This is a genomic window from Psychrobacter sp. bablab_jr014 (assembly GCF_016464015.1).
Classification (GTDB): Bacteria; Pseudomonadota; Gammaproteobacteria; order Pseudomonadales; family Moraxellaceae; genus Psychrobacter.
In genome coordinates this window covers 1-57,671 of record NZ_JACDXT010000051.1, presented here as the reverse complement: position 1 = coordinate 57,671, position 57,671 = coordinate 1, and the positions used below count along the sequence as shown (strand labels likewise).

The following is a 57,671-nucleotide window of genomic DNA, read 5'->3' as shown; positions in this document are numbered from 1 at the left end:
CGTGCCCAACGATATTGCCAAAGGTGCGGCGCTTGGTGCCGAGCATGTTCATGCACCATTCAGGCTTGGTCATCAGATTTAAGATATTGGCGAGTGTGGGCTTAGGCGGTGCGGACAGACCGTTTTTGATGTCTTTATGGCGCTGTCCTAAGACCTGCAAATCAGCGGTCAAAATCAGCGCAGAGCAATTTGCCGCCTTAGCGCGGTTAATGAGGTTTTGCATAAATGCCTTGTCACGCATCACATATAGCTGAAACCAAAACGGCGCGCTGGTATGCGTGGCGACATCTTCAATCGAGCAGATACTCATGGTGGAAAGTGAAAAGGGCACACCAAATTTTTCTGCCGCTTTTGCTGCCTCTATCTCGCCATCTGCCCACATCATGCCTGTAAAGCCTGTCGGCGCGATGGCGACGGGCATTTTGACGGGGGTATCTATCATGGTGCTGGCAAGTGAGCGGTTGTCCATATCTACGAGTACGCGCTGGCGCAATTTGATACGGTCAAAGTCGGTTTCGTTATTACGGTACGTGGTCTGCGTCCACGAGCCTGAGTCCACATAATCATAAAACATCTTGGGCACTTTGCGCTTGGCGACCAGACGCAAATCTTCGATATCGGTGATTTTGTCTAACGATTTCATAACAGCTCGTCCTTGAGTGGCTTTGGATTACGCGAGTAAGGATTGTAAATCCATGACCGAGAAAGGATAATCCAAACGTGCATTTGGGGTTAAGATAACGGGAATCTGCTCGGCAAAGATAAGCATTAGGTCTTCGTCAAAGTCAGCAATATCCACGTCGGTATAGGTCTGCGGATAAACAGCAGCCAGCTGCGCAAGCGCCCCTGCGGCATGGTCGCATAAATGACAGCCCACTGTGCCAAGCAGCCACCAATCTGCCGCCGCGTCTTTGAGCGCAGGCTTAGCTGCCATCATCTGCGCGCGCAGACTCTGAATGTCTTGGGTGGTGCTGGCGGTATGGCTCATTATTTATCCTTCATATCGGTTATTACGTGTCTTGTGTTTTAGGCGCATAGACTCTGAAGAGCGCTATATATAGACTCACCTAAACACCGTTCTATTAGACGCAAACACGCGATATAAGTGATAATACCTTAATAAAAGTACTGATTTAAAACCTTTTTGGTTTATTTTGTCAATCTTTATTTTGATTTTTTAGATTATCGCTTGGATATGGGGCAAATAATGACAGCGTTTCTAAGATTGGGTAAGATAGCGCCTACGCGCGTGTATTTCACTGGGTAGCGCAGCATGATTTTAGCTGATTTATCATATAGTCAGTTCACTATAAAATCGATACGATGAGATTAAACGCTATTTTTCGCAGCCTCTGGAGACGTAGTCACAGCAAGCAAGGAAAATAGCGTTTAATCAAATGAATTTATTGTCCTGTATCGTTTTTATTTAGAGTTAACTATAGTCACTTTTTTACAGTGTGCTCTTTTATACTTCGTTTTTTTATATCGGGATGGCAACGCATGACTTTTGGCAAATTTATCAAACGACTGTTTTTAGCTGCTATGCTATTGGTCGTCGCTTTTCATGTCTTGGTCGCAGGGCTGCTCTTGATATGGAAAACCCAGCCGATTAACCACAGCATGTTTATGCTAAGCCACCAGCTTTCAGGCGGCACAGTCACGCAAACGTGGGTGGATTATGATGATATTGCCAAGTCGGCCAAGCAGGCGGCGATTGTCAGTGAAGATTCTAAGTTCAGTCAGCACAATGGCTTTGATTTGGATGGTATTGAAGCGGCGATGAAAAAGAACGAAGCTTCGGGTAAAGCCACTGCGGGCGGCTCGACCATCACTCAGCAGCTGGCAAAAAATCTATTCTTGACCTCGCACCGCTCCTATTTGCGTAAAGGCGAAGAGGCGATTATCACCGTGATGATTGAGAGCATGTGGGACAAGCAGCGCATCTTAGCGGCTTACTTAAACGTGGCGGAGTTTGGCGAAGGCATCTATGGTATCGAAGCGGCGGCGCAGCATTATTATGACAAGCCTGCGAGCAAGTTGACCCGTGACCAGTCGGCACTTCTTATCAGCACCTTGACCAATCCAAAATACTACGAAGACAACCGCAGTGACCGCCGTCTGCGTAACAAACAGCGCATCGTTAAGCGCCGTATGAACAACGCCGTGTTGCCCAAAGCGCCTGACGCGGCTTAGTTTTTCTTTTATACCTTTTATAAAGAAAGGCAAACATGAAAAAAGCGCGACTGCCAATTGGGGTCGCGCTTTTTTTGTGGCTGGTTATTTTGCTTTTGTGTTGTCTGGATATTGTCATCACTAGGAGCTAAGGTATACAGTAGGTGATGCTCGTGCCAAGGTATAAATCAAAGGATTTTCTTGGGCACGAAAACAGACAACTAAAGGCATCATAAAAGCCTGCACCGATGATAATCAAAAATGAATAAGGACAAAGGACACCGTATGAGACCCGCTGACCAAACGCCCAGCCCCATTGATGAACCGACTTCTACCGAACCAAGCGTGGACACCTCAAATAAAGGCCATATAACCCAAGACAAAGCACCACAAGACAATGCGGGCGATACCCAAAGCAGTACCAGCACCGAAACCGCCACACCTGCTATACAGGCAGAAGTGCCGCCAGACGAACCAAAAAGTGAGTTAATGGAAATCGATTGGCAGCGCCATGATGACGGCAGCTACTCACCGAGCTGCTATATCAATCGCGAAATGTCGCTCCTTGCCTTTAATAGGCGTGTACTCGCCCAAGCGGCGGACGAGCGTCACCCGTTATTAGAGCGTTTGTTCTTTTTGATGATTTTTTCATCGAACATGGATGAGTTTTTTGAAATCCGCGTGGCTGGGCTCATGCAAAAGCTAAACATCAGCGATGAGCGTACCGCGCCGAGCGGCATGCGCCCGAGCGAGATTTTGCATGAGATTGCGCAGACGGCACACGCGGCGATTGATACCCAGTATCAGCTGTTAAATGAAGATATTTTACCTGCGCTTGCTGAGCAAGACATCCGCTATCTTAAACGCGATGAGCTAAACGCCGAGCAGTCGGCATGGATGAAGCAGTACTTTACTGAGCAAGTCTCGCCTGTATTAACGCCGATTAGCATTGACCCCGCGCATCCATTCCCGCGTCTGGTGAATAAGAGCCTCAACTTTATCGTGACTTTAGAGGGTAAAGACGCTTTTGGGCGAGATATTAATCTGGCGATTGTGCCTGCGCCGCGCAGCTTGCCACGTGTGATTCGCTTGCCTGATGAATTGACGGGCGGTAAAGAGCACCACGTCATGCTGTCCGCTGTCATTCATGAGCACATTGGCGAGCTGTTCCCTGGCATGAACGTGACAGGTTGCCATCAGTTCCGCCTGACGCGTAATGCTGATTTGGACTTGGCCGAAGATGTGGATGATATTGCCAAGGCACTTGAGGGCGAGTTGGAAAACCGCCGCTTTGGTGATAAAGTGCGCCTCGAAGTCACCACCGATTGTCCCGCGCCGATTAGCGATTATTTGCTCAACGAGTTTGAGCTGCACCCCAATCAGCTGTACCGCGTCAATGGCCCTGTGAACCTCACGCGCTTATTGTTTGATTTCAATATTCCAGCGCTACGTTATCAGCCGTTTACCCACGTCGTGCCCAAGCCGTTCCGCCGTGACCCGCAGCCGCCACAGCGCAGTACCAGTATGTTTTCTGCGATTCGTAAGCGCGATGTGCTGGTGCATCATCCGTTTCATGCGTTTTCACCCATTATTAACTTACTCTGGCAAGCGGCGTATGACCCCAAGGTTTTGGCGATTAAGCAGACCTTGTACCGCTCTGGCACCAACTCCGAAATCGTCAAAGCCCTTGCGGCTGCCGCGCGTAATGGCAAAGAAGTCACCGCCATTATCGAGCTGCGTGCGCGTTTTGATGAAGCATCAAACATCGCTGTTGCTAACTTTTTACAAGAAGCGGGCGCGGTGGTGGTATACGGTATCGTCGGTTATAAAACCCACGCCAAGCTGATGCTGATTGTGCGCCGCGAAGACGAAAAAATCCGTCGCTATGTACATTTGGGTACGGGTAACTATCACGCGAGCAACGCCAAGGTCTATACCGATTACGGGCTGTTCACTGCCGACCCTGATATCTCAGAAGACGTGCATAAGATTTTCCAAGAGCTGACGGGTATGGGCAAACCTGCCAACCTCAAAAAAATATTGCATGCGCCGTTTACTTTACATGACAGTTTGATGCGATTTATTGACGATGAAATTGCTCATGCTAAAGCAGGAAAAGAGGCACGCATTATTATCAAAGCCAACGCCTTAACCGAGCGTCGCCTGATGGACAAGCTGTACGATGCCTCACAAGCGGGCGTTAAGATTGAGCTGATACTACGCTCGATTTGCTGTTTGCGTCCGCAAGTGGCGGGATTGTCCGAAAATATCCACGTGCGCTCAGTCGTTGGGCGTTTCTTAGAGCACACGCGCATCTATTATTTTTATAATAACGGTGATGAGCGTCTGTACTGCGGCAGCGCTGATTGGATGGATCGCAATTTGTTTCACCGTGTCGAAGTGGCATTTCCTATTGAGGACAAAAAATTGTTTAAGCAGATTTTTGAAGAAGGATTGATGAACTATTTACAAGACAATGTGCAAGCATGGACGCTGGCAGGTGATGGCACGTGGTCGCGTGTCCGCCGTGCGCCCGATGCGCCATTGCACAGCGCTCAAGAGTATTTGCTGGCACGGATTAACAATGTCGATAGCAATGGCGAGCTGTAAACGCGGCAGCTAAACCCAGCCAGACAACAAAAGCCAAACGTACCTGCTGCGTTTGGCTTTTTTATTATCGCAAAGCCTTTAAAGCATCATTTAAGGCAAAATTTAAGGCAAAGTTACAAACCACCGCCTAACCTCACATTTTTATACATATTGATACCGCGTGCTACTGGCAAGCAGCGTTTTTGCGCCCTTATACTAAGAAACATGATTACCAAAAATAATAATGGAATAAAGGACGACAGCGATGACACACCATACAGATGATAGCGATACGACGCACAAAGAGCCATTAGCCAGCGCGGTAAATGAAGATACGACCAATCCAAAAGACAGCTACGAAGGGCGCAAATATCAGCCTGAAATTGACGGGCCTGAGCAAGATTCTCAAGAGACCGATGAAGTCTATGCTGACCCACGCCAAGCTGAGGACTTGCCTGTTGGCGGCAAAAACATTGCGGATTTAAACGCGCATGATTTAAGCAAAGAACAAAACCAGCCTAAATAACGCCTCAATATCAAAATAATAAAACTGCCGTCTAAGAGCGCATTTTTAAGCTTGGTAACTCAATTATTCAAAGTAAATTTTTTAAAAACAGTAATGATAAATAAGGACCTATGATGCAGACAACTGAAAACCAATACCGCCGTACTGATGAGCGTGTAGCAACGGATGAAGCGTATACAGACGAAGCTCTGGTCAGCAATCCCAATCCTGCAGAGCATGACGAGTTAGAAGACAATACTAGCGTGAATAAAGGCACAGATACTTTTGAAGAAGGCGTGGTTGAGAGCGAGCACGTCAACGACAATGACAATCCTGCACGCCAGCCTGATCGCCGCGATCAAAAGGGCAATGCTTTTGATGACAACATCAACGAAAACAATGTGCGTGAAGACCATCAAGAAAGCGATGCCATTACGAATCAAAACCGTTATGCCAATATCGATAATGCCCAAAGTCGTACACTAAATGTAGATGAAAAAGACAATTAATCGTCAAGAGGCAACCATACTATTGAGATGATAATAAGGATACGATAATGAGCAACGATAAACACGATGACGAAGAGGCTGTGACAGACGACGGCTACACGCTACAAGATGCCGATGACAATCACGGCGTCGTTCCTGATAATGCATTAGAAAAAGTCAATCCAGCGGCAGCAGCACGCAAAACGCCTGACCATGACCCGCACGGTGTGGTCAAAAACGACAAAGATTATTAATTTTTATATGAATCATAAATAAAAGGCGACGGCATTTAATGTGTGGTCGCCTTTTTTATAATTTATATTATGCTTGCTCAGCGGTTGCGGTTTCTAGCGCTGACAATGTTTTGTCATCTAAGGGTAGGGCAGGCACGCCGCTATGAAAGCGCAGCTCGGTATCAGGCGTTTGAATCAACTCCCACTCTACCGCCTTAAAGAACGCCACACGCTCGCTGATATCGGTATCAGACAGCGATTGCGCAAGCTGCAAGTAATCCTCAAAATGACGGCTTTCTGACTTGAGTAAATAGCGGTAATAACGCGCCAAGCGTTCATCATCAATCGCTACGGACAAGGCGGCAAAACGCTCACACGAGCGCGCTTCGATAAACGCGCCAATAATCAGCACATCCACCATTGCCGCAGGCTCATAGGTGCGTTTGTGCTTGAGCATACCTTTGGCGTAGCGTCCTGCACCCAAGTGTACCCACGTCTGCCCGCGCTCTTTCATAATGCCAAGCACCTGCTCGTAATGCAGCATCTCTTCACGCACCAACTGCGCGAGTTTTTGCTGTAAATCATAAGAAAACTCGTAGCGAAACATCAGGTTCATCGCCGTGCCTGCTGCCTTTTTTTCACAGTTGGCGTGGTCTTGAATGATGATGGGTAAATGCGCAAGTGCCGCATCAACCCACGCTTTGGGCGTTGCGCCACCCAAAAAAGCATCAATCGCGCTCAAGTCTACCTTGGCGGCGGGCTGTAACTTGGCAATATCGGTACTGTCTTCTTGATAACTCATTTTTGCTTGCCTAATCGGTTGCTGATACGGAGTTTTGGGTGCAAATGCACAAAATAGCGTCTTAATGAACGGTCACGTCACCGTAAACTATGCGCGTTATTATAACGTCTGGGGCAGATGGTATATAGGTCATCATGCCAAGAAAAAACTAACATTTTTATAATAAATGATATTTTATTGTTTATTTTGTTGTTTGATAGTAGGATAAAACTCTACGATATTTTGTATTTTACCAATAACGATAACAGATAAGGACATCATTATGACACGCTCTACGCATCCTGATCGTATTCAACATGGCAGTCTTGCTATTGATGCTGCGCTATATCAGTTTATTACCAATGAAGTCTTACCGACTGTGGGGATAGACAGCGACACTTACTGGTCAGGGTTTGAGGCGATAATACAACAACTTACCCCGCGCAATCAGGCGCTACTAGATATCCGTGATACGATGCAAGCGCAGATTGATGATTGGCACCGTAACCACCCCGCTGCTGATGGACAGATTGACTATCCGACTTATAAAAATTTTTTACAAGAGATTGGCTATCTGTTGCCTGAGCCTGAAGACTTTAGCGTCACAACGGACAATGTCGATGCCGAGATTGCACAGATGGCAGGCCCTCAGTTGGTCGTCCCTGTCAAAAATGCCCGCTATGCACTAAACGCGACCAACGCGCGCTGGGGCAGCCTTTATGACGCGCTATACGGTACAGATGTGATTGATGATGCCGATGGTAAAGAGGGCGGGCAAGGCTATAACCCCAAACGCGGCGCGGCGGTCGTGGCGTATGCCAAAGATTTTTTAGACCAGCATTTTGCGTTGCAAGACGGCAGCTATAAAACGGTGACAGGCTTTAAAGTGGCAGACGGTGCGCTACAGATTCAGCAGGACAGCGCTACCACCTCGCTACAAAATAGCGCGCAGTTTGTGGGCTACACAGGCAATATTGATGCGCCGCAATCTATTTTATTAAAAAACAATCAGCTGCACGTTGAGATACAAATCGATGCCAATCATCCGATCGGGCAAGACGATCCCGCGCATATCAAGGACATGCTGCTGGAGGCGGCAGTCACCACCATTCAAGATTGTGAAGATTCGGTCGCTGCGGTTGATGCTGAAGACAAGCTGATGGTGTACCGCAATTGGTTTGGTTTAATGACTGGCACGCTGAGCGAAACGTTTAATAAAGGCGGCAAGGTGCAAACACGGCGCATGCATCCTGACCGCGATTATATTGCCCCTAATGGGCAGCCGTTTAGCTTGTCTGGGCGCTCGCTGCTGCTCATTCGTAATGTTGGGCATCTGATGCGTAACCCTGCAATCTTGGTTAAAACCGACGCGGGGCAAGAAGCAATATTTGAAGGGCTGATGGATGCGCTCATTACGCCGCTGCTCAGCCTGCCTGATATTCGTGGTAATAATCCGTTGCCCAACTCGCGCACAGGCAGCATGTATATCGTTAAGCCAAAAATGCACGGCCCTGACGAAGTTAAATTTACCAATGACGTGTTTAATGCGGTTGAGGACTTATTAGACTTGCCGCGTTACAGCATCAAAATGGGCGTGATGGATGAAGAGCGGCGTACTACTGTTAATCTAAAAGCCTGTATTTATGAAGCGCGCCATCGCATTATTTTTATTAATACAGGCTTTTTGGATCGCACAGGCGATGAGATGCATACCAGCATGCTGGCAGGCGCGTTCGTGCGTAAAGGCGATATGAAGTCGCAAGCATGGCAGCCAGCGTATGAAGCATGGAACGTGGATATTGGGCTAGCGACGGGCTTGCCTGGACATGGGCAAATCGGTAAAGGCATGTGGGCAAAGCCTGATGAAATGAAAGAGATGCTGGATACCAAAATGGCGCACCCACAAGCAGGGGCAACGACTGCTTGGGTGCCGTCACCAACAGGGGCGACGCTGCACAGTATGCACTATCACGCCGTGAACGTGCCTGAGGTGCAAGATAAGCTGCGCCAGCGCGAACGCGCCAGTATTGACGATATTCTGACCATTCCTTTGGCTAAGCGTACCGATTGGAGCGATGACGAAAAGCAACAAGAGCTGGACAACAATATTCAAGGTATCTTGGGCTATGTCGTGCGCTGGGTCAATCAAGGGGTCGGCTGCTCAAAAGTGCCTGATATTAACGATGTGGGCTTAATGGAAGACCGTGCAACGCTGCGTATCTCCAGCCAGCATGTTGCTAATTGGCTACATCATGGCATCGTCAGTCGTGAGCAAGTAATGAATACACTAGAACGTATGGCTGCCGTAGTTGATAATCAAAATAAAGATGATGACAGCTACCTATCGATGACTGATGATTTGACGCATTCTGCTGCTTTTAAGGCGGCGTGTGATTTGGTATTCGAAGGAAAGACACAGCCCAATGGCTATACTGAACCCTTATTACACAAGGCTCGCTTAGCCTTAAAAACAGACACCTGATTGTCCTTTATAGTGTACTTGTTAGCCTAAAATATTACTCAAGTGTAGCGTTATAGCTTTAGAAACAATCAGCTATAGCGCTTTTTTTCGTGCATTTTTGTCGCAATATCTAACTATTAAATAAGAATAATTATCATTCAAAACAGTGAGATATGTTATTGAAAGACCCCAATTAAAATTCTAAAAAAAATGTTGCAAATTATGACAAAGTTGTTATGCTTGTATCCGAAGTATGAGTTTAGTAACTGATGTTACGCAGAACGAGATAAGAATATTAGTCTTGCAGATAACCAACAGCTTTGCATTGATTTATTTTTTCATCTTACAGTAATATAACAGTCCTATACTAAACTCTAGTGGATTTCGGTAGCCGGTTACATAAGACGTTATGTTCAAGGATTTGTAACAATACCGCTGAGGGCACCAGCTAATACCAGCCAGCCTTTTTTTAAAATTGTAAAGTGGAGAGATTCCCCATGAAAAAACTACTTTTAGCTTCTGCCGTTGCTGCTCTATCTGTATCTGCAGCGCAAGCAGCTCCTACTATCTACGGTAAAGCTTTCTTAGCTGCTGACTACGTAAACGCTGATTTTGATTCGCGCGTTGCTGGTGGCGATTTTGATGAAGATACATTAGAGATTAATTCTCACTCTTCTCGTTTAGGTTTTAAAGGTTCTGAAGCCATGACTGCCAATACTGATGTTATCTATCAGTTGGAATACGGCACAAGTATTGATGGTGACAAAGCTACTTTTTCTAACCGTGATACTTATCTAGGTCTTAAAAACAAACAGTTTGGTGAATTCCGTGTTGGTAAAAACCAATCTAGCCTAGATAAAATCAACAACGTTATCGTTAACCAAGGTTACTGGGATAACCTAGGTAATAACGATACTGAAAACCAAGTTGTTGAAGCGTTGAATATGGCTGATAGTAGCCGTATCAATAGCTCAGTGATTTGGACTGCACCACAGTACGACGGTCTTCCATTGCAGTTGACTGCGATGTATAGCTCTGACGATCAAAACTATAACAACGATTCTGGTTTCGGTGTTGCGGCTATGTTTGATCAAGGTACTGGCTTCACTGCAGGTGTTGCTTATGACAAAGATCAAAATATCTCTGGTGATATCATTCGTGGTACCGCGACTGTGGATCTTGGCAAATACATGGCTGCTCCTTTGACTCTAGGTGCACTATACCAAGTCGCTGATTACGATTATGCTCGTGATACTGAGAAAGAAAAAGGTCTAATCTTAAGTGCTTCAATGGGCCTAAATAACTTTGCTCGTCCAGCTACTGTATATGCACAGTACAACAAGACCGATAACCTAAATGGCTGGGATGGCTCAGATTCAGACCAAATCGTTGTAGGTGGTCAATACTTCTTTAAAGACAACATCATTGCTCATGCTTATGCTGGTATTAACAGTGCTGATGATCTTAAAACGCTTAACACAGACACCGGTGTGGTATCTACCCGCGGTGACGCTGAAGTTGTAGTAGTTGGTACTGGTCTAGAATACAAATTCTAATACCAACGCTACCATGTAGTTAAAAAAACTCATCCTTCGGGGTGAGTTTTTTGTTATATGTAGTCAGCCATTTTGAGCTGTCTATATAAAGTTTGCTAGAGTTGGCGTTTTACCCTATATTTTGCAGCGCATTTTTAGTAAAATCCTCTTTTACCAATGACCGACAGAGTACTATGACCAAGTTTATTTTTGTGACCGGTGGGGTAGTGTCCTCACTAGGAAAAGGTATTACCGCCGCTTCATTAGCTGCGGTACTCGAAGCCCGTGGCGTAAAAGTGACCATGACCAAAATGGATCCGTACATTAACGTAGATCCAGGTACGATGAGCCCCTTCCAGCACGGTGAAGTGTTCGTGACCGACGATGGTGCGGAGACCGATTTGGATTTGGGATATTACGAGCGCTTTTTACGTCATTCAAAAATGAGTAAAAGCAATAACTTTACCAGTGGGCGCATTTATCAAACCGTACTGAATAAAGAACGCCGTGGTGAATATTTGGGCGGCACAGTACAGGTGATTCCGCACATCACTGACGAAATCAAAAATAAAATCCTTGCCAGTGGCGAAGGTTACGATATCGCCATTATTGAGATTGGCGGTACGGTCGGTGACATCGAATCATTGCCCTTTATGGAAGCAGTACGTCAGATGCAGGTAGAGCTCGGTCGCAACCGTGCGATGCTGATGCACTTGACGCTCGTGCCTTATATCTCAAGTGCTGGCGAAACCAAAACCAAGCCAACACAGCACTCCGTAAAAGAACTGCGCTCAATCGGCTTGCAGCCTGATATCTTGATTTGCCGTTCTGAGCATTATATTTCCCCAGACAACCGCCGTAAGATTGCGCTATTTACTAACGTTGAAGAGCGTGCGGTCATTATGTGCCAAGACGCTCAAAGCATCTATCAGATTCCGCGCGCACTCTATGAGCAAGACCTAGACGATTTGATTTGTGAACGCTTTGGCATGGATTTGCCAGAAGCGGATTTAAGCGATTGGGACAAAGTGGTTGAGGCACAGCTGAACCCTGAGTCGAGCGTTACCGTAGCTATGGTTGGTAAATACGTTGAGCTGCCTGATGCGTATAAATCCATCAACGAAGCATTATTGCATGCTGGCTTTACCCATCAGGTGTCTGTCGACATCGACTATATTGATGCTGAACGTCTAGAAACAGATGACAGCCTGTTTGCGCGCTTAAAGCAAGCCGATGCTATCTTGGTTCCAGGTGGTTTTGGTGAGCGTGGCACAGTCGGTAAGCTAAAAGCCGTCACCTATGCGCGTGAGAACAACGTACCGTACTTGGGTATTTGCTTAGGTATGCAGCTGGCAGTCATTGAATATGCCCGTAACGTGCTAAAAATAGATGCCAATTCATCTGAATTTGACCGCAAAACCGCTGAGCCGATTATTGGTCTGATTACCGAATGGTTGGATGAGCGCGGCGAGCTACAGATTCGTAGCGATGATTCAGATCTTGGCGGCACCATGCGCCTTGGCGCGCAGCAAGCAGAGTTGGTTGCGGGCAGCAAATTGAGCCAAATTTATGGCGCAACACGTATCAGTGAGCGTCATCGCCATCGTTATGAGATGAACAACCGCTATATTGAGCCGCTTGAGCAACACGGCATGAAAATCTCAGGCTACTCTGCCAAGCAGCATTTGGTTGAGTCGGTCGAGATTAGTGAGCATCCTTGGTTTGTGGCGGTACAGTTCCACCCAGAGTTCACCAGCTCACCACGTGGCGGTCATCCACTGTTTAACAGCTTTGTTAAAGCGGCAAAAGACCATCACGCCGCTTTGTAATTGGTATTAACTATAGCGTTATAAAAGCTTAATGATCGAAAAGACCAGTCGCCAGATTGGTCTTTTTTTTGTGCGGCTATCGGTTACAATGTGGTATTTATTGGCTTTTATAGGATACTAAGCATGGACAAATTACCTGCTGCCCAATCACACATTACCTTAAACGATATCACGATCGGTAATGATCAGCCTTTTGTATTGTTTGGCGGTATGAATGTGCTGGAATCAAAGGACATGGCGTTCGACATTGCTGAGCAATATATTGATATTTGCAATCGTCTTGGCATCGGCTATGTGTTTAAGGCAAGCTTTGATAAGGCCAACCGCTCAAGCCTATATTCATTTCGTGGGCCAGGTCTTGAGCAAGGCGTTGATTGGCTGGGGCAGATTAAAGAGCATTTTGATGTACCCATCATCACGGACGTGCACGAGCCCTATCAAGCAGCGCCTGTTGCTGAAGTGGCAGATATTATCCAGCTACCCGCGTTTTTGTCGCGCCAAACTGACCTTGTGCAGGCGATGGCAGCAACAGGCGCTATTATTAATATCAAAAAAGCGCAGTTTTTAGCACCGCATGAGATGCGTCATATTATCAATAAATGCTTAGAGGCGGGTAATGATAAGATTATTCTGTGCGAGCGCGGTAGTGCCTTTGGGTATAACAATCTGATTGTGGATATGCTTGGTTTTGATACGATGAAGCAGATGGATGTACCGGTATTCTTTGATGTCACGCACAGCTTGCAGCAGCCAGGCGCGCGCAGTGATAGCGCAGGCGGACGCCGTGAGCAAATCAGCACCTTGGCGCGTGCAGGTATGGCAACAGGACTGGCGGGTCTATTTTTAGAAGCGCATCCCAATCCTGAAGCGGCCAAGTGCGATGGCCCATGTGCGCTACGCATGAGTCAGCTTGAGCCGTTCTTAAAGCAGTTAAAACAGATTGACGATTTGGTAAAAGGTTTTGAAATTTTAGATACGCATTGATACACAGTCAGCGTATTTAAAGCGTAGTATGGGTTTGGAGCATTGTTGTTATGCTTATTTCATATAACAATTAGATAGCTTTAGGAGCATAAAATGACGATACAGCATGCCCAAGTTGATATTCATAATATTGACGATGAGGAAGGAAGGCAAAGTGTCTTGACCGCGCTATATAACATCACTGGCGTTATTGAGGTCGCTTTGGTTCAATCAGGCAATGCAGCAAGAGTGCATTATGATGATACGCAGACGAGTATCCACGCCCTGACTGCGGCTGTTAGCATGGTGGACTATGTGACGCAGCCATATCCAGTAGATGCCCCGCAAAATCCTAAAGCGTAAATAAAAAATAATAAGGAGTAATCAATGAGTGATCAAACCCGTATTATCCATATCGATGGCATGACCTGTGGTGGCTGTGTGGCCAGCGTGCATACAGCGACTGCGGACATTGATGGTCTACACACGCTAACCGTAGAGCTGTCAGACAATCAGGCAACAGCGACTTTTGATGACGCGCAAACCAGCGCCGAAGCGATTGCTGAGGCCATTAGTGACGCAGGGTTTGATGCCCGCGTCGCCAACGCATAATTTGGCAATACAATTCATAACCAGCGTTTATCGCTGGTTTTTTGTTTTGGCAGATAGCATATTGCCTTGGCTTATCGTTTTAAAATGGTTCAAAATGCGTTTGAAATCTGTTCCAAAGGCAAGTAACCTTAATACCTTTATGAGCGCTGCGTTTATCATTGATGAGCACAGATAAAGCAGCCATATTTCCTAGTTTTTTTAATCTTGTTTTTATGACAAGCGTACTGAGTTGACTATGAGTGATGACCAAGCACACCCTTATCAAGTAGATGCCGATGTTGAGCAAAAAACAACAGTGCCTGAACAAGGGACGCATTTGCAATTGTCGATTGAAGGGATGTCTTGTCAGGCCTGCGCCACCCGCATTGAAAAAGTATTGAACAAAAAGCCTGCTATTCATCAGGCAAGCGTCAACTATGCAGGTGAGACAGCAAATATTGATTATGACGCCAGTCAAACCAATGAAGAACAAATTGTCGAGTGGGTGAACAAAACAGGCTATGTCGCCAATATTCAGGCGGACGAAGACTTATTTACCCAAACCGAACAGGACAAAACACCGCCACCGTGGCGCTTACTGGCGCTATTGGTGTGCTTGCTGCCATTTTTGGTGGGCATGCTGGGTATGCTGCTGGGTCAAGGCATGGCGTGGATGCTACCGATTTGGCTACAGTTTGTGATTGCGACTGTGGTTCAGTTTGGCTTGGCCTTACCTTTTTATCAAAGCGCTTGGGCGTCTATTAAAGGCGGTCTTGCTAACATGGACGTGCTGGTGGTTATTGGTACGGTGACTATTTGGGCATACTCCACCTATGTGTGGCTCAGTCATGGTGATGGCAGTTTAGAGAGCCTATTTGCCATGCACCACGGCGCACCTGTGTACTTTGAGGCAGGCGTGATGGTGATTGCCTTTGTACGTTTGGGTAAGTATTTAGAAGCGCGCACCAAAAAACACAGCTTAAACAGTATTGATTTATTGTTGTCCTTAACCCCTGAGACGGTCGAGCAGCAGCAGGCTGATGGCTCATTTCAAGATATGGATGTGAAGCTGGTCGAAAAAGGCGACGTTCTACGTGCCAAGCAAGGCAGCCGTATCGCAACCGATGGCACGGTGATTGAGGGGGCAGGCTGGTGTGAAGAGAGTCATTTGACAGGCGAGTCCGTGCCTTTAGAAAAGCACGTCGGTGATACGGTGCTGGCAGGCGCCTTGGTCGAAAACGGCAGCCTACTGTATCGCGTAAATGCAAAAGGTAGCGACACCAAGCTTGGGGATATGGTTAAGGCACTTAATGACGCACAAGGCTCAAAGGCTGCATTGGCGCGTCTTGCGGATAGAGTGACAGCGATATTCGTTCCTGTAGTGGTGGTGATTGCCTTACTGACCTTTGTCATAACGTGGTGGCTGACACAGCAAGTGGATACCGCTCTGATGCACGCGGTCTCTGTCTTGGTCATTGCTTGCCCTTGCGCACTGGGACTCGCCACACCTGCAGCAATCATGGCAGGTATGGGTGTGGCAGCGCGTCATGGTGTGTGGTTTAAAGACGCACAAAGTCTAGAGGCAGCAGGCGATATTGACACCGTGGTGCTTGATAAAACAGGCACCTTGACGGTTGGTAAACCCAGCGTCGTCGATAGCGTCATGGTCGATAGCAGTATCGACAGCAATGACGTTTTGCAGCTTGCCGCCAGTGTTGAAGTCCACGCCAGTCATCCATTAGCGTCTGCCATCGTACGTACCGCAAAAGCGCGTCGTCTTGAGCTGCTATCCGTTACCGATATTGAAGTGGTACAAGGCAAAGGCATCGCCGCTACATTGCCTGATTTGGGCGTTATCAAAGTCGGTACGCCTGACTTTGCGCACTTATCTTTACCCAAGCACATGCCAAAAGTATGGCAAGTGGCCAGTACGGTCGCGGTCAGTATTAATGATGAGCCACTTGGCGCATTTGCCTTAGCGGACGATATCAAGGCCGACACACCAGCGGCAATTAAAGCATTACAAGCTGCGGGCATTGACGTTATTTTGATGAGTGGCGACAAGCAATCGGTCGCCAATCATGTGGCGGACACGCTAGGCATTGATGCGGCGTTAGGTGAAATGAGTCCGCGTGACAAAGCCAATCAAATTGCCGAATTGCAAGCCGCTGGGCGCAAAGTTGCCATGGCGGGTGATGGCGTGAATGACGCACCTGCAATGGCCACTGCCGATGCCAGCTTTGCCATGTTTGAAGGTACGGATGTCGCGCAGCATAGTGCCTCGGCGCGCCTAATGGGCGAATCACTGATGCACATTAACGCCGCACAAAAAATCGCCCACGCTACCGTGAAAAATATTAAGCAAAATCTATTTTTTGCCTTTATCTATAACTGCTTAGGGATTCCATTAGCAGCACTGGGCTTTTTAAACCCAATGATTGCGGCGGCGGCCATGGCGCTCAGCTCCGTTTCTGTACTTATGAATGCCTTGCGCTTAACGCGCTTTTCAAGTCCGATTGAGCTGCCTGACACGCTGCCCGAAAACGCCAGCGCGGATGATAAAGCTATAAAAGACCATGACACCGCACCCAAGACAGACCCTGAAGCCGCAGAACAAAAAAGCGCCTAAGCATTAGAGCGTGGTCTTGTGAGGCGCGATGTTTTAGGTAACTTGTGCTATGATGCCTTGTGCTTGGAAATGTGCGCCGATAGCTGCTATACATTGACTTGATATTAATAGTAAAATATCACCCAATCGTATTTTTGCATGCGTTATCCCTTTTTATCCCTTAACTTGGCATGACCAAAGGAATTAGTAGACATCATGTACGCTGAAAACACCAACAACGTTACTGAAATTACCGACATCCGTGCCCGCGAAATCCTAGATTCACGCGGCAACCCAACCATCGAAGCCGATGTTATCTTGGCTGATGGTACGGTTGGTCGTGCTGCCGCGCCAAGTGGTGCCTCTACAGGTTCACGTGAAGCGTTAGAGCTGCGTGACGGCGACAAAGACCGCTACATGGGCAAAGGCGTTAAAAAAGCGGTAGCGAACGTCAACAGTCATATCCGTAGCGCGCTTGTAGAGATTGACGTGAATGAGCAGCAGCGCATTGATGATGCAATGATTGCGCTAGACGGTACCGACAATAAAGACAACCTAGGCGCAAACGCCATGTTGGCCGTATCACTTGCTGCTGCGAAAGCCGCTGCTAAGTCTCAAAATCTGCCGCTGCACCAGTACATCGCCAACTTGCGTAATCAAACCTCATTGACCATGCCTGTGCCAATGATGAACATCCTAAATGGTGGTGAGCACGCGGACAATACCGTTGATATTCAAGAATTCATGATTGAGCCCGTTGGCTTTAGTAGCTTTTCTGAAGCGCTACGTGCAGGCACTGAGATTTTCCACAGCCTAAAATCAGTACTTCGCGCCCAAGGCTTAAATACTGCTGTTGGTGACGAAGGCGGCTTTGCCCCTGACTTGCGTAGCAACGAAGAAGCTATTACCGTTATCATGAAAGCGATTGAGCAAGTGGGCTATAAGCCAGGCCAAGACATCCATCTTGCGCTAGACTGTGCGGCCAGCGAGTTTTACAAAAACGGTCAGTACGTATTGGCAGGCGAGGGCAACAAGGCCTTTGACAGCCAAGGTTTCTCAGATTACTTGGTGGGCTTGACCCGTCAATACCCAATCATCTCTATCGAAGATGGTCTTGATGAGTCAGATTGGGATGGCTGGGCGTACTTGACTGAGCAAATCGGTGACAAAGTACAGCTGGTCGGTGATGATTTATTCGTGACCAATCCAAGCATCTTACAAGAAGGTATTGATAAGAAGATTGCGAACGCCATTTTGATTAAATTTAACCAAATCGGCACGCTGTCTGAAACGCTAGATGCCATTTATCTTGCGAAGAAAAACGGCTACGCGACCATCATCTCGCACCGTTCAGGCGAAACTGAAGACAGCACGATTGCTGATTTGGCGGTCGGTACTGCGGCAGGTCAAATTAAAACAGGCTCACTATGCCGCTCAGACCGCGTCGCTAAGTACAACCAACTGCTACGTATTGAGCAACAAGTACGCGCAAGCTACCGTGGCCGTGAAGAGTTCATCGGTCTACGCGGCTAAATACGAACCTGTTGTCCCAAGTGCGTATATATACTACGCCTTGGGCAATAAGGGTTTGATAGGCATAAATAGCAAAACAATAAGCGCGTCACCGTTGCGCGCTTGTTGTTTTTAAAGGCAAATATTTTAGCAAACAGTGAGGATTTATAGACCGTTTAGATAATGGCGCTGTCATTATCTAAGTCGTTTGCCAAGTCCCATATTATTCATGCTGTCGTCGGTTCGCTACTGACACTACCCACATTAAACACGGTTATCTATGAAATACGTAAGCCAGTTTAGCCTGATTGTTTTTGCTCTTATCGTGCTCGCTGGGCTGCAATACCAGTATTGGCTGGGTGAAAATGGCCATTTTGCGCACAAAGAGCTGCGTAAAGAAATAGACGCGCAGCAGCTGGCGAATGATAAGCAAATTGCAGCCAATGAGCTGCTGCGTACCGATGTCCATGACTTAAAGACGGGTCTTGAAGCGGTTGAAGAGCATGCGCGCTTGGACTTGGGTCTGATTAAGCCTGGCGAAACCTTTGTACAGATGACCACAGCACCGACCACCCACAGCAGCCGTTAAAGGAAGTGTCAGCACTTGGCTATGGATACGCAATTACCCACCATTTATCCTATGATTGTTGCGGCAGGTCGCGGCAGCCGCTTTGGGGCTACGATACCCAAACAATATACCCGCCTGTTAGATAAAACCTTGCTTGAGCATAGCGTTGCTGCCTTATCGACTTGTACTTATATTGAACGGTGTTTACTGGTCATTGCAAGCGATGATGATAGGGCACGTTTGCTTAATTTTGCTTTGCCTGTTGATTATGCCATTGGAGGCGAGGAGCGTTGGCAATCGGTTGTCGCAGGTCTCACGCATATCATAGATTCAGGCGCAGCAGCAGACGATTTAATTCTTATTCATGATGCAGCACGTCCTGCGGTTAGTAGCAATGACATTACTGCCGTGATTGATGCTGCAGCAAACGAACCCTACGGCGCCATATTGGCAGCGCCCGTTGCCGATACCCTCAAAAAAAGTGACAATCATCAAAGTATCGATTGCACTATTGATCGCAATAACCTGTGGCAAGCATTTACCCCACAAGTGTTTCGTATGGGTGCCTTGAAAAAAGTCCTTGACCATGTCATTGCGCATAAATATCATGTCACAGATGAGGCCAGCGCCTTTGAATACTTACAGCTTCCCATTCGTTTGGTAAATGGCAGTCGTCAAAATATCAAACTGACCTACCCAGAAGACTTAATGTTACTTACTGCTATTCTTAACACTCACAAATAATTTTAAAAGACTAAATCTTTGTTATTGTACGAAATATTAGGTTTTTCGGACGATAGGAATCCTGTACGTCAGTAATTTACCTGTTTTACTGGTATGGGTTGCTTTGTATAACTAACTGTCCTATGATGTAACCAAATTTATATATATTGCTATATAATTGTTAAAATTCCCTTTTACTCAGTCTATCGTGACATGCAGTATTCAGATTGCCTACTAAAGGGTTAATCGTCTGTCACCGTTCTACCAACTCAAAGGAGAAACACGGTGTCTTCTTATAATGACCCACTACTCGATAGCGTAGACGACCTTTACCAATTGGTGTATATCAGTCACATCACTTCGATGGGTCTATCAGGCTCAAGTACGTTGAATGATATTGCAGAGATTGCAGTACATGCCAACAAAAAACACGACGTTACAGGTATCTTGTGTTATGGCAATGGTTGCTTTTTTCAGTGTGTCGAAGGCACTGAACAAACACTGACGAACCTTAAAAACAATCTATTAAAAGATGATCGTCATAAAGACTTTACAATTCTTGATTTTTCACCGATTGACGACCGTCGTTTTCACAGCTGGTCATTACGCTCTATCGTACTTGAGCGCTGGCTGTTTAAAGAAGATCGTATCAAAAAAATGATGCCGTTTAAGCCCTACGAGTGGACAGCGTATGAGAGTGAAAAGTTCTTATCGCTGTTGCATCAATACTATGACAAGCAAGAAGATGTGAACGTCGATGATACCCAGCCTATCAAGTACAGTGCGCTTGGTATGACGCTAGATAAAGTCGTTGGCGAGCATCAGGCGTTTTTACTTATTCAAGCTGTCCTTGGGGCGCTGGTTGTGATTGCCGTCCTGTGGTTCCTATTATCGACAACGTTTTAAGTGTTATTTGTAGAAAAAATCCAGCCTTGTTCGGCTGGTTTTTTTGTGCCTCTATTTTTAAAATAAGGGATATGTACGTTAAAAGACAAAACATTTAAAAAATGAGGGAGTGGCAAGGTCGCTTGACTACAAGCATAAAAAAACGCTCAAAGCCAAGATAGCTTTGAGCGTTTTTGGTGATATCTGACGATATCGAATGTGGCGTCCCCACGGGGATTCGAACCCCGGTTACCGCCGTGAAAGGGCGATGTCCTAGGCCTCTAGACGATGGGGACTGGACTTCACTTCAACTGCTTTCACCATTTGTGTCGAAGTGGTGCGTATTATAGGGGGAGCACTTGAGGGTGTCAAGCATGTTTTTCACTTTTTTCACTATTTTTTTGATATCTTTTTGCTCGGCGTTTTTTCTTTAAGGTTAGGTAGCGTTTTTTGAGGGCGCGACGTGGTTTTAGGTCTTTACGTCTCAAATGATAGCGTATCCATATCGAGGTGATGATGCTGATACTGATGGCCAGTACCATATAGCCAATGATGGTTGACCATACGACATGATGCGGTTCCATAAGGTGTCCTCCTTAATTTGCCTAAACGCTTATGACAGACAAGATAAGAGTAACGCGCTCGCTGTGCCTTATAGATTAAATGGGCATCTTTGGCATCAAGCGTCAGTACCTACTCATAATTTTTCCTTTTCTTTTACTGATTTTAGCCCACAGCAAGTGATGTGACGAGCAATGTGGGCGGATTAGGCATACTATACCGTGTCGTCGTCTTTTAACTCTACCTTTGTTTGCTCAATATGTAAAGCGTTGGGCAACATAGGGTAACGGTTTAAAATATGACAAAACAATTCAGCAGTCTTTTGCGTGTCGTATAGTGCTGAGTGCGCATTATTGCCATCAAACTCAAGGCCAGCGGCTTTACATGCGCGGGCAAGTACGGTTTGCCCAAAAGCCAGCGCAGATAAGCTGACCGTATCCAATACCGAAAACTGATGGAATGGGTTGTGATTTTTACTGTTGGTACGGGCGACCGCAGCATTTAAAAAATTCAAATCAAAATGCGCATTGTGTCCAACCAGCACACACTGACGACATTCAGCATCACGGCGCACTTCTTTTAGCGCTTTAAAAATACGGCGCAATGCAGTTTTTTCGTCTTCGGCGATGGCTTTACGCAATGGGTTTTTGGGGTCAATGCCTGTAAATTCGAGCGCTCGCGGCTCAAGGTTTGCGCCTTCAAACGGCTCGATATGCGCATTTAGGGCGTCGCCTGCATAAAAAGTGCCTGACTCATCCATCAAGATAGGAATACATGCAATCTCAAGTAGCGCATCGGTCTGCGCGTTAAAGCCTGCGGTCTCGACATCGACGATGACGGGCATAAACTTGCGAAAGCGGTCTTTTAATGCAAGGGCGGTGTCAGTATTGTCTGTATTGGTGGCGGTCTCAGGATTCGGTTGCGGCTGAGTGGTCATAATCGGTCACATCACTGTTATTAACAAGGTATTAATATAAAAAAATAATATGAAAATATAAAAACGGTTTAAAAAGAAGAGTCGCTGTGCGGTTGACCTGCATATAGCATAGGTAACATAGTCAGTAGCGCATCAAGTATAGCGCGCCTAGCCAATCAGCCAAGCGCGCCGCAGTGTGAGTTAGTACGCGTGAGTTTGGGTAGTGCCTAATAACGCGCCGTAGCCATCATTATGCTTTGAGTGACCACGGTAGCGTTTCACCTGCCATGAGTGGGGTCAGCTGGTTGCCATCAAAGTACGGATAGTGGCTAGGCACTTGCATCGGCGTACGGGTTAGGGTGATGGTGCTGGTATTTTCAGGCAGGCCATAGAATGCCGCGCCAAAACGGCTGGCAAAGCCTTCAAGCATTTCAATTTTGCCCACGCTTTCAAACGCAGTGGCGTAGAGCGGCAAGGCGATATCAGCGCTATAGCAGCCCGCGCAGCCGCATGCCGTCTCTTTTTTATGCGTTGGGTGTGGTGCAGAATCCGTGCCTAAGAAGAATTTAGGGCTGCCACTGGTAGCAACGTCAAGCAGCACTTGTTGGTGCGACTGACGCTTTAGAATCGGCAAGCAATAAAAATGCGGACGGATACCGCCGACCAGCATGTGGTTGCGATTAAACAACAGATGCTGCGGGGTAATGGTTGCAGCAACATTGTTGCCTTGCGCCTGTACAAACTGGGCAGCATCGCCTGTGGTGATGTGTTCCATGACCACTTTCAGAGTGGGAAACTCACGAATAATGCGGCTCATGACTTCATCTAAAAAGCGCTTTTCACGGTCAAAAATATCGACATGGTCATGCGTGACTTCGCCATGAATGAGTAGCGGCAGGTTGTATTTTTCCATTGCCGCAAACACGTCAGCGCACGCCATGATATCGGTTACGCCGTCCGCTGAATTGGTCGTTGCGCCTGCAGGATAAAGCTTGACCGCTTGTACGATGCCTGATTCTGCCGCTTCTTGAATGTCATTGGCGCTGGTTTGATTGGTCATATACAGCGTCATGCGCGGGTCAAAGGCATCTTTGCGGCTGACGTCGATGTCGCTTGCGACCAAGGCTTCTAAAATACGTTCGCGATACGCGCGCGCGTCAGTGGTATTTTTGACGGGCGGCACGAGATTGGGCATGCAAATCACGCGGTTAAAGCGCTTTGCCGCGTGCGGCACGGTAGTGGCAAGTGCGCCATCATCGCGCAGATGAATGTGCCAGTCATCAGGTTGTAAGATAGTGATTTCGTTTGGGGCAGCAGAATTTGCAGTCATGGCAGTCGTCACATCAGAAAATAAAAAGGATGCGCTATGATAACAGGTTTGCCCAAAGGGCTAAACACAGGCACCGCATCAAGCGGATAAAATCTGGCAAGGATAAAGCGCGTAAAAGTGCAACTCTGGTGACAAAATCGCCGCAAAAAAGGGCGCAAACGCTGCTGCTACTTTTGCCTACTGGTAATATGATGTACACTGTTCAAGCAGTCGAGCGCACTTATGCTCGACCTATTTTTTTTGACACGATTATATGCGCCATTTGCATATACGCTGTCTATATATACGATAAGATGACTCTATTTATTTTTTATTAACGCAACCACAGTTTTCAACAATCGACTGCTGATCATTAGGAGTTTTGCATGGCTAAGCTTGATCCAAAGAATATTAATAAAATCGTTTTGGCGTATTCAGGAGGTCTAGACACCTCAATTATCGTACGCTGGCTACAAGAAACCTATGATGCGGAAGTCATCACGTTCACCGCTGATATCGGTCAGGGTGAAGAAGTCGAGCCAGCACGCGCCAAAGCTGAAGCCATGGGCGTCAAGCACATTCATATTGAAGACTTGCGCGAAGAGTTTGCGCGTGACTATGTGTTCCCAATGTTCCGCGCCAATGCCATCTATGAAGGCGAATACTTACTGGGCACGTCAATCGCGCGTCCACTGATCTCAAAGCGCTTGATTGAAATTGCAAAAGAGCACGGCGCAGACGCTATCAGCCACGGCGCAACGGGTAAAGGTAACGACCAAGTACGTTTTGAGCTGGGCGCGATTGCCTTAGCACCAGACGTTAAAACCATCGCCCCTTGGCGTGAGTGGGATTTATCAAGTCGTGAGAGCCTAATGAACTATGCGGCTGAGCATGACATTCCTATAGACTTTGCGAATAAGAAGAAAAAGTCGCCTTACTCAATGGATGCCAACCTACTGCACATCTCATACGAAGGTGGCATGCTAGAAGACCCGTACGCCGAAGCTGAAGAAGACATGTGGCGCTGGTCAGTTAGCCCAGAAGAAGCGCCCAATGAGCCAGAATATATTGAGCTAGAATACAAAAAGGGCGACATCGTAGCGATTGACGGCGAAGCATTAAAGCCGTATGAAGTGATGATTAAGCTGAACGAGCTGGGCGGCAAGCACGGCATCGGTCGTTTGGACATCGTAGAAAACCGCTACGTGGGCATGAAGTCACGCGGCTGCTACGAGACGCCAGCGGGCACGATTATGCTAAAAGCGCACCGCGGCATCGAGTCATTGACTCTTGACCGTGAAGCGGCGCACCTAAAAGACGAGCTGATGCCACGCTACGCAAAAATCATCTATAACGGCTACTGGTTCAGCCCAGAGCGTGAAATGCTACAAGCCATGATTGACAAATCTCAAGAATATGTCAACGGCACCGTACGTGTGAAGCTGTACAAAGGCGCGGTCAGCGTGGTCGGTCGTAAGTCTGACGATTCACTGTTCGATGAAAAAATTGCTACCTTTGAAGACGATGCAGGCGCATACGATCAAAAAGACGCCGAAGGCTTTATCCGTCTAAACGGTCTGCGTTTGGCGATTGAAGCGAGCCGTGGTCGCGACTTGTCAAAGTAAGATACTGACCAAGTGACAACGCGTTTAAGAAAAAAGCAGAGGCATCACGCTTCTGCTTTTTTTATGCTTAAAATACGTCACGTGTGATGATGCGTTAAGTCAAACGCAACCCATTTAGACGTTAATGTTCAGCCGTCGCTGCTATATCACGAGCGCTAGGTTGTGGCTGAATGTGATCGTTTTTCATCTTATATTTAATGGTTGCCAATGCACCCAAGCTGCCAATGACGATAATGACCAATAAAATCACAGGATTGCGCCATAACGGTGTGTCTTTTTCGTCATGATGCGCGACTGATTCACTGGGTGTGTTATTGCTCAAACCACTCAGTAGCGCGAGGCTGACAAGGGGTGGTGCAGGCGGTGTGGCAGGCTCAGAATTGATACGCAAACGGTTGCGGCTAAGATAAATGTCAGATACCTTGGCCAGCTGTAGCAACCAGCGCTGATGCGGTATAGTAATGTGCGGCATGTCCAAAAATATCAGCATATCGCTTTGATTGTTCTGCAAATGACTACTTGGCGAACGGCCGATTGCGGTCATATAGGTACTGTTGGACGTATGGGTTTCGCGTAGCGGCTGGCTCGGCGGCTCGTACTGGGTAAGTGTATACCACTGAGTGTCAAACGCTGGTGGCTTAATGTCTTCAGAGACAATGCAAGTAATCGTCGGTAGGGCGTGTACTTCGTCGTGTAGCGCTTCGATACCGCGATGCTTACTGGATAAAAACTGTGGCTGCAAAGCAAACCACGTATCCACTTCATCAAAATCAACACGGCTATGATGCGCCAAAATTGCCAGCTCACGTATCGCAATGGCACAAAGCGTAGACAGCAAAGACTGTACGCGTGCAATACTGACCTCTGTACGTGCGCAAATCAGCTCACACACTTTTTGTAGGCGGGCATTGTCGCCAAACAGCGTATCGGTAATGTCTTGACCATGATAAAACGCGGCATTTATCGTTGTGAAGTTCATGGAGTTGTACTCACGTAGCTCCTTAATCGCACCGCGAGCGAACAGCTTTTTACATACGCCTTGTGCCCCATGACGCTGATGATAGGCGAGAAGAGCGCTGATAATCGCTTGCAGTGCCTCATCCATGACCAAACGTGTTTGTGGCAACGACAGCTGAGTGATGTCCGCCAGTAGCGACACCATCGGCTGAGTATCTTGATATAAAAAATCATACATCGACACACGTGTCGGTGAAATATACGTCATAATCTGCTAGCATCAAAAAATATGCCCCTATCTTACGGTGCATATTGCCACGATACAATCCCTAACCCTTAGAAAATTCTGCCACGGTATGTGTATGCCGCGCTTGGCAGTTTGGATGTTTGTTATGCCACAGTCGCTCCCGAGTACCCCTTTATCCAGCAACCTGTATTTGTCCATCGATATCGCCCATCAAACGTTGAGCGTTTATAAAGACGGCGACGTGCAACAGCGCTATATCATCTCCAGCGCCAAAAACGGCATTGGCAGCCAAGAAAACAGCGGCTGTACACCACTGGGTCGCCACCGTATCGCAGCCAAGATTGGCGCGGACACACCGATAAACAGTGTCTTTATCGGGCGCGTACCCACAGGCGAAATCTACACCCCCGAGCTGGGCGCAGCGCATCCTGAGCGTGACTGGATATTGACGCGTATCTTTTGGCTGGCGGGTGAAGAAGCGGGGGTTAATAAGGGCAGTAACGCGCACGGCTGCTGCGACAGCTATCAGCGTTATATTTATATTCATGGCACACCCGATAGCGAACCGATGGGCGTGCCCATGTCACACGGCTGCATCCGTATGCGTAATACCGATATACTGGCGCTGTTTAATACCGTACAAGAGGGTACTGTGGTTGATATTACCAACAACGATAAATAGCGCTTTTAATTTTAGTAAATAATAGCGTAGTTAGACCATTGATTAAACAATAAAAACAGATATAGCCTGCATATTGTTTGCTGTCATGAGCACTAGCAATATCTAGTATTGATAAATTAAGATTAACAATTATTAACATATATTAAGATAAATGCTATAATGCTTTTTAGAAACACGCTTATAATAAAAAGCATTAAAAGCACAGCACACAATAACATCATGCTGTGCGATACTTTTTTGTGTTTTAAGAAGCTATATAGATTTGAATCTTCACACACCGATAAAAAGAGAGCACCGACTATGAGTAACGAAACCCTAGCTACTTTGCAAGAAGCCTTTACCGAACGCCGTTCTATCTATAACTTAGGCGATAATTTGCCTGTTGAGCCACAAGCGATTGTTAATGTGGCAGAGCGTGTGGTATTACATACCCCTTCATCGTTTAATTCTCAGTCATCACGTCTTGTCGTATTGTTCGGCGATGCGCATAAAAAAGTCTGGGACATCGCAGAAGAAAAGCTACGTGAAGCGGTAGGCGATGGTGACTTTTCAAGCACCAAGCAAAAGCTAGATGGTTTCCGCGCAGCGGCAGGTACGGTTTTATATTATGAAGACCAAGATGTGGTGAAATCATTGCAAGAGCAGTTTGCGCTATATGCAGACAAGTTCCCAGTATGGGCAGAGCACACTTCAGCGATGCACCAGTACGCCATGTGGACTGAGCTACGTGCGCTTAATGTCGGTGCTAATTTACAGCATTACAACCCACTCATTGATGAAGATGTAGCGGCGGCCTTTGATATTCCAGAGAGCTGGGACCTAATCGCACAGATGCCATTTGGTAGCATCGAAGCGCCAGCAGGCGACAAAGAATTTGAATCACTAGACAAGCGTATGCGCGTACATGGTCTATAAGCCTTTGCTAAAATATGCGCTAAAAGCATGTATTTGGCGCAAAGGTTAGGGATACGCCCTAACTTGACCAAAATAAAAAAGACAGCGTTGTTGGCGCTGTCTTTTTTTATGCTTATTTTAAGGTATTTTATAACCATTTTGGCTCATTATCTTGCAGTGCCTCGGCATGTTTTTGCCACTTATGCGCGCTGTTTGGTAGGTTAGCAAGCAGCCAACCTGCGGCAAATAATGCGTTCGGTTCAGTATTAGCATAGTGCTGATAAGCGGCTTGTTGCTCGCGCCCAATCAGATGACGCTGCATGTGCTTGTTTGCCTTTTTGATTATTTTTTGCCAGTGTTTGGCTTTTTTGGGCAATATGGGCGCTGCAAAGGCCGTCAGATAATATAGGTCTGTGACGGCAGCTGCGCTTTGTTGATACTGCGCTAATTTATCTACTAAATCAACATCGGTATCTTGCTCTGTAGAGGTCATCGCGTCTAGATGCTCGCGCACCAGCGTGTATTGCTGCCCCAGCGCTTGTGCAGTTGCATCGCGCAGACTAAGAGTGTCTTCACTGTCATCCTCATCGGGTGTTTGCATGGTCAATGCTAGCAAATCAAGCAGCAAACATTGAAAATCATTGGCTTGCACGGCATCGACAGGTGTGATGTTGATGGCGTCAATATGGGCTTGCCAATCGGTCGCGGGCGCGCCTTGTGCGACCATTTGCGGCTCGACATCATCACGCAGCTGCACGGCATCATGGTACTCTTTTAGGATATTGGCAGTTTGACTGATGATGGGCAGAGCGTCCTTTGAGAGCGCTGACCACATTGGCTGATAGGCGCTGTAAACTGCTTGCAGGCGGCGCAAACCTAAATACAGCTGCCAGCTGTGCTCGGCGTCCAAGCTGCCTTCGACAATCGCGCTGCTGCTCGGTAGAATTTGTAATAAGCAATGCTGTACCAGTGCCTGAATATAGACGGGTAAGGACAAATCTTTGTCAATCTCAAACGCGCCCGCATCCAAGTTCCTAAGACTCAAATGCCGCGCTGGACTGTGTGCTTTGTCATTTAATAATAAGCTGCCGCGCTCAGCCTTGGTCACGGTCGATAGGCACAGCTTGTAGCGCTTGCACCATTTTTTTGCAATGTCAAAGAGATAAACAGGCGTACCTGATACCAGCTCAAATTCAATCTCTTGAATCTCACTGCGTTTATTGTCCTCTTGTCCATGAATGATGCTGCCCGTGTCATATGCCAGCTCAATGCTGCTGTGTCCGTCTTTTAAGAGGCGTGTGGTGCGCTCGATATCCGTCACATATTGGCGCACAAGGTCTTTTTCTAATGCCTTACGTTTAAAGGGCGCAAGCGCAGGCGCAATGTCAGTGTGCTTATACATTTTTAGGTTGGGTTTTAGGTTATCAGCGGCAATCATTGCCTCAACCTGTTCGCTATCAAGCACCGCATTGTGTTCAGTACGCGCAATCACGCCTGCGCCGCCTGCCTTAATCGTCTGTACCCATGTGTCGCCCTCTTGGCGAATACGCAGTCCGATGCCTGTTTTTGCCAGTTGTTGGTCAGGCGTGTCAAAATAATGCGCGCGCATCGTAGTGTGCTTGGCCGCTTTGACATCGACTTGACGCATCAAGCCTTTTAATCGTGATGCGGGTACTAAGAATTTGAGTTCGACTTCTTGCATGGCAGCTCCTAATTGTTATTTGTTATCAATGCGCATAGCAGATAGCCCCATCGTATGAGCCTCATCATAAAAAGACAAGCGCGAAAGCGTGTCTGCCTGTCATACATCAGGCATTCTGCACAATTTATACGGCAAAAATAAACAAAAGTTTTTATAATGAAGGTTTTTAGGGTATGGTAGGGTGTTTTGCTTATGCCCGCACACATGCTGATGGCTGCGCTTAATTGATAAAAAGGTATAGACTTATGGACGCATCGTTATTGCTTAATCGCCTGTCACCTGCGCGAGTAACCCCAGCGCAACTGATGGTCAGTAGTGTCTTATTGACCGCGCTACTCACAGGCTGCGGCGAGCGAGCGCCCAGCGAACCTGTTGCGAGTGACCCAACTGTGCCGCTGATGGAAGATGTGAGCGAAAATATCAGCAGTACCGCGCCGCGCCAAACCAATCCGCAGCAAAACCTTGCGGTCAGCTATCAAGTCAACAACGTCACAGGTGAAGTGCCGCAGCGGCTTGAAGATTTGTTTATCGACCCTGCCATCTTGGTAAGTGCGCCAAAAGTGTGGGTGCAGGCGGATTTTCAGGTGGCGGATGTCTTAAAAAGCAGCCGTGCGATTGCTAGCGCCGCGCAAAATCTGAATGGCTATGTCGCCAGTCACAGCATCAGCAATGTGCGTAACGATATGAGAAGTGCCGATAAAGACGCGCAAAACATCGCGCTCATCAGCTATCAGCGCGAAGCCAGCATGACCGTACGTGTACCTAAAGCGCAGACCAAAGCCTTTTTGGCACAAGTACAAAAGCAAGTGCTGTTATTAAACGCGCAAGCCTTTGGTATCGAGGATCGCCCAAGCGACCAGCCGCTGTTGGAAGATGCAGCAATTGCCTCTGAGGGTAGCGCGGCGCGCGAAACGGCGCCGTCGAACACGACAGACAGTGCCAACGCCGCCGATAATGCTTCAGAAGGCAGTGCACCCGCCAGTATTGATATACGGGCGGCTAACGGCAGCTATAGTGATATTGAGCTGACCTTCCGCCAGATGGCAGGCGTCTATCGTGAAAGCAGCCGCAACATTAGCGGACTTATGGATGCTGAGATTCCAGAAGGAAAGTATTAGGGCTTCAAGCATTTATAAAACATTAAAATAAATACGAAAAAAGGTCATTGTTTATGTCGTCATCGTTATTGACTGTCAAACAAGTGCAAAATGGGCGCAGTATTCGCTGGCAAGCGGTTATGAGTAGTGCATTACTGGTAACGCTCTTAGCAGGCTGTAGTGCGCCAGATCAAGAAATGGCAACAGAGGACAGCTATGAGGAGCGTGCTACAGAAGACGTGCAAGCGCTGGCTGATTTAGAAGCCGTTGCCGACCAATCAGGCGACGTAACGGATACGGTTACTGAGGTTGGTGGTAGCAGTGAGATGACGCTTGGCAATCAAAGTGTCAATCAAAATGTGGCAGGCAAGACCCTGATGGTCAATATGCGCGCTGATTTTCAGGTCAAAGATGTGGTCAAGAGCAGCATCGCCATTGAAACTTTGACGCAGCAGCAAGGCGGCTATGTGGCGGACAGCCTGATTAATAATGTGGAGCAGGGCAGCCGAGAATACGAGGCGGATGGCAAGCACATACGCCTAACCACTTATTATAGGCAAGCGACCATGACCGTGCGTGTGCCCAAAGAAAACGTCAATACCTTCTTAACGGCGATGCGTAAAGAAGTGGTATTTTTAAATGAGCAGGCATTTACCGCAAAAGACGTGACCTTGGACATTTACCGCGAGCAATTGGCCGCAGCGCTCAATACCGATATCAGCACCGAGCTGTCCGAGCAGCAATTAGACAACGAAGATACTAAGACGCAGCGCGGCAATATTCACACCATCGATCGTACTTACTATGCGCGTGCCCGCGCGGATTATGCCAAATTGCAAAGAATGGAAATCGAAGACCAAGGTTAAATATAGCACCATTGAGCTACAGTTTAATCAGCCTGTCAGCAGCTATAAAGAAGTCACCCCCAGTATGACGCAGCTTATCATTGATGAGCGTCCAAGTTTTGGCAGTCAGCTTAGCAATCAGCTGTATAAAGGGTGGGAGACGCTCAGAACGGCGCTGCTGGTATTGGCGCAAGGCTGGTGGCTGCTCGTCTTTGCAGGGGTTTTATATCTCATTTATCGCGTGCTAAAGGCCGTTATTCTCACAGTGACTCAATACACTAAATCTTCTAACGCGGCGCAAACACCATCACTAACCAAAGAAAACCCACCACAACAAAAGGTATTTTTAAACGACAGTGATGATAAAGACAAGCCTTAAGTCGAAGTAACGAAAATGCCCCGATAACCTCCCATAAAAAAAAGCCGCCTATAGGACGTCGGCGGCTAAAGGGGTAAAAGGATAAGTTAAGCAGATAAAACAGGGATATGTCGTTACTTTTTAGTTATTAAAGAGGTGCGAGCGCACCTCAGGTACTAAATCTTAAAACTGATTCATGGTGTTTTTGCCGCCACCTGCTTTTAGTGCGTTATCACCTGAGAAGATTTCTTTGTGATCATCGCCCAAATCAGAGCCAGCCATCGCTTGGTGTTTGACACAAGAAACGCCTTCGCGAATTTCTTTACGCTGTACACCTGCGACATAAGCGAGCATACCTTCTTCACCAAAGTAACCTTTTGACAGCTCGTGCATGTGTAGCGCGGTGGTGTGGTAGGTCGGTAAGGTGATTAAGTGATGGAACACGCCTGCTTCTTTTGAAGCTTCTTTTTGGAAGTTGCGTGCGCGCTCATCCGCTGCTTCATTCAGCTCAGTGTTGTCGTATTCGCTGCTCATGAGGTTGTTCTTATCATACGCTGAGACATCTTTGCCATTGGCTTCCCATAGCGCGATAACTTGTTTGCGGAAGTTGAGCGTCCAGTTGAACGAAGGGCTATTGTTATAAACCAATTTCGCATCAGCGTGTGTCTCTTTGATACGATCAACCATCGTTTTGATGTGTTCGACATCAGGGGTCGGCGTCTCAATCCACAGCAGGTCAGCACCGTTATCAAGCGCAGTCACACAGTCGAGTACGACGCGGTCAATATTGGTGTCTTCGCGGAAGCTATACAGACCGTTTGCGGTACGCGTTGGGCGCACCAGTTTGCCATCACGTTTGAGCAGCATATCATTTTCGTTAGCATCGTTGATATCGATTTCTTCTACTTCAAGAAAATCAATATATTGTGATGCCAAGTCGCCTTTTTCTTGTGAGACAGGGATTTTTTGTGTGAGTGATGCGCCCTCAGAATCCGTACGTGCTACGATGACGCCATTATCAATACCCAGCTCTAAAAAGGCGTAGCGAATGGCATTTAATTTGGAAATAAAATCTTCGTGAGGTACGGTCACTTTACCCGCTTGGTGCCCACACTGCTTGGCATCCGACACTTGGTTTTCAATCTGAATGGCACAAGCGCCTGCTTCAATCATCTGCTTTGCCAACAGATAAGTGGCCTCTTCGTTACCAAAGCCTGCATCGATATCAGCGATGATAGGCACGACGTGTGATTCAAAGTTATTGATTTTGTCCTCGATAGCACTGGTATCTTCACCTGCTTCTTTAGCACGATTGAGCTCGCGGAAGTAATCGTTCAATACTTTGGCATCCGCCTGACGCAAAAAGGTATAAATCTCAGCAATCAGCTTAGGTACAGCCGTTTTTTCGTGCATAGATTGGTCAGGTAGCGGGCCAAATTCAGAGCGTAGTGCCGCAACCATCCAACCTGATAAGTAGATATAGCGTTTGGCGGTGGTGTTGAAGTATTTTTTATTGGCATACATGGTTTGCTGAGCGACAAAGCCATGCCAAGCGCCCAAAGACTGCGTATACTGTGAGCTGTCTTTGTCATAGTCAGCCATGTCTTGGCGCATGATATCGGCGGTATATTGAGCAATGTCTAAACCTGTTTTAAAACGGTTCTGCATCATCATACGGGCGGCATCGGTTTCACTGATATTTTGCCAGTTGCCGTATTGCTGTTTTAGTTGGCGGATATGGTCGATTGCTGAAGTATAGGTTGACATAAAAGCGCTCCTTGCCAGTTATCAAAAAGGATGATTACAATATGTGGATTGTCCTATCATTGTTGTCTATGGTCGTCACTACGACTGCGTGAGAAATGCTACAATAGAGCGCGTCATAAGTGAGTGATTACAGCAACAACAATCACTATGGAATAATTTAGAACACACAAAAGTTTATATTAGCATGCAATATTGAGTGTGTTTTTTACCAAAAATGTAGGTATTTGGTGTTTGTTATTCCAGGTGTCTATGGCATTCACTATATCGAGCGAAATAAGATTTAGCCAGTTTATGATAGTTATCCTTGGTATTTATATTGATTATAGTATAATAAAAACAAATATTTAAGTAAGGTTTGCTTGCGTAAAATTGTTAGAAGAACGATATTTCTAGGCGTAGAGGTTACCGAAACTTAATGACAACAGAGAATGAATGTGCCATAACTGGGATAATGACGACATAGACCATATACAGATGCGTAGATTGAGATAAAGAGATATAAGTATGAATTTGCAGCGGGTAGATTTAAATTTACTGGTACATTTAGATGTATTGCTTCGAGAAAAAAACGTTACGCGTGCTGCTGAGCAGTTGGGTATCACGCAGCCTGCCATGAGTAATATCTTGCGTCGCCTGCGCAAATTATTTAATGACCCTTTGCTCGTACGCTCATCAGAAGGTATGACGCCAACTGAGCGTGCGTTAGAGCTACAGCCGCGTATTCGTGAGATTTTGGCGGACTTGACCCAAGTATTAGAGCCGCGTACTGAGTTTCGTCCGTACAGCACCTCACGCGTCTTCCGCATTATGACTTCTGATTATGCCGAAGCCACTTTGGTGCCTAAGCTTGTTAAAGCCTTGCGCTCCGAAGCGCCTAATGTCATCTTGGACTTTTTGACGCCATCAGACGTGTCGTATCGTGATATGGAGCAGGGGCGCGTAGACTTAGCGATTAACCGTTTTAACGAGATTCCACAAAGCTTCCACCAAGTGCTCGTTTGGCGCGATACCTTTAGCTGCTTACTGTCAGCGGACAGCCCTTATGTTAACCGCTTTAACTTAAAAAGTTATCTAAAAGCCCAGCATGTTTGGGTATCAAAAACAGGTATGGGCGTTGGTTTTGGGGTCAATCCTGAAAAATCAGGTGGTCTAGGCTCGATTGATCAAGCCTTACAGCGTTTGGGACAAAAGCGCCAAATCAGCGTATTTACCCGTCATTATCAAATGCCTGCCATGCTCGCGGCCAATAAAGACTTGGTCGCCACCTTGCCGACACGTGTGGCAAGAATGCAAGCGACCAATGACAGTATTGTGATGCGTGAGCCGCCATTTTTTATTCCAGAGTTTGAGTTGACCATGGCATGGTCGCCGCTCTTACAGCACCATCCTGCGCACCGCTGGCTGCGTCAATTAATTATGCATGTGGCTCGTCAAGTGGTCGCTGAAGAAGAAGGCGAAGCCGAGCAAGAGCCAACGATTAATCATCTGTTTTAACAGCTCGTATATCTTGTAATCGATTAAGGACGGTATGTAGCCAATAGTGGCTTCTGTCTGTACCTTTATACATGTTTTCTACTGCCTACAGTGCTTAGTCCTTGCAGCTTTTAGTCCATATAAAATAAGCCAGCGTCACTGCTGGCTTTTTTGCGTTTGTATGTTTTATTGTCGGCTTGGTCACATTCTTAACATCTTAAACACACTTTACAATATCTTGTAAACGAATTTTCCAGCGATTTTGCTATGATGGCTAAACGTTAAATAAAAAAGAAAATTTACATATTTAAGATTAATTATTAAATTATATTTAATAATCTGTTTTTACAGTATGCAGTAAGCTAATGTATTTTCCTCATTTATTTAGCAGTAATACGAACAACGTAAACGTTATAAATCATAGGCTTTATAACTTCATCATACCAATAACCAATGACAACAAATAAAAAGGACCATTCTCATGGCAGATATTACTACTGTTAACCCAGCAACGGGCGAAGACATTAAAAATTATGATTACATGAGCAACGACGAAGTTAACAAGATTGTCGATGCGTCACATAATGCATTCTTAGAATGGCGTACTGTGAGCCATGAAGAACGTGGACGTGTCATCAAGTCCATCGGTGACAAATTGATGGAGTATAAGGAGGAGCTATCTAAGCTTATGACCGAAGAGCGCGGTAAGCTCTATGGTCAAAGTCAGCAAGAAGTAGATCTCTGTAAAGCAATTTGTGATTACACTGCTGAAAATGGTGTCGCTGCGCTTGCAGATGATGAGCGAGATATCGAAAGCATGAAAAAAGGTATCGTGACTTATCAACCAATCGGCGTCATCTATGGTATGCAACCTTGGAACTTCCCAGCGTATCAAGTATTCCGTTATGCCATTGCTAACTTGATGGCAGGTAACAGCGTTCTGCTTAAACATGCAGCAAACGTCACAGGTTCTGGCTTATTGATCGAAAAAATATTCCATGAGTCTGAACTGCCAAATGATTTGTTCCGTACGATTTTGATTGATCATGACCAATCAGAAAAATTGATTGAAAATGACAAAGTACGTGGCGTAACGCTCACAGGTAGTGATGCTGCTGGTCGTATCGTTGGTCAACAAGCGGCCAAAGCAATCAAAAAATCAGTATTAGAGCTCGGTTCAAATGACGCCTTTATCGTACTAGAAGACGCCGATATAGAAACCGCTGTAGAGACCTGTACCCAAGCCCGTTTAGTCAATAACGGTGAAACTTGCGTAGCAGCGAAACGCTTTATCGTGGTCGATAGCGTGTATGACGAATTCCGCAAGCGTATCGTAGAGAAGTTTGAAGGTACAAAATCTGGCGACCCAATGGACGACAGCTCAGACATCGGTCCATTAGCGCGTGCAGACTTGCGAGATCAGTTGCATGAGCAAGTAGAACAAAGCGTAGCAAAAGGTGCAACGATTGCTGTTGGCGGTAAAGTACCAGAAGGTAAAGGCAGTTTCTATCCAGCAACTATCTTAGAAAATGTCGAGAAAGGTCAACCTGCCTACGACGACGAATTGTTTGGCCCAGTGGCGTCATTGATCCGCGCCAAAGATGACGACGATGCAATGCGCATTGCAAATGACAGTCGTTACGGCCTAGGCGGCGCTATCTTCTCAAAAGATGAAGAAAAAGCCATTCGCTTAGCCAGTGAGCAATTCGATACGGGTATGGTCTATATCAATGGTTACGGTCTTGCCAATCCTGCACTGCCATTTGGTGGTGTGAAGAACTCAGGCTATGGTCGCGAGCATGGCGGCTTTGGTATTAAAGAGTTTGTCAACATTAAAGCAGTACACGTATTTGGAAAATAACAGTGAATAACACGTAAAACTGTTAAAGATTAAAAAGAAAAACCCAGCTATTTAATAGCTGGGTTTTTTTGTGTGGGTAAAAATAATGTCTTAAAACAACTAAGCGTCAATCAATAGACGTAAGGGCAGGGCAGGCAAGATGCTAGAGGCTTGCTCACTTGGCGTTAATGACACGCCGCCAATAGCGATTTGTAATATCGTCCACGGCAATAGTTGATGCTCCAGCACTTGTACGCGCTTTTGCAAACTATCAGGCGTATCGGTATGACGAATCGGCAAGACCGCTTGGCTTAACACTTGTCCTGCATCCAGCTCGGCGGTGACCACATGGATACTACAGCCGTGCTCACGCTCACCTGAGCAGAGTACACGGGTATGCGTGTCTAGCCCTTTATAGGCGGGGAGTAGCGATGGGTGCAGGTTAATCATCGGTGCAGGCGCGTTATCAATAAAGTCTGCACTCAATACCCGCATAAAACCTGCCAAAACGACCAAGTCAGGCTGCCACGCTTCAAGCTGTGCGGTGGCGTGCTTTTCAAAGGTTTTGATGCCCATGCGTTTGCCGCTCTCCACGTGCGAGAGTACGGCGACCTCGATGCCTGCGTCTTTGGCGCGGGTGATGGCATAGGCGTCTTCGCGATTGCTAATAACGCCGACGATATCAATCGGCAGTGCCTTTTGCTGCACCGCGTCGATTAATACTTGTAGATTGCTGCCACTGCCTGAGACCAAGACCGCCACACGTAGTGGGGGCTGAGCGCTTGTATTAGCAGTGGCAGCGTTTGATAGGGGTGCGTCACACATTAGCGATATACCACTGCGTCTTCGTCACGGCTGACCATAGTACCGATTTGCCATGCGTTTTCGCCAGCAGCAGTTAAGACGTCAATCGCTTGTTCTGCTTTGTCTTGAGGCACGACAATCACAAAGCCTACGCCGCAGTTAAAGGTGCGGTACATCTCACGGGTGTCGATGTTACCGTTTTCTTGTAGCCATGTGAACAGCTCTGAGAACTGCCAGCTTTGGGTGTCGATGCTCGCAGCCAGATTTTCTGGTAAGACGCGCGGTAGATTGTCGGTCAAGCCGCCACCTGTGATGTGTGACATGGCGTGTAGATGCTCATTGCCAAGCGCTTTTTGTAGTGCTTGTACTGCTTGTACATAGATGCGCGTCGGTGCCATCAGGGCGTCTTGAATCGGCATGCCGTCTAGCGTTTTATCGCTACTGGTCACATCAACGCCGCTGACTTCGATGACTTTACGCACGAGCGAGTAGCCGTTTGAATGCGCGCCTGCTGAACCTAGCGCAATCAGCGCATCGCCTTCGGCAACATTTGCGCCAGTGATGACGTCTTCTTCTTCAACCACGCCTACACAAAAACCTGCAAGGTCATAGTCTTCGTCTTGGTACATGCCTGGCATTTCAGCCGTTTCGCCACCGATAAGCGCACAGTTGGCCAATTTACAGCCATCACCAATACCGCTAACCACTGTCGCTGCGGTATCGACATCCAGCTTGCCCGTCGCGTAGTAGTCTAAGAAGAACAATGGCTCTGCACCACAGACCAGCAAATCGTTAACGCACATCGCGACCAAATCGATACCGATAGTGTCGTGACGATTTAGCTGCAATGCCAGCTTGAGCTTCGTGCCCACACCATCAGTACCTGAAACCAATAACGGCGACTTATAGCCTGTTGGAATACGGCAAAGGGCGCCAAAGCCACCCAAACCACCCACCACTTCAGGGCGCGTGGTGGCTTTTGCTACTGATTTGATGCGTTGTACCAACGCGTCACCAGCATCAATATCAACACCAGCATCTTTATAGCTTAACGAAGGCTTGTCACTCATGGTCATCTCACAGATTTAGGAGGTGGGTCATTGTAGGCAATGACATAAATAAGAAAATAATGCGCGCATTATACCCAAAAAATGACCGTCCCCGCAAAACAACTTCGCCATATTGGCAGATAAACTGGCAAATCTGCAAAAAACACGATAAAACAGCACAGACACAAAAAATGACTGCTTTTTTTAATGGCTCTGCGATAATGAAAACCAAACAATAACAACCTTTAGCCCTTTATTTTTAGGATTGCCTACCTATGATGCATCGCTCGATAGATCCTTTTTTTCGGCGTTTATTTATCGTGACTGCGATCGTTATTTCGCTGTTGCTGCTGTATATCTTGTTGCCGGTTATCGTTCCTTTTTTGGTGGCCTTTGTCCTTGCTTATTTGTTCAATCCACTGGTTAAAAAGCTATCGCGCTTTATGCGTCGCTGGATTGCGATTGTCATCGTCTATGCGGCGATTACTGTGGGTATGGTACTGCTCTTGTGGTGGTTGGTGCCAACGATGTGGTATCAGTTGCAGTCGGCGTGGGCGTATCTGCCCAAAGTGCTCGATTGGTACAACGATGGCCTACGTGCTTGGGTAACAGAAAACAGCCGTCTGCGCCTGCCTGAAATGGAGGTAAAAGGACTGTCAGAGACGCTCGTACAATATATGCAGCGCAACTATAATTTTTCTGACGCCAGCAGCATGATGAGTCAGATATTAACCTCAAGCATGGTATTTATTAACAACGCTGGCTTGATTGTGTTGGTGCCTATTTTGACTTTTTATTTTCTGTTCAATTGGGACAGACGTTTGCATAAATGGAAAATGGCCATTCCAGCAGGATATAGCAAAAAGGTCATCGAAATTGCTAAAGACTGCGACCACGCTTTGATGGCGTTTATTAAAGGACAGCTGCTCGTCATGGTGCTGCTCGGCGTGATTTATGCGGTACAGCTACAGCTGATTGGCCTAGATTTGGGTTTGATTATTGGTATGGGCGCAGGTATCGCAAGCTTTGTGCCTTATTTAGGCTTTGGCTTAGGTTTTATAGCCGCGATTATCGCAGGACTGTTCCAATTTGGCTTTGACTGGTTGTATTTATCTTTAATTGTTGGCGCGTTTTTGGTGGGACAAGCTGCCGAAGGTTATGTGCTCCAGCCGTTACTGCTTGGCGATAAGATTGGTCTGTCACCGCTTTGGGTTATTTTTGCGGTATTGGCGGGCGCAAGCTTGCTTGGCTTTGTGGGTATGCTCATCGCGCTGCCTGTATCGGCCGTATTGAATGTGCTGTTTCATCACTTATATGACTATTACCGCAGCACCGATTTTTATAAGAACCGGCGACAGCTGGATTTGTTTGACAAGCACTAGCTTAGGCCGTATAGCACTGAACCATGGTGTAAAAAACTTGTCAGTCATTTTGTAAGTGTGGTATATATAGTCGCGGTATTAGGGCGCCTTTGGTACACAAAGCGCCCCCTTATTGCCCCATAATCAGGTATAATAACGCGGGCATCCAGACCACTCAGTCACTTCAAGACGCATCATAGGTATTCGGTGATGCGGCCTTTTTATTGTATATGTAATACGAGTTGATGATTCATGGCAGAAGCACAGCTAAGTCTCAATTTAGATATCAGACATGACGCCAGTCTTAGTGACTTTAGTGGCCCTGGCTGGATGTCCATCATTGACGCGGTGCGCCAGCTGCACGTGGGTCTGATTGGGCAGCTGTATTTATTTGGCAGCCCCGAAACAGGCAAATCACACTTATTGTCTGCCATTTGCGAATCATTTATTGAGATGAATAAGTCAGCCATCTGTCTGTCACTTGATGAGCTGATACATACCGATGTCAATGTCTTATCGTCAATCGAAAACTTCGACGTCATCGCTATCGATGATTTAGAAGTGTTAGAGCGTAGCAGTCAGTGGCAAGAAGCCTTATTCCACTTGATTAATCGTAGCCGCGAAGGCCAGCGTCAGTTGTTGTTTGCAGCCAACTGTCCAGCGAGCGAACTGCCATTTGCTTTGACTGACTTATTAACGCGTCTTGCGCAGGCCCCTTCTTTTAAAGTACCTAATGGTCACGATCTTGCTGACAGACAGGCGCTGATTGACTCTATTTTGCGCCGCCGCGGCTGGCAGTTTGATGAGCGTATTATCAATCATTTACTAAGCGATGGTCCGCACCGTATTGGTGGCATGATGGATGTCTTAAATTATATTCAGCCCATGTTTTCAAATCTAGGTCGCAACAACATTTCAAAAGCGGTAATTAATGATGCCATTCGCACCATTGATGAGCAGACACTGGCGGCTGAGCTTGCGGATATTACCAGCGCTCAAAAAAATGATGATTTTGACAACGATCAAGACAACCACACTATTCCGCTCGATTTCTGACTACTTATTGATTACTGTTTTTATCCAAGGGTATAGCGTTACTAAGAACAATTTTTGGTAATGATGCGGCGCTATGATAATGGTATATTGATAGCCATCGACGGCAGTAAGCCACTTTTTTTCATTGTTTTATTGATTACACATAGGATATGTCATGACTCACGCTTCATCTTGGTTTAAAGGAATGTCTGTAGCTGCCGTATTGCTCTCAGGCGTCAGCGTCTCTGCACTGTCGCACGCTGATGCAACGTTGCTTGTTGATGACCACATCAAGGTCACTGCCATTAACGGACAAGAGCTAAAGCAAAGCATTTTCCAGTCCTCGCCCAAAAAGTTCAACCTAAAGCCAGGGCAGCATGTGGTCACAGCAAAGTATGACCGTCTATATAACCTCGGTCATGATGAGCATGATTACTTACGTTCAGGCAATATCAGTGTGGCAGCAGAGCTGATGGACAATCAAACCTATCGTCTGACCATGCCAAATCAACCTGAAGCGTATGAGGCGGCAAAAGAATATGCTGAGCAGCCCACGCTTGCGGTGCAGCAGGGCAATACCATTATCGCCAGTCAGCAAAGTACCAAGAGTGACGGCGGTCTGTTTTCAGGCTTAGGTAAAGCATTGGGTGGGGTGTTCAATGGTGGCGGTGATGCCGAAGCGCAAAACCAAAGCGTCATTGCCTCGCTTGAATCCAACGGTACGCAGCCTATTGCGCCACTTGCAGCAGCAAAAACCACCAATACCTTAGACAGCTTTATGCAGCTGTGGCTACAAGCAACACCTTCTGAGCGTGAAAAAATGCGCCAGTGGATTGAAAAATAAACCACAACCTCTTGTTTCTACGTGGTTTACTTTTGCCAAAAGGCAGTCATGAAAAAGCACCCGCAGTTCAACTGTGGGTGCTTTTTTTATCTTATTACAATGTTGGCGTATTAGCCTAAAAATGCGTTATACATCCAGACCAGCTTTTCTTGCTCTTGTACATAGGCGTCTACAAGGTCGGCTGAGCCTTGGTCGTCGCTATCTGCGGCAAGCGCTGAGACTTGACGCTGCTCTTCAATCAAGGTTTGTAAGCCTGATACCACGCCTTTAACGCACGCATTGCCTTGATGGACGTTTTTGTCCTCTTTAATACTGGTGTGCTGCGCAAAGTCGCTATACGCGTGTAGCGGTGTGCCACCGAGCGTCAAGATACGCTCAGCAATCTCATCAATCTGTAACTGTAGCGCTGTATATAATTCTTCAAACTTTGGATGCAAGGTAAAGAAGTGCTCACCTTTTACATTCCAGTGATAGCCGCGTACATTTAAATAGAACACATGGTAAGTAGACAACAAGCTGTTCAATTGTGCGATAACTTCGCTCATGTCTGCTTTTTCTAGGCCGATTTGGTTGGTATTGTCAGTGCTCATAAAGCTGTCCTCTTATCATTTATTGTATGGTTAGTCATTCATTTATCTGTCGCTATACGCCTATGAACAAAAAGGCGCACGAAGTATCATAGCGGATGGACCAATATACTGTCTTTATTAAACCTGTTAACAACTAAATGTATTAACAGGGCAAAGCGCCTTGGCCTATCGATTTATGGTTATGATACCTAACAACCAGCGATAAGTTAAATTAATATAAATAAAGATATTGTTATGTTTTATAAAACTAAGAGCTGCTTATGGTCTCTTGATGCGCACAGCAAAGATGTATTCACGCTGTGACAGTCATTACAGAATGGGTGACAATGACTTAGGATCGGTCACAAGATTGCGAACCCCATGCGCATGATCTTCTTCAAATACATTGCGCTCACACCATTTGCCTAAAGACTTGATATTTACCTTTTTGACTTTGGGTCGTACGCTCCACGTCACTTGATAAGGGGAGTCTTTTTCATTGTAGCTCGGGCCTGTGGTGGAGCCTGCATACTGAATAGGTGTGCCTGTATCGGTCGGGATGTTGATGGCTTGAGTATATTGGTCACGCACTGCATATTCTGCCATTTCCATGAAGTTCGCGGCATTATCATCATTAACAGCTACGATGACTTGTCCCTCTACGCGCAATTGCGGGTTTCGGATAGGATTTGCCACACAAGCGCCCAAAGAGACACCAGGTTTGACTTGAGAAGTTGAGTAGACATAATGCACTTCTAGGGTATCACCCGATTGTATAGCACTGTGCTCACCGATACATACAGCTTCTGGCAAAGGTTTGCGCTCTGCAGCTGTGAGCTGGCCTGAGTATTTGTAGCCTGTCTTGTACCCATCGCCATTGCCCGCATAAGTGGTAAATTCTCCGCCTTTGTGTTCAGCATTTTTATGTAGGTGAATGTTACATAGGTTCATACTGTTAGCGCTTGGGGCAGGGCTAAATATTAAGCGATGATGCCCAAGCTTACTGTCGATATTACGGGGAGACTGAGGACCAAATCCTATGGATTTACTATGCTGTGTCAGCGCGGTGGATTGTTTGGTATTGGTGGTACTTTCTATAGGGTCTGAATTTACGACACAAGCGGGTAGGGCGATAAGTGGTAACGACAATACGACCAGTTTCGATAATGTTTCGGTATTCACTATAACCTCTACTTTAATGGGTAATCAGAAGAGCTTATTATGACGAAAAAAATACCGTTTGTTATTGCCTTGTAAATATATACTTATGCTTAAATGTATATGAATAGAAAATAATCTTAGCACTATATTTTGATACACCATTATGGGTGTATTTGAACACCCATTATGGTTATACAGTGTCGCCTTAAGCTTGATTTACTGGCCTACTTGCCCGCCTGCTGATACCTATTTTGGCGCTTGGACTTGCTCAGGCTTGAGACCTGGCTCAGGAATGACTTCTTGTAAATGTTTACGCACAGTGTCGATAGGGAACTTTTGCGCCTTGATGCGTTTTGGAATGATTTGGCTGCCTTGCTGTCCCTGCATCTCAAACAGTACAAAGATATAGTCGTCAGTTTCTTCCCAGCTTTTGACCGCTGTCCACGGGATGACCGCTTGTTGCGACATGGCGGCGCGCATCTGCATACCGCGCACTTGCGAGGCTTTGAGGCTGTCAGGTTGCTCGGTTGGGATGGTCATAATAAGACCGTGCTTTTGGACGCCCAGCTTTAGATTGCGCATCTCATCAGGCATTTCTTGCTCAGCAATTTGTTTTTCAAATTCTTTTTTGACGTACCATTTAAAACCCAAGGTACGCACGACCACATACAGCACGACGAGCACCAGCATCAACCAAAACAAGATGGTTGAGTAGCCCGTCACAAACACTAAGCCTGCAATCGCCAGCACCACCACCACCGCCATGATTGCCCACTCTTTGGTTTTGATACTTGATAGCCCAAAGGTTTGGCTGGTGTTGTTAAACAGCTCGTACTGCGCTTGTTTAAATTCTGCTTCAGATAGGTTTAATGCAACAGGTTGCAAGGTGTAGGGATACAGTGCCATAAAGGGTTCTCAAATACACAAGGTTGGGCAGTGGCGCAGACGGCTGTGCCGCAAATGATAAGACAGGCACTTATCTTACCGAAAAGTGTGGGTAAAAGAAACATCCCTGCCACATCTGGCGCATACAGGGGCGATAAAAGTAAAAAAGCGCGCGCAGGGTAACAAAAGCGCAAGGTGATAAAAATGCATTTGACCATTGTACGTGCGCGTAGTCGTGGTCAAATGTACTGGGTCTTGTTATGATAGCGGTTTTGATAGGCTTGGTTACAGACGTAACGACACTTTGGCAAAAGGCGCGCACAGACGCGTGAGGCTGGGTGGTTTTCCTTATTTTTGGCATGACAGGCAGAGACTATGATTGACCCTAAACTTTTACGCGGTGATTTGGACGCGCTACAAGAGCGCCTAGCGACACGCGGCTACGCGCTGGATGTGGACTTTTGGCAAGCGGTCGAAGAAGAGCGCAAATCATTGCAAGTCAAAACAGAAGCGTTGCAAGCACGCCGTAACGCAGGCGCAAAACAAGTCGGGGTACTCAAAAAGTCGGGCGAAGATGCCAGCGAGCTACTGGCAGAAATGCAAAGCATCAGCGGTGAGATTAAGGCGGCAGAAGATGCCTTGCGTGACTTACAAGAGCGCATAACCAATGCCGCGCTACAGCTGCCAAACCTACCTGCTGATGGCGTACCTGTGGGCGAGTCTGAAGACGATAATGTCGAGATGCGCAAATGGGGCACGCCGCGCAGCTTTGATTTTGATGTTAAAGACCATAGCGACCTTGGCGAGGCGTTGGGCTTGCTCGACTTTGAAGCCGCAAGCAAACTGACAGGCAGCCGCTTTAACGTCCTAAAAGGTCAGTTGGCGCAACTGCACCGTGCCTTGATTCAATTTATGCTAAACACGCACACTGTAAAATACGGTTATCTTGAGACTTATGTGCCGTATATCGTCAATTCAGACAGCCTAAAAGGCACAGGTCAGCTGCCAAAGTTTGAAGATGACTTGTTTAAGCTCGGCAATCACACCAACAATGACGGGATGGATTTTTACTTAATTCCAACCGCTGAAGTGCCGATGACCAATCTGGTACGCGGTGAGCGTTTGGACATTAAAGAGCTGCCATTAAAATTCACTGCACATACGCCATGCTTTCGCAGTGAGGCAGGCTCACATGGTCGCGACACGCGCGGTCTGATTCGCCAGCATCAGTTTGAAAAGGTGGAGATGGTTAATATCGGTACGCCTGAACAATCAGACGATCTGCTAGAGGCGATGACGGGACAGGCTGAATACATCTTGCAGCAGCTGGACTTGCCGTATCGCGTGGTGCAGTTGTGTACGGGTGATATGGGCTTTAGCGCACAAAAAACCTACGACATCGAAGTGTGGCTACCGAGCCAAGACACGTACCGTGAAATCTCTAGCTGCTCAAACTGTGGCGATTTTCAAGCGCGTCGTATGGGTACACGCATCAAAGACGGCAAAAAAACCACATTGGCACACACGCTAAACGGTTCAGGCTTGGCGGTCGGACGTACGCTGCTGGCGGTCATGGAAAACCATCAAAACGCTGATGGCAGCGTGACCATTCCTGAAGTGCTGCGTCCATTTATGGGCGGTGCTGAGCGTATTGAAGCGTAATTTTTTGCGCCTGCATGTGTAAGTTAGACTTATGGCAATGATGAATTGGGGTAAGGAGTACACTTATCCTAAGTCATCGTTGCCATTTTTTGGCGTGACGCGGCGCAAATATGTTAATATTGCATTTTTATTTTATCGCCTATCCATCAAGGACGCGTCATGCGCACTTGATGGATGACCTATGAGTAAACTCTCCTCTTATCCTCCATATTAGGACACTCTATGCCAGCTCCAATTAGCGAACGTAAACTAGCCAATGCCATCCGTGTACTGTCATTCGATGCGGTACAAAAAGCCAATTCAGGACACCCTGGTGCGCCCATGGGCATGGCGGACATTGCGGAAGTACTGTGGCGCAAGTTTTTAAAACACAACCCAGCAGATCCAAATTGGCACAACCGCGACCGTTTTGTTCTCTCAAACGGACACGGCTCAATGCTGATTTATTCTCTATTGCACCTATCAGGCTACGATGTCAGTGTGGACGATCTAAAGGGCTTTCGCCAGTTGCACTCTAAGACCCCAGGTCACCCAGAGTACGGCTACACGCCAGGCGTAGAGACCACCACAGGTCCGCTGGGTCAAGGTATCGCCAACGCGGTGGGCTTTGCTATCGCTGAAAAGACCCTTGCCGCGCAGTTTAACCGCGACGGGCACAACATCATTGACCATCACACCTATGCATTCTTGGGCGATGGCTGCTTGATGGAAGGCATCAGCCACGAAGTATGCTCGCTTGCAGGTACGCTGGGTCTCGGCAAGCTGGTCTTTTATTATGACGACAACGGCATCTCAATCGATGGTAATGTCGAAGGCTGGTTTACTGACGACACCAAAGCACGCTTTGAAAGCTATGGCTGGCAAGTCATCAGTATTGACGGTCACGATATGGACGTGATTACTGACGCGACCAAAGCCGCGATTGCTGAAACGAATAAGCCAAGCCTTATCATCTGTAAAACCACCATCGGTGCAGGCAGCCCGAACAAGCAAGGTCTGGCAGCCAGCCACGGCGCACCACTTGGTGATGACGAAATTGCGCTAACGCGTGACGCGCTGGCTTGGAAACATGCACCATTTGAGCTGGATGACGAAATCTACGAAGCGTGGGACGGCAAAGCCAAAGGCGAAACGCTACAAAACAACTGGCAAGCGGACTTTGAACGCTACGAGCAAGCGTACCCAGAGCTGGCGGCAGAGCTAAAACGCCGCCTAGAAGGCGAGCTGCCAGCGGACTTTGCGGCTCAGGCAGAAGAGTACCTACAGTCATGCCAACAAGCAGGTGACAACGTCGCGAGCCGTAAAGCCAGCCAAAACGCCATTAATGCCTTGCAGCCACTACTTCCAGAAATCATGGGCGGCTCAGCAGACTTGGCAGGCTCGAACCTAACCTTGTTCAAAGGCGCAAAAGGCATCCAAGAAGACGCCGCAGGTAACTATATCTTTTACGGTGTGCGTGAATTTGGCATGACCGCGATTGCCAACGGTATTGCCTTGCATGGCGGCTTTATCCCTTATGTGGCGACGTTCCTGATGTTTATGGAATACGCACGCAACGCCGTACGCATGGGCGCACTCATGAAGCAGCGCGTCATCCACGTTTATACCCACGACTCAATCGGTCTGGGCGAAGACGGTCCGACGCACCAGCCTGTCGAGCAGTTGACCAGCCTACGCAGCACGCCAAACCTAAACACATGGCGTCCATGTGACACCACCGAATCTGCCAGCGCGTGGATCGAAGCGATTAAAGCGACCAGCACGCCATCAGCGCTTATCTTTAGCCGTCAAGGTCTGCCGCACCAAGACCGTGACGCTGAGCAAGTCGCGAACATCGCAAAAGGCGGTTATGTGCTGGCCAAAGAGCAGGGCGAGCTACAAGCCATCATTATCGCGACAGGCTCAGAAGTGGGTCTAGCGATGGAAGCGTACGAGACGCTAAGCAATAACGGCGTTGGCGTGCGTGTTGTGTCTATGCCTTGTGCTGAAGTGTTTAGCAAACAAGATGCAGACTACCGCGAGTCGGTATTGCCAGCGAATATCCGCGCCCGTGTTGCCGTCGAAGCAGCGCACGTGGACTACTGGTTTAAGTTTGTCGGTCTCGATGGCAAAGTCATCGGTATGACCACTTATGGCGAATCTGCACCTGCAAGTGACTTGTATAAAGAGTTTGGTATTACGACTGACGCTGTGGTTGAAGCGGTAAATAGTTTGGTGTAATCCTTTAATCAAACTCAAAACCAAAAAAAGCTGCTGGAGTGATCTGGCAGCTTTTTTTTGTGGGTTGTTTTATTATTCTAAAAATTAACAATCAAAATATGTTTTTAGGTAGAATATTTTTATAAATACATATTCTTTGGGAGTTACAAGCTTCTCCTAATTTACTCATATTTGATAATCAAAAATATAGGCTGGGCATAGAATAAGATATCCAGCTCCCACGCCACCCAAAAAAAGGCAATCACACATTGATTTACCTCATACTAGACGTACATTATCAAGATAATGAAAGTGCCAATAACACGACAGCCATAGTGACAGGGGTACGATTTTCAGGGATTGAGCGCGCAACGGTATTAAGTGAGCATATTGTTGAAGTGAATGATGTTGCTCCTTATCAATCTGGGCAGTTCTACAAGCGTGAAATGCCTTGCTTATTGGCGATCATTGAGCAGATACAAGCGCCTTTTGATGTCATTATCATTGATGGCTATGTTTTTTTAGATGGTATCAATCAAGCAGGATTGGGCAAATATCTTTATGATCATTTGGCGGATCAAAAACCCATCATTGGCATTGCTAAGAATCGTTTTGCTGACATTACCGAGGACTACGCGGTATGGCGAGGTATCAGTAAACACCCGCTATATGTGACCAGCGTGGGTCTAGATAATGAACAAGCAAAAACTTGGGTTAAAACCATGGATGGTAACCATCGCATACCTACTATGGTCAATCACGTCGATAGACTGGGTCGCGCGTAAATTTTAGGCTAGATAAAACATGGCCACCCAATCCACACCATCAAAACTTATTATGAATAAATATCACGTTAAAATCATGAGTCGGTACAAAATCAGACTCTTTGATTTGAAACGTGTTGGGCGCAATCTTTTTCACCTTACCTTTACCCTGCCAACAAAACGATACCAGCTCATTGTTATCACGCTCGACGGTTAAGGTAAAATCCTTGATGGGTTTTGCCCAGTTTGCACCTGTTGTTAGAATATAGCTCAGCGCTTCATAGGGGCGTGCGCCACTTTCATGAAACCCACGTCGCGTATAGTCATCTACGCAAAAATCCCCAAATTCTTCTTCTCCTAAATGTACGGATCCGCCTACGAGTGGGGCATAGGTATGCTTAACGGTGGTTGTGCTATTGGCTTTAAAAGTTTGCTGCCAGCTATAGATGATTTGTGAATCCCAAAAAATATAAGGATCTGTTCTATCATCAATAAACCGAGTCAGTTTCGGATTATCACAAGCCAACAGTTTTCGATTCACATATTCTGCATCTACTTGATATGTCCAAGGAACGAGCATTTCCGCTTTATTGATACCACAGGACGTAAATATATCAGTCGTATCCACTGCTTCATCTGCATGGGTAGTGTAGCCATCTTCTATAACAAGAGGACTCATAAAGGTGCGTACATGTAATTTCGGCTGAATGGCGCGTCCATTGACCCATATTTTAAAGCTATCATAAGTTGCATCTATGTCAGCATAATCTGAGTCGATAAAGCTGGGTATGGCAGGCATAGGAAACAAAATCGTCTCGGTTATGTCCTTATTGCTGAGGTTTTTAAACTCGTAATTGACGCGAATTTCATCTTTTGAGATGTACAAGTCTTCGCTGTGCATACTGATATTTTTGTTTTTAATATATTCAACACCGCCCGTTGCCACATAGCCTGCAGAATCATTGGCTTGGACTGTGATAGGTAGTAGAACAGTGGCGGTAAGACCACAGGTCATAAAAACAGCTTTGGATAATAAGTGACATAAGCTCTTCATCATAGTTAATCTATATGGCGTACTTTTGTCCTCTAATATACCCATATTTACGGATAAAAACGATAGTGCGATAAAAAATAGCAAATTAAATTTGCTAGCGTATGAGGGCAAAAAAATACAGCACCCAATTAAATAACACCCACTAAACCCCGTGCCTTTATCTCGATTATTGTTCATAATAACGCAAAAAAAGGAGAGCGTGAAGGACGTACATTTGCTACATATTTTTTTGTGGTCGGTTTGGCGCGTTTTTTGGCACTGCTTGACCGCGCTTAATGGCTAGGGTAGTGGTTTAAATAACAAAAATGGGCGCGATGGTCAAGCGGATGGCAAAGACAGGCACGCGGGCAGGGCAAGCGTTTTATGGCTGCGCACAGCTCCCCAAATGCCGTGGTGTGGTCAATCTATAGCGCACACATCCGAGCGTACGATAAAGCGTTTGCCCTCAGGGATTTCTAAAGAAAAGCTCGCGCCGCGTCCATTGACCACATCAATGGTCAAGTCGGTATGCTCCCACAATTTATACTGCGCGCGCCCCATATAAAACGGACAGCCCGCCAGCTCGCCGACCAGCACGTCTTGAGCGCCGACCTTGAATTCGTCCAGCGGATAGCACATGGGTGAGCTGCCATCACAGCAGCCGCCAGACTGATGGAACATTAAATCACCATGCTTGGACTTTAGTAGCTCAATCAACGCCTTACACGACTCTGTTGCTGCCAGTTTCATATCGTACTCCTTCTTATGGCCCATCCATGGTTTATATAATTGCTCTCTAGTATCAGTATGCCACAGTCAAATCAAAAAGGTCGCATCATCTTCAGACACATCACAACTGGCATATGACTAAAAAGATACGACCTTCGGCTGATAATTGACAGTTGGAATAACTATGCAATAAGCTTATAACACTGTCATTTTACTATCCGTTATTGATTATAGTCGATGACGATACGCCCTTCAATCTTACCGTTACGCATACGCTCAAAGATGTCATTGATGTTCTCAAGCGGCTCGGCTTTGACGGTCGCTTTGACTTTGCCTGCTGCTGCCATATCTAGCGACTCTTGTAAGTCAAGACGTGTGCCAACGATAGAGCCGCGTATAGTGATACCGTTGAGTACAGTATCAAAGATTGACACCGGGAAGTCGCCAGTGGGGAGGCCGTTACATACTAAAGTACCACCGCGACGTAACATGGTTAAGGCTTGATCAAAAGCTTTTGATGATACTGCAGTGACTAACACGCCATGAGCACCGCCGATCTGCTCTTGGAGATACTCGCCAGGATCGGTGTCTTTTGCGTTGACGATGACTTTGGCGCCCAGCTTTTTGGCGAATTCAAGCTTCTCATCGTCGATATCGACCGCCGCGACATTAAGGCCCATGGCAATGGCGTACTGAACGGCCATGTGCCCAAGTCCGCCGATACCTGAAATCACTACCCAATCACCAGGCTTGGTATCCGTCATTTTTAGGCCTTTATAGACAGTGACACCTGCGCATAAGACAGGGGCAATCTCTACAGAGTCGACGCCTTCAGGGATGATACCGACATAGTCGGCATCTGCAAGGACGTATTCTGCAAAGCTACCGTTCACTGAGTAACCAGAGTTTTCTTGCTTTTTACATAAGGTTTCCCAGCCACCTAAACAATGCGTACAGTGTCCGCAAGCAGAGTAGAGCCAAGGCACACCGACTCGGTCGCCTTCTTTGACGTGATGGACGTTGTCGCCGACAGAGGTGATGATACCGACGCCTTCGTGTCCAGGGATAAATGGTGGACTTGGTTTGACTGGCCAATCTCCTTCAACGGCATGAAGGTCCGTGTGACAGACGCCTGAGGCCTCCATTTTTACTAAAATCTGACCGGCACCTACGGTTGGGATGTCGACTTCTTCGATTTTTAAGTCTTGACCGAACTCATGTAATACAGCGGCTTTCATTTTGTTAGTCATAATAAGCTCTCTTTTATGGGTGATTGATAAATGTTGATATAAAAAGTTGTTGCGATGTTGCATTCAAAATATGCAAACACCGTATTTTGAACGCAAGACTGCTACAAATTTTTCCTGCTGTGCGCCTAAGCGCATTAGAGGATATAAAAATTCGTTTCAGTTTTTTTATTTAGATCGTTGTAGCGAGCGGGTTATGTAACACTTGTGATAACCCGCTCCATGATTAGAAATGATGGTTTAGAAGAAGCCCATTTTTTTAGGGCTGTACGACACCAGCATGTTTTTGGTTTGCTGATAATGGTCGAGCATCATTAAGTGGTTTTCGCGTCCAATACCGGATTGCTTATAACCGCCGAATGCAGAATGCGCAGGGTAGATGTGATAGCAGTTGGTCCATACGCGTCCAGCTTGAATACCACGTCCGAAGCGGTAAGCTTTGTGTACACTACGCGTCCAAACGCCCGCGCCTAAACCATACAAGGTGTCATTGGCAATCTGCATGGCTTCGTCATCGTCTTTAAAAGTAGTTACGGCAAGGACAGGTCCAAAGATCTCTTCTTGGAACACGCGCATATCGTTGGTGCCTTTAAAGATAGTTGGTTTGACGTAGTAACCGTCTGTCAAGTCGCCATCGTGCTTAGCTTGTTCGCCGCCGACGAGCACTTTTGCGCCTTCTTTTTTACCGATATCAAGATAAGATAGGATTTTCTCTAATTGATCTGAGCTGGCTTGCGCGCCAATCATGGTTTCGGTATCTAATGGGTTACCCATCTTGATGGCTTCAACGCGGGCGATACAGCGTTTGATGAACTCATCATAGATGCTCTCATGAACGAGTGCCCGCGATGGACAGGTGCAGATTTCACCTTGGTTCAGTGCAAACATCACTAGACCTTCGACAGCTTTGTCCAAGAAGTCATCGTCCTCATCCATAACATCGGCAAAGAAGATGTTAGGGCTTTTGCCACCAAGCTCTAACGTCACTGGAATGATGTTTTCGCTCGCGTACTGCATAATGAGGCGGCCAGTGGTAGTCTCACCTGTAAAGGCAACTTTATTGATACGAGGGTTTGAGGCAAGTGGTTTACCCGCTTCGACACCAAAGCCATTGACGACGTTTAGCACGCCTTTTGGCAAGATATCGGCAATGCCAATGGTCTCTAGCATAAATAGGATAGAGGCGGGGGTTTGCTCGGCAGGTTTTAGGACAATGCAGTTACCAGCAGCAAGGGCAGGTGCTAGCTTCCATACGGCCATTAGGATAGGAAAGTTCCAAGGAATGATTTGACCGACGACACCAAGTGGCTCATGAAAATGATAAGCCACAGTGTCTTCGTCAATCTGACTGATACCGCCTTCTTGTGCGCGAATGGCGCTGGCAAAATAACGGAAGTGATCAATGGCTAGAGGGATGTCGGCTGCGAGTGTCTCACGAACAGGCTTGCCGTTTTCGTAACATTCGGCAATCGCAATCGCTTCTAGGTTGGCTTCCATGCTGTCAGCTATTTTGAGTAACAAGTTGGCACGTTCAGTAACACTGGTTTTGCCCCATGCGTCTTTGGCAGCATGCGCCGCGTCTAGGGCTTTTTCGATATCGGCTTCTTTTGAGCGGGCGACTTGGCAAATAGTTTTACCATCGATGGGGCTTGTGTTATCAAAATACTCTCCATCGACAGGAGCGGTCCACTCACCATTAATAAAGTTATCGTATTTTTCGCGGAATTGGACCGGACTGTTTTCAGTGTTGGGATAAGCGTATAACATTAACCACTCCTTGTTGTGTTATTGGTTTTATCACATAATACAGACGGCCTTTTTTGACAAAAAAGCGCGCATCCGTCACCATGACTTTATATCCTTGTTTGGTGCTTGTTCTATCCTACTCGGCTTTTGCCTAGAGTAATAATAATATTTTCTATTGTTTACTATCACTAGAGAAAACCTTTTGTTATGTGTGTATTTTTATCTTATGAACCATATATAAGTAAAGGTTTTCGTATGGCGGGGCTATACTTGGCTTAAGTATTAGACTCTTTTAGTAACGAGATTGGCGTTTTGCGCCGTTATTTTTATTTGCTTGGTTCTTTATATGCGTCAGTCTTCAGCTTTAGATATCTTAAAAACGGGTCAAAATGTATTTTTGACAGGTTCAGCAGGTTCGGGCAAAACTTATACCCTCAATCAATACATTCATTATCTGCGCGCGCGGCGTGTGCCCGTCGCCGTGACCGCCAGTACAGGGATTGCTGCCACGCATATGAACGGTACGACCATTCACAGCTGGTCGGGCATTGGTATCAAAGACACGCTAAGCGAAAAGGACTTGGGTATCTTGGCGCGCAAAAAGCCCTTGGTCGAGCGCGTCAAAGAAACCTCTGTGCTGATTATTGATGAAATATCTATGCTACACGCCAAGCAATTAAATGCCGTCAATCAAGTCCTAAAGCACTTGCGTAAAGACGATGCGCCCTTTGGCGGTATCCAAGTGGTGGTCGCGGGCGACTTTTTTCAGTTGCCGCCCATCGGTCAGCGCGGTGAAAGCAACCGAGATAAGTTTGCTTTTATGTCTGAAGCGTGGCTCGATGCCAAGTTTCACATTTGCTATCTGAGCGAGCAGCACCGCCAAAATGACGCGGCGCAAGATGATACGCTCGGACTCGATGACATTCTTAATCAAATCCGCCGCCAAGACGTGAGCTTTGACGCCATTGCCGCGCTCGAAGAAACCGCTGTGCAAGACATTCATATTAGCCGCACGCGCCTATATACGCACAATCAAAACGTCAATAAAATTAATGACAATGAACTGGTCAAGCTGGACGGCGAGACGCATTGTTTTGAAGCGGTCGGTAATGGCGATGAAAAGCTGGTCGAAACGCTAAAGAAAAGCGTCCGCACCCAAGAGCAACTGACGCTCACCGTGGGTGCCAAGGTGATGTTTATTAAAAACAATGCTGAGCTGGGCGTGTCAAACGGCACGATGGGCGAGCTGGTGGGTTTTCGTGCCGTCAGTCTTAAGGCGGACAATCGACTGGACAATAAGAACAAACGCAATGAGCCAGACGCAGCGGACGATGACCAACATAATGATAAGCAAGACGATGCGGATGCCGACAATAAAGACAGCAAAAAAAGTGATAAAAAAACGAGCATCAAATACCCTGTCGTGCGTCTAAATACAGGCAAAGAAGTCATCGCCGAGCCTGAAGAATGGAGCATTGAAGACGAAAGCGGGGAAGTGCTGGCAAGTTATTCACAAGTGCCCTTGTGTCTGGCATGGGCGATTACCATTCATAAATCCCAAGGCATGACTCTAGACGCCGCCGAGATTGACCTATCGCGCACTTTTGAGCTGGGGCAGGGCTATGTGGCACTATCGCGCCTTAAGTCACTCTCAGGACTGAAATTACTCGGTATGAATACCATGAGTCTGCAACTCGATCCTTTAGCGCGTGGTGCGGACAAGCGGTTTTTGGAACTTTCACAAGAAGCGGACACCAATTACGCCATGCTCGATGCAAAAAGCATGACACAGGCGCATGCCAATTTTGTGCTTAAATCAGGCGGCACACTCAGCCAAACGGTCATCGACAGCTACGAGCGCCTACAAAAAAAACGCCGCGAGCTACAAAAAAAGCAGCAAAAACAAAGCAACCAAGTCGCCGATAAGTCCGAAACCACGCTAGAAACCACGCGCCTATTGTTAGAAGAAAGCTTTAGCATCGCCGAGATTGCCGAAGCCCGCGAGCTGGCACAATCGACCATCATGCGCCATATCAGCGAGCTAAAGCGCCGCGACCCCAGCCTTGCTTGTGAGCATCTGCGCCCTGATGATGACATCATTGATGCGGTTTACAGCGCTTATACCAGCGTACAGGCAGAAAACGATCCAAACAATACTACCGATGATGGGCAAATTAAGTTGCGCCCGTTGCATGAATATTTAGAAGGACGCATTGATTACAACACCATCCGTTTGGCGCTGATTTTTATTAACGATTAGGGCGTTACCTTTATACTTTCTTTATGTAGGCTATCATCAATCGATGGCGAGCAATAGCGAATACCGATTATGCCAAGTTTTACCAGCACCACCTATAGAGCCTCAAGCGCCGCCAACACCTCCACTTATATCACCAATGAAGGCTACCGCCCGCTACGTGTCGCCATCAATGGCTTTGGGCGCATTGGACGCAATGTATTACGTGCCTTGCTAGAGCGCTTTGAAATGCTGGGGCGGGCGATACATATCGTCGCCATCAATGACGTAGCAGGTGCGGATATCTTGCTGCACTTGCTCAAGTTTGACAGCGCGCATGGACGCCTCAGCCGTCTGGGCATTGACGCGCATATCGTCAGTGACGACGGTGAAACGCAGCTGTGTCTTAGCAAAAACGAGCACACTTACTGTATCCGTCTGCTATCACAGCCTGAGCCAGAGTCGTTGCCGTGGCAAACGCTTGGTGTCGATGTCGTGCTGGAGTGTACAGGATTTTTCCGCGCTTATGACCAAGCCTATCGACACATTACAGCAGGGGCGCAGCAAGTCATCATCGGCGCTGCCCCTTTTGATAATGTCGATGCCTGTATCGTCATGGGCGTCAATACCGACGCACTGCGTCCAGAGCTACCCATTGTCTCCAGCGTCTCTTGTACCACTCAAGCGCTCGTACCGCTGATTGCCACGCTAGACGCAAGCTTTGGCGTTGAATCGGCGATGATGACCGAGATACACGCCGTGACCGCTGACCAAAACGTCCTCGACCAAGTGCATCGTGACCCCAGACGCGCCCGCGCTTCAGGGCACAACATCATTCCTACCACATCCAGCAGTATCGCTGCTACTGAGCATGTGTTGCCTGCGATAACAGGCAAAATCAATGGTCACTCTATCCGCGTCCCGACCATCGACGTCGCTGCGATAGACGTGACCTTTGTCTTTAGCGAGCCACCAAGTGATATTGATGCTATTAAAGACGCCTTAATCACCGCAAGTGATAATCAGCTCTCAGGTATCATGAGCTATACCGAGTTGCCGCTTGTCTCTAGCGACTTTGTGCATCAGACCGAGTCCTTAATCGTCGACGGGCTACAGCTCATGCAAGTGGGCAATCAGTACAAGGTCTTTGCGTGGTATGACAACGAGTGGGGCTATGCCAACCGCTTGCTAGATATGTGCCTGCATCTGTCTGTAAGCCACAAAAATAAGGGGCTGAAAAAATAATTAAATTAATTGAAAAAAGGGCTTGCACAAAAAAAATATATCTATATAATGATGCACCAATGGAGACGTGGCAGAGCGGTTGAATGCACCGGTCTTGAAAACCGGCAAGGGTTCATAGCCCTTCGAGAGTTCGAATCTCTCCGTCTCCGCCAAATTTAAAAATTCCAGTTATTTCGATAACTGGAATTTTTTTTTGCGTAAAATTTCGTGATTTTAAAATTATTCTGCACTAAGTTTTTGAAGATTCTTTCCTCTTATCCACCGCACAGGTGGCTTGAGCCACGTTAAAAAATTGCATGTCAATTTTAGTGGCGCAAGGGAAATCCTTTAAATAGATTTTAGTCCTATAATGCTAAACTTATGCCCGTCGTAAACATTTCGTACAC

At 46.9% G+C, this 57,671-nt stretch carries 50 protein-coding genes and 2 tRNA genes (1 of these 52 running past the window's edge); 33 read left to right on the top strand and 19 right to left on the bottom strand.

What is annotated here, in order from left to right; translation table 11 throughout:
• Positions 1–643, bottom strand: partial view of an alpha-hydroxy acid oxidase gene (locus tag JIE71_RS11980; protein ID WP_199508951.1) — the 5' portion only. Its footprint begins 566 nt before the window's first position; the window shows 643 of its 1,209 coding nt (coding positions 1–643); the start codon lies at positions 641–643; the stop codon falls past the left edge of the window.
• A gap of 27 nt (positions 644–670) precedes the next feature.
• Positions 671–988, bottom strand: coding sequence for a glutaredoxin family protein (locus JIE71_RS11975; protein ID WP_199508950.1), 318 nt, complete (start codon positions 986–988; stop codon positions 671–673).
• Between the two features lie 512 nt (positions 989–1,500).
• On the opposite strand from JIE71_RS11975, the gene mtgA reads away from it, so the two are divergent.
• The 5 genes from mtgA (at position 1,501) to JIE71_RS11950 (ending at position 6,008) form a co-directional block, all read left to right on the top strand.
• The gene (mtgA, locus tag JIE71_RS11970; protein WP_199508949.1) at positions 1,501–2,193 is read left to right on the top strand and encodes a monofunctional biosynthetic peptidoglycan transglycosylase; all 693 of its coding nucleotides are present in this window, start codon (positions 1,501–1,503) and stop codon (positions 2,191–2,193) included.
• 468 nt (positions 2,194–2,661) lie between these two features.
• Positions 2,662–4,782 carry a polyphosphate kinase 1 gene (ppk1, locus tag JIE71_RS11965; RefSeq protein WP_199508960.1) on the top strand — a complete coding sequence of 707 codons (2,121 nt, stop codon included), beginning with the start codon at positions 2,662–2,664 and terminating at the stop codon, positions 4,780–4,782.
• Between the two features lie 244 nt (positions 4,783–5,026).
• Entirely contained in the window at positions 5,027–5,287 is a 261-nt protein-coding gene (locus JIE71_RS11960) for a hypothetical protein (protein ID WP_199508948.1), read from the top strand.
• A gap of 110 nt (positions 5,288–5,397) precedes the next feature.
• Positions 5,398–5,775 carry a hypothetical protein gene (locus JIE71_RS11955; RefSeq protein ID WP_199508947.1) on the top strand — a complete coding sequence of 126 codons (378 nt, stop codon included), beginning with the start codon at positions 5,398–5,400 and terminating at the stop codon, positions 5,773–5,775.
• Positions 5,776–5,822: 47 nt separating this feature from the next.
• Positions 5,823–6,008, top strand: coding sequence for a hypothetical protein (locus JIE71_RS11950; RefSeq protein ID WP_199508946.1), 186 nt, complete (start codon positions 5,823–5,825; stop codon positions 6,006–6,008).
• A gap of 67 nt (positions 6,009–6,075) precedes the next feature.
• On the opposite strand, the gene JIE71_RS11945 is transcribed toward JIE71_RS11950, so the two are convergent.
• Positions 6,076–6,789 carry a tRNA-(ms[2]io[6]A)-hydroxylase gene (locus JIE71_RS11945; RefSeq protein ID WP_199508945.1) on the bottom strand — a complete coding sequence of 238 codons (714 nt, stop codon included), beginning with the start codon at positions 6,787–6,789 and terminating at the stop codon, positions 6,076–6,078.
• 262 nt (positions 6,790–7,051) lie between these two features.
• Between JIE71_RS11945 and JIE71_RS11940 the strand changes: the two genes are divergently transcribed.
• The 11 genes from JIE71_RS11940 (at position 7,052) to JIE71_RS11890 (ending at position 20,464) form a co-directional block, all read left to right on the top strand.
• Positions 7,052–9,250, top strand: coding sequence for a malate synthase G (locus JIE71_RS11940; RefSeq protein WP_199508944.1), 2,199 nt, complete (start codon positions 7,052–7,054; stop codon positions 9,248–9,250).
• Between the two features lie 476 nt (positions 9,251–9,726).
• Entirely contained in the window at positions 9,727–10,785 is a 1,059-nt protein-coding gene (locus JIE71_RS11935) for a porin (RefSeq protein WP_199508943.1), read from the top strand.
• A gap of 173 nt (positions 10,786–10,958) precedes the next feature.
• The gene (locus JIE71_RS11930) at positions 10,959–12,593 is read left to right on the top strand and encodes a CTP synthase (RefSeq protein ID WP_199508942.1); all 1,635 of its coding nucleotides are present in this window, start codon (positions 10,959–10,961) and stop codon (positions 12,591–12,593) included.
• Positions 12,594–12,716: 123 nt separating this feature from the next.
• A complete protein-coding gene (gene kdsA / locus JIE71_RS11925; protein WP_199508941.1) occupies positions 12,717–13,577 on the top strand; it encodes a 3-deoxy-8-phosphooctulonate synthase in 861 nt (286 codons plus the stop codon).
• A 93-nt stretch (positions 13,578–13,670) separates the two neighbouring features.
• Positions 13,671–13,919: a hypothetical protein gene (locus tag JIE71_RS11920; protein WP_199508940.1), complete on the top strand. Its 249-nt coding sequence runs from the start codon at positions 13,671–13,673 to the stop codon at positions 13,917–13,919.
• A 24-nt stretch (positions 13,920–13,943) separates the two neighbouring features.
• Positions 13,944–14,168, top strand: coding sequence for a heavy-metal-associated domain-containing protein (locus JIE71_RS11915; RefSeq protein WP_199508939.1), 225 nt, complete (start codon positions 13,944–13,946; stop codon positions 14,166–14,168).
• Between the two features lie 235 nt (positions 14,169–14,403).
• Entirely contained in the window at positions 14,404–16,776 is a 2,373-nt protein-coding gene (locus JIE71_RS11910) for a heavy metal translocating P-type ATPase (RefSeq protein ID WP_199508938.1), read from the top strand.
• A 195-nt stretch (positions 16,777–16,971) separates the two neighbouring features.
• On the top strand, positions 16,972–18,288 hold the full coding sequence (gene eno, locus JIE71_RS11905) for a phosphopyruvate hydratase (RefSeq protein ID WP_199508937.1): 1,317 nt from the start codon (positions 16,972–16,974) through the stop codon (positions 18,286–18,288).
• 259 nt (positions 18,289–18,547) lie between these two features.
• The gene (locus tag JIE71_RS11900) at positions 18,548–18,856 is read left to right on the top strand and encodes an FtsB family cell division protein (protein ID WP_199508936.1); all 309 of its coding nucleotides are present in this window, start codon (positions 18,548–18,550) and stop codon (positions 18,854–18,856) included.
• 21 nt (positions 18,857–18,877) lie between these two features.
• Positions 18,878–19,579, top strand: a complete 702-nt coding sequence (gene ispD / locus JIE71_RS11895; RefSeq protein WP_199508935.1) for a 2-C-methyl-D-erythritol 4-phosphate cytidylyltransferase — start codon at positions 18,878–18,880, stop codon at positions 19,577–19,579.
• A gap of 264 nt (positions 19,580–19,843) precedes the next feature.
• Positions 19,844–20,464, top strand: a complete 621-nt coding sequence (locus tag JIE71_RS11890) for a BLUF domain-containing protein (protein ID WP_323126938.1) — start codon at positions 19,844–19,846, stop codon at positions 20,462–20,464.
• 199 nt (positions 20,465–20,663) lie between these two features.
• Here the strand turns inward: JIE71_RS11890 and JIE71_RS11885 are convergent.
• The 4 genes from JIE71_RS11885 to pyrC all read right to left on the bottom strand — a co-directional run bounded on the left by JIE71_RS11885 (position 20,664) and on the right by pyrC (position 23,250).
• Positions 20,664–20,739 (bottom strand) — tRNA-Glu (locus JIE71_RS11885).
• Positions 20,740–20,811: 72 nt separating this feature from the next.
• Positions 20,812–21,027, bottom strand: a complete 216-nt coding sequence (locus tag JIE71_RS11880) for a hypothetical protein (protein WP_199508934.1) — start codon at positions 21,025–21,027, stop codon at positions 20,812–20,814.
• Between the two features lie 191 nt (positions 21,028–21,218).
• A complete protein-coding gene (gene rnt / locus JIE71_RS11875) occupies positions 21,219–21,941 on the bottom strand; it encodes a ribonuclease T (RefSeq protein ID WP_199508933.1) in 723 nt (240 codons plus the stop codon).
• A gap of 229 nt (positions 21,942–22,170) precedes the next feature.
• Positions 22,171–23,250, bottom strand: coding sequence for a dihydroorotase (gene pyrC, locus JIE71_RS11870; protein ID WP_199508932.1), 1,080 nt, complete (start codon positions 23,248–23,250; stop codon positions 22,171–22,173).
• 365 nt (positions 23,251–23,615) lie between these two features.
• Between pyrC and JIE71_RS11865 the strand changes: the two genes are divergently transcribed.
• Positions 23,616–24,854, top strand: a complete 1,239-nt coding sequence (locus JIE71_RS11865) for an argininosuccinate synthase (protein WP_199508931.1) — start codon at positions 23,616–23,618, stop codon at positions 24,852–24,854.
• Positions 24,855–24,975: 121 nt separating this feature from the next.
• On the opposite strand, the gene JIE71_RS11860 is transcribed toward JIE71_RS11865, so the two are convergent.
• Positions 24,976–26,079, bottom strand: coding sequence for a hypothetical protein (locus JIE71_RS11860; RefSeq protein ID WP_199508930.1), 1,104 nt, complete (start codon positions 26,077–26,079; stop codon positions 24,976–24,978).
• A 124-nt stretch (positions 26,080–26,203) separates the two neighbouring features.
• Here JIE71_RS11860 and JIE71_RS11855 point away from each other — a divergent pair, with 124 nt between their 5' ends.
• Both JIE71_RS11855 and JIE71_RS11850 read left to right on the top strand, forming a co-directional pair.
• Complete coding sequence (locus JIE71_RS11855) at positions 26,204–26,740, top strand: L,D-transpeptidase (RefSeq protein WP_199508929.1); 537 nt, start codon at positions 26,204–26,206, stop codon at positions 26,738–26,740.
• A gap of 300 nt (positions 26,741–27,040) precedes the next feature.
• A complete protein-coding gene (locus JIE71_RS11850) occupies positions 27,041–27,655 on the top strand; it encodes a nitroreductase family protein (protein WP_199508928.1) in 615 nt (204 codons plus the stop codon).
• Positions 27,656–27,782: 127 nt separating this feature from the next.
• On the opposite strand, the gene JIE71_RS11845 is transcribed toward JIE71_RS11850, so the two are convergent.
• Positions 27,783–29,336, bottom strand: coding sequence for a CYTH and CHAD domain-containing protein (locus tag JIE71_RS11845; protein WP_199508927.1), 1,554 nt, complete (start codon positions 29,334–29,336; stop codon positions 27,783–27,785).
• A gap of 245 nt (positions 29,337–29,581) precedes the next feature.
• Between JIE71_RS11845 and JIE71_RS11840 the strand changes: the two genes are divergently transcribed.
• From JIE71_RS11840 to JIE71_RS11830, 3 genes are read left to right on the top strand one after another with little or no spacing between them, the layout of a single operon-like run.
• Positions 29,582–30,454 carry a hypothetical protein gene (locus tag JIE71_RS11840; protein ID WP_199508926.1) on the top strand — a complete coding sequence of 291 codons (873 nt, stop codon included), beginning with the start codon at positions 29,582–29,584 and terminating at the stop codon, positions 30,452–30,454.
• A gap of 53 nt (positions 30,455–30,507) precedes the next feature.
• Positions 30,508–31,299 (top strand): DUF4349 domain-containing protein, encoded by a 792-nt coding sequence (locus JIE71_RS11835; protein WP_199508925.1) that lies wholly within the window; start codon positions 30,508–30,510, stop codon positions 31,297–31,299.
• A complete protein-coding gene (locus tag JIE71_RS11830) occupies positions 31,259–31,657 on the top strand; it encodes a hypothetical protein (protein WP_199508924.1) in 399 nt (132 codons plus the stop codon). Before JIE71_RS11835 ends, JIE71_RS11830 begins: the two co-directional genes overlap by 41 nt.
• Positions 31,658–31,819: 162 nt before the next feature.
• Here the strand turns inward: JIE71_RS11830 and JIE71_RS11825 are convergent, their stop codons facing one another.
• On the bottom strand, positions 31,820–33,403 hold the full coding sequence (locus tag JIE71_RS11825) for an isocitrate lyase (protein ID WP_199508923.1): 1,584 nt from the start codon (positions 33,401–33,403) through the stop codon (positions 31,820–31,822).
• Between the two features lie 504 nt (positions 33,404–33,907).
• Between JIE71_RS11825 and JIE71_RS11820 the strand changes: the two genes are divergently transcribed.
• The gene (locus tag JIE71_RS11820) at positions 33,908–34,897 is read left to right on the top strand and encodes a LysR family transcriptional regulator (RefSeq protein ID WP_199508922.1); all 990 of its coding nucleotides are present in this window, start codon (positions 33,908–33,910) and stop codon (positions 34,895–34,897) included.
• A gap of 460 nt (positions 34,898–35,357) precedes the next feature.
• Positions 35,358–36,737 (top strand): NAD-dependent succinate-semialdehyde dehydrogenase, encoded by a 1,380-nt coding sequence (locus JIE71_RS11815; protein ID WP_199508921.1) that lies wholly within the window; start codon positions 35,358–35,360, stop codon positions 36,735–36,737.
• A gap of 99 nt (positions 36,738–36,836) precedes the next feature.
• On the opposite strand, the gene purN is transcribed toward JIE71_RS11815, so the two are convergent.
• Together purN and purM are read right to left on the bottom strand one after the other, a co-directional pair.
• Positions 36,837–37,541, bottom strand: a complete 705-nt coding sequence (purN, locus tag JIE71_RS11810) for a phosphoribosylglycinamide formyltransferase (RefSeq protein WP_199508920.1) — start codon at positions 37,539–37,541, stop codon at positions 36,837–36,839.
• The gene (gene purM, locus JIE71_RS11805; protein WP_199508919.1) at positions 37,541–38,590 is read right to left on the bottom strand and encodes a phosphoribosylformylglycinamidine cyclo-ligase; all 1,050 of its coding nucleotides are present in this window, start codon (positions 38,588–38,590) and stop codon (positions 37,541–37,543) included. The genes purN and purM overlap by 1 nt, the downstream gene beginning before the upstream one ends.
• A gap of 254 nt (positions 38,591–38,844) precedes the next feature.
• Between purM and JIE71_RS11800 the strand changes: the two genes are divergently transcribed.
• The 3 genes from JIE71_RS11800 to JIE71_RS11790 all read left to right on the top strand — a co-directional run bounded on the left by JIE71_RS11800 (position 38,845) and on the right by JIE71_RS11790 (position 41,809).
• Positions 38,845–39,951 carry an AI-2E family transporter gene (locus JIE71_RS11800; protein WP_199508918.1) on the top strand — a complete coding sequence of 369 codons (1,107 nt, stop codon included), beginning with the start codon at positions 38,845–38,847 and terminating at the stop codon, positions 39,949–39,951.
• Positions 39,952–40,182: 231 nt separating this feature from the next.
• Positions 40,183–40,986, top strand: a complete 804-nt coding sequence (hda, locus tag JIE71_RS11795) for a DnaA regulatory inactivator Hda (protein ID WP_199508917.1) — start codon at positions 40,183–40,185, stop codon at positions 40,984–40,986.
• A 154-nt stretch (positions 40,987–41,140) separates the two neighbouring features.
• Positions 41,141–41,809 carry a DUF2057 family protein gene (locus JIE71_RS11790; protein WP_199508916.1) on the top strand — a complete coding sequence of 223 codons (669 nt, stop codon included), beginning with the start codon at positions 41,141–41,143 and terminating at the stop codon, positions 41,807–41,809.
• A 110-nt stretch (positions 41,810–41,919) separates the two neighbouring features.
• On the opposite strand, the gene JIE71_RS11785 is transcribed toward JIE71_RS11790, so the two are convergent.
• The 3 genes from JIE71_RS11785 to JIE71_RS11775 all read right to left on the bottom strand — a co-directional run bounded on the left by JIE71_RS11785 (position 41,920) and on the right by JIE71_RS11775 (position 44,445).
• Positions 41,920–42,399, bottom strand: coding sequence for a Dps family protein (locus JIE71_RS11785; protein WP_199508915.1), 480 nt, complete (start codon positions 42,397–42,399; stop codon positions 41,920–41,922).
• Positions 42,400–42,708: 309 nt separating this feature from the next.
• On the bottom strand, positions 42,709–43,560 hold the full coding sequence (locus JIE71_RS11780) for a delta-class carbonic anhydrase (RefSeq protein ID WP_199508914.1): 852 nt from the start codon (positions 43,558–43,560) through the stop codon (positions 42,709–42,711).
• A gap of 225 nt (positions 43,561–43,785) precedes the next feature.
• Positions 43,786–44,445, bottom strand: coding sequence for a YcxB family protein (locus JIE71_RS11775; protein ID WP_199508913.1), 660 nt, complete (start codon positions 44,443–44,445; stop codon positions 43,786–43,788).
• 354 nt (positions 44,446–44,799) lie between these two features.
• Between JIE71_RS11775 and serS the strand changes: the two genes are divergently transcribed.
• The 3 genes from serS (at position 44,800) to JIE71_RS11760 (ending at position 49,070) form a co-directional block, all read left to right on the top strand.
• Positions 44,800–46,086, top strand: coding sequence for a serine--tRNA ligase (serS, locus tag JIE71_RS11770; protein WP_199508912.1), 1,287 nt, complete (start codon positions 44,800–44,802; stop codon positions 46,084–46,086).
• A gap of 222 nt (positions 46,087–46,308) precedes the next feature.
• Positions 46,309–48,306 carry a transketolase gene (gene tkt, locus JIE71_RS11765; RefSeq protein WP_199508911.1) on the top strand — a complete coding sequence of 666 codons (1,998 nt, stop codon included), beginning with the start codon at positions 46,309–46,311 and terminating at the stop codon, positions 48,304–48,306.
• Positions 48,307–48,554: 248 nt separating this feature from the next.
• Positions 48,555–49,070, top strand: a complete 516-nt coding sequence (locus JIE71_RS11760; protein ID WP_199508910.1) for an endonuclease V — start codon at positions 48,555–48,557, stop codon at positions 49,068–49,070.
• 40 nt (positions 49,071–49,110) lie between these two features.
• On the opposite strand, the gene JIE71_RS11755 is transcribed toward JIE71_RS11760, so the two are convergent.
• The 4 genes from JIE71_RS11755 to JIE71_RS11740 all read right to left on the bottom strand — a co-directional run bounded on the left by JIE71_RS11755 (position 49,111) and on the right by JIE71_RS11740 (position 53,825).
• Positions 49,111–50,106: a DUF4424 family protein gene (locus tag JIE71_RS11755; protein WP_228284681.1), complete on the bottom strand. Its 996-nt coding sequence runs from the start codon at positions 50,104–50,106 to the stop codon at positions 49,111–49,113.
• Between the two features lie 396 nt (positions 50,107–50,502).
• Positions 50,503–50,832 carry a DUF779 domain-containing protein gene (locus JIE71_RS11750; RefSeq protein ID WP_199508909.1) on the bottom strand — a complete coding sequence of 110 codons (330 nt, stop codon included), beginning with the start codon at positions 50,830–50,832 and terminating at the stop codon, positions 50,503–50,505.
• Positions 50,833–51,032: 200 nt separating this feature from the next.
• Positions 51,033–52,061: an alcohol dehydrogenase AdhP gene (adhP, locus tag JIE71_RS11745; protein WP_199508908.1), complete on the bottom strand. Its 1,029-nt coding sequence runs from the start codon at positions 52,059–52,061 to the stop codon at positions 51,033–51,035.
• A gap of 237 nt (positions 52,062–52,298) precedes the next feature.
• Positions 52,299–53,825: an aldehyde dehydrogenase family protein gene (locus tag JIE71_RS11740; RefSeq protein ID WP_199508907.1), complete on the bottom strand. Its 1,527-nt coding sequence runs from the start codon at positions 53,823–53,825 to the stop codon at positions 52,299–52,301.
• A gap of 325 nt (positions 53,826–54,150) precedes the next feature.
• Between JIE71_RS11740 and JIE71_RS11735 the strand changes: the two genes are divergently transcribed.
• From JIE71_RS11735 to JIE71_RS11725, 3 genes are all read left to right on the top strand, one after another.
• Positions 54,151–56,064, top strand: a complete 1,914-nt coding sequence (locus tag JIE71_RS11735) for an AAA family ATPase (protein WP_199508906.1) — start codon at positions 54,151–54,153, stop codon at positions 56,062–56,064.
• Between the two features lie 69 nt (positions 56,065–56,133).
• On the top strand, positions 56,134–57,285 hold the full coding sequence (locus JIE71_RS11730) for a type I glyceraldehyde-3-phosphate dehydrogenase (protein ID WP_199508905.1): 1,152 nt from the start codon (positions 56,134–56,136) through the stop codon (positions 57,283–57,285).
• A 61-nt stretch (positions 57,286–57,346) separates the two neighbouring features.
• Positions 57,347–57,437: transfer RNA gene (locus tag JIE71_RS11725), tRNA-Ser, on the top strand.
• Positions 57,438–57,671 lie beyond the last annotated feature (234 nt).

Excerpts from the sequence above, each read along its gene's own strand:
- JIE71_RS11975 (WP_199508950.1), bottom strand. The coding sequence starts at position 988 with ATGAGCCATACCGCCAGCACCACCCAAGACATTCAGAGTCTGCGCGCG.
- mtgA (WP_199508949.1), top strand. The coding sequence starts at position 1,501 with ATGACTTTTGGCAAATTTATCAAACGACTGTTTTTAGCTGCTATGCTA.
- ppk1 (WP_199508960.1), top strand. The coding sequence starts at position 2,662 with ATGGAAATCGATTGGCAGCGCCATGATGACGGCAGCTACTCACCGAGC.
- JIE71_RS11960 (WP_199508948.1), top strand. The coding sequence starts at position 5,027 with ATGACACACCATACAGATGATAGCGATACGACGCACAAAGAGCCATTA.
- JIE71_RS11955 (WP_199508947.1), top strand. The coding sequence starts at position 5,398 with ATGATGCAGACAACTGAAAACCAATACCGCCGTACTGATGAGCGTGTA.
- JIE71_RS11950 (WP_199508946.1), top strand. The coding sequence starts at position 5,823 with ATGAGCAACGATAAACACGATGACGAAGAGGCTGTGACAGACGACGGC.
- JIE71_RS11945 (WP_199508945.1), bottom strand. The coding sequence starts at position 6,789 with ATGAGTTATCAAGAAGACAGTACCGATATTGCCAAGTTACAGCCCGCC.
- JIE71_RS11940 (WP_199508944.1), top strand. The coding sequence starts at position 7,052 with ATGACACGCTCTACGCATCCTGATCGTATTCAACATGGCAGTCTTGCT.
- JIE71_RS11935 (WP_199508943.1), top strand. The coding sequence starts at position 9,727 with ATGAAAAAACTACTTTTAGCTTCTGCCGTTGCTGCTCTATCTGTATCT.
- JIE71_RS11930 (WP_199508942.1), top strand. The coding sequence starts at position 10,959 with ATGACCAAGTTTATTTTTGTGACCGGTGGGGTAGTGTCCTCACTAGGA.
- kdsA (WP_199508941.1), top strand. The coding sequence starts at position 12,717 with ATGGACAAATTACCTGCTGCCCAATCACACATTACCTTAAACGATATC.
- JIE71_RS11920 (WP_199508940.1), top strand. The coding sequence starts at position 13,671 with ATGACGATACAGCATGCCCAAGTTGATATTCATAATATTGACGATGAG.
- JIE71_RS11915 (WP_199508939.1), top strand. The coding sequence starts at position 13,944 with ATGAGTGATCAAACCCGTATTATCCATATCGATGGCATGACCTGTGGT.
- JIE71_RS11910 (WP_199508938.1), top strand. The coding sequence starts at position 14,404 with ATGAGTGATGACCAAGCACACCCTTATCAAGTAGATGCCGATGTTGAG.
- eno (WP_199508937.1), top strand. The coding sequence starts at position 16,972 with ATGTACGCTGAAAACACCAACAACGTTACTGAAATTACCGACATCCGT.
- JIE71_RS11900 (WP_199508936.1), top strand. The coding sequence starts at position 18,548 with ATGAAATACGTAAGCCAGTTTAGCCTGATTGTTTTTGCTCTTATCGTG.
- ispD (WP_199508935.1), top strand. The coding sequence starts at position 18,878 with ATGGATACGCAATTACCCACCATTTATCCTATGATTGTTGCGGCAGGT.
- JIE71_RS11880 (WP_199508934.1), bottom strand. The coding sequence starts at position 21,027 with ATGGAACCGCATCATGTCGTATGGTCAACCATCATTGGCTATATGGTA.
- rnt (WP_199508933.1), bottom strand. The coding sequence starts at position 21,941 with ATGACCACTCAGCCGCAACCGAATCCTGAGACCGCCACCAATACAGAC.
- pyrC (WP_199508932.1), bottom strand. The coding sequence starts at position 23,250 with ATGACTGCAAATTCTGCTGCCCCAAACGAAATCACTATCTTACAACCT.
- JIE71_RS11865 (WP_199508931.1), top strand. The coding sequence starts at position 23,616 with ATGGCTAAGCTTGATCCAAAGAATATTAATAAAATCGTTTTGGCGTAT.
- JIE71_RS11860 (WP_199508930.1), bottom strand. The coding sequence starts at position 26,079 with ATGACGTATATTTCACCGACACGTGTGTCGATGTATGATTTTTTATAT.
- JIE71_RS11855 (WP_199508929.1), top strand. The coding sequence starts at position 26,204 with ATGCCACAGTCGCTCCCGAGTACCCCTTTATCCAGCAACCTGTATTTG.
- JIE71_RS11850 (WP_199508928.1), top strand. The coding sequence starts at position 27,041 with ATGAGTAACGAAACCCTAGCTACTTTGCAAGAAGCCTTTACCGAACGC.
- JIE71_RS11845 (WP_199508927.1), bottom strand. The coding sequence starts at position 29,336 with ATGCAAGAAGTCGAACTCAAATTCTTAGTACCCGCATCACGATTAAAA.
- JIE71_RS11840 (WP_199508926.1), top strand. The coding sequence starts at position 29,582 with ATGGACGCATCGTTATTGCTTAATCGCCTGTCACCTGCGCGAGTAACC.
- JIE71_RS11835 (WP_199508925.1), top strand. The coding sequence starts at position 30,508 with ATGTCGTCATCGTTATTGACTGTCAAACAAGTGCAAAATGGGCGCAGT.
- JIE71_RS11830 (WP_199508924.1), top strand. The coding sequence starts at position 31,259 with ATGCCAAATTGCAAAGAATGGAAATCGAAGACCAAGGTTAAATATAGC.
- JIE71_RS11825 (WP_199508923.1), bottom strand. The coding sequence starts at position 33,403 with ATGTCAACCTATACTTCAGCAATCGACCATATCCGCCAACTAAAACAG.
- JIE71_RS11820 (WP_199508922.1), top strand. The coding sequence starts at position 33,908 with ATGAATTTGCAGCGGGTAGATTTAAATTTACTGGTACATTTAGATGTA.
- JIE71_RS11815 (WP_199508921.1), top strand. The coding sequence starts at position 35,358 with ATGGCAGATATTACTACTGTTAACCCAGCAACGGGCGAAGACATTAAA.
- purN (WP_199508920.1), bottom strand. The coding sequence starts at position 37,541 with ATGTGTGACGCACCCCTATCAAACGCTGCCACTGCTAATACAAGCGCT.
- purM (WP_199508919.1), bottom strand. The coding sequence starts at position 38,590 with ATGAGTGACAAGCCTTCGTTAAGCTATAAAGATGCTGGTGTTGATATT.
- JIE71_RS11800 (WP_199508918.1), top strand. The coding sequence starts at position 38,845 with ATGATGCATCGCTCGATAGATCCTTTTTTTCGGCGTTTATTTATCGTG.
- hda (WP_199508917.1), top strand. The coding sequence starts at position 40,183 with ATGGCAGAAGCACAGCTAAGTCTCAATTTAGATATCAGACATGACGCC.
- JIE71_RS11790 (WP_199508916.1), top strand. The coding sequence starts at position 41,141 with ATGACTCACGCTTCATCTTGGTTTAAAGGAATGTCTGTAGCTGCCGTA.
- JIE71_RS11785 (WP_199508915.1), bottom strand. The coding sequence starts at position 42,399 with ATGAGCACTGACAATACCAACCAAATCGGCCTAGAAAAAGCAGACATG.
- JIE71_RS11775 (WP_199508913.1), bottom strand. The coding sequence starts at position 44,445 with ATGGCACTGTATCCCTACACCTTGCAACCTGTTGCATTAAACCTATCT.
- serS (WP_199508912.1), top strand. The coding sequence starts at position 44,800 with ATGATTGACCCTAAACTTTTACGCGGTGATTTGGACGCGCTACAAGAG.
- tkt (WP_199508911.1), top strand. The coding sequence starts at position 46,309 with ATGCCAGCTCCAATTAGCGAACGTAAACTAGCCAATGCCATCCGTGTA.
- JIE71_RS11755 (WP_228284681.1), bottom strand. The coding sequence starts at position 50,106 with ATGATGAAGAGCTTATGTCACTTATTATCCAAAGCTGTTTTTATGACC.
- JIE71_RS11750 (WP_199508909.1), bottom strand. The coding sequence starts at position 50,832 with ATGAAACTGGCAGCAACAGAGTCGTGTAAGGCGTTGATTGAGCTACTA.
- adhP (WP_199508908.1), bottom strand. The coding sequence starts at position 52,061 with ATGACTAACAAAATGAAAGCCGCTGTATTACATGAGTTCGGTCAAGAC.
- JIE71_RS11740 (WP_199508907.1), bottom strand. The coding sequence starts at position 53,825 with ATGTTATACGCTTATCCCAACACTGAAAACAGTCCGGTCCAATTCCGC.
- JIE71_RS11735 (WP_199508906.1), top strand. The coding sequence starts at position 54,151 with ATGCGTCAGTCTTCAGCTTTAGATATCTTAAAAACGGGTCAAAATGTA.
- JIE71_RS11730 (WP_199508905.1), top strand. The coding sequence starts at position 56,134 with ATGCCAAGTTTTACCAGCACCACCTATAGAGCCTCAAGCGCCGCCAAC.